Annotated in this window: 59 protein-coding genes, 1 tRNA gene and 1 pseudogene (2 of these 61 cut by a window edge); 29 read left to right on the top strand and 32 right to left on the bottom strand. The window is 70.7% G+C overall.

The features are described from left to right. On the bottom strand, positions 1-666 hold the 5' portion of the coding sequence (gene kynU / locus LWP59_RS32545) for a kynureninase (RefSeq protein ID WP_144641925.1). Its footprint begins 504 nt before the window's first position; the window shows 666 of its 1,170 coding nt (coding positions 1-666); the start codon lies at positions 664-666; its stop codon lies beyond the left edge, outside the window. 99 nt (positions 667-765) lie between these two features. Here kynU and LWP59_RS32550 point away from each other — a divergent pair, with 99 nt between their 5' ends. After that, positions 766-2,595: an AMP-dependent synthetase/ligase gene (locus tag LWP59_RS32550; RefSeq protein WP_144641926.1), complete on the top strand. Its 1,830-nt coding sequence runs from the start codon at positions 766-768 to the stop codon at positions 2,593-2,595. Between the two features lie 168 nt (positions 2,596-2,763). On the opposite strand, the gene LWP59_RS32555 is transcribed toward LWP59_RS32550, so the two are convergent. Continuing rightward, positions 2,764-3,678, bottom strand: a complete 915-nt coding sequence (locus LWP59_RS32555; RefSeq protein ID WP_144641927.1) for an SDR family NAD(P)-dependent oxidoreductase — start codon at positions 3,676-3,678, stop codon at positions 2,764-2,766. Between the two features lie 406 nt (positions 3,679-4,084). Here LWP59_RS32555 and LWP59_RS32560 point away from each other — a divergent pair, with 406 nt between their 5' ends. The 5 genes from LWP59_RS32560 (at position 4,085) to LWP59_RS32580 (ending at position 11,825) form a co-directional block, all read left to right on the top strand. Beyond that, positions 4,085-5,305: an MFS transporter gene (locus LWP59_RS32560; RefSeq protein WP_373299540.1), complete on the top strand. Its 1,221-nt coding sequence runs from the start codon at positions 4,085-4,087 to the stop codon at positions 5,303-5,305. 803 nt (positions 5,306-6,108) lie between these two features. Continuing rightward, complete coding sequence (locus tag LWP59_RS32565; RefSeq protein WP_308431727.1) at positions 6,109-7,206, top strand: GGDEF domain-containing protein; 1,098 nt, start codon at positions 6,109-6,111, stop codon at positions 7,204-7,206. Between the two features lie 66 nt (positions 7,207-7,272). Continuing rightward, positions 7,273-9,405 (top strand): phospholipase, encoded by a 2,133-nt coding sequence (locus LWP59_RS32570; protein WP_144641929.1) that lies wholly within the window; start codon positions 7,273-7,275, stop codon positions 9,403-9,405. 95 nt (positions 9,406-9,500) lie between these two features. Next, entirely contained in the window at positions 9,501-11,147 is a 1,647-nt protein-coding gene (locus tag LWP59_RS32575; protein WP_191334824.1) for an LCP family protein, read from the top strand. Between the two features lie 183 nt (positions 11,148-11,330). Continuing rightward, positions 11,331-11,825 (top strand): helix-turn-helix domain-containing protein, encoded by a 495-nt coding sequence (locus LWP59_RS32580; protein WP_144638087.1) that lies wholly within the window; start codon positions 11,331-11,333, stop codon positions 11,823-11,825. A gap of 47 nt (positions 11,826-11,872) precedes the next feature. On the opposite strand, the gene LWP59_RS32585 is transcribed toward LWP59_RS32580, so the two are convergent. Then, positions 11,873-13,357 (bottom strand): flavin-containing monooxygenase, encoded by a 1,485-nt coding sequence (locus tag LWP59_RS32585; RefSeq protein WP_144638068.1) that lies wholly within the window; start codon positions 13,355-13,357, stop codon positions 11,873-11,875. A 101-nt stretch (positions 13,358-13,458) separates the two neighbouring features. On the opposite strand from LWP59_RS32585, the gene LWP59_RS32590 reads away from it, so the two are divergent. Together LWP59_RS32590 and LWP59_RS32595 are read left to right on the top strand one after the other, a co-directional pair. Beyond that, positions 13,459-14,034: a TetR/AcrR family transcriptional regulator gene (locus LWP59_RS32590; protein ID WP_144638085.1), complete on the top strand. Its 576-nt coding sequence runs from the start codon at positions 13,459-13,461 to the stop codon at positions 14,032-14,034. Positions 14,035-14,274: 240 nt separating this feature from the next. Further along, positions 14,275-14,856: a hypothetical protein gene (locus LWP59_RS32595; protein WP_144638066.1), complete on the top strand. Its 582-nt coding sequence runs from the start codon at positions 14,275-14,277 to the stop codon at positions 14,854-14,856. A gap of 123 nt (positions 14,857-14,979) precedes the next feature. On the opposite strand, the gene LWP59_RS32600 is transcribed toward LWP59_RS32595, so the two are convergent. Beyond that, on the bottom strand, positions 14,980-15,201 hold the full coding sequence (locus LWP59_RS32600) for a DUF3618 domain-containing protein (protein ID WP_144638064.1): 222 nt from the start codon (positions 15,199-15,201) through the stop codon (positions 14,980-14,982). Positions 15,202-15,306: 105 nt separating this feature from the next. On the opposite strand from LWP59_RS32600, the gene LWP59_RS32605 reads away from it, so the two are divergent. After that, positions 15,307-15,380, top strand: a tRNA-Leu gene (locus LWP59_RS32605). A gap of 3 nt (positions 15,381-15,383) precedes the next feature. Here the strand turns inward: LWP59_RS32605 and LWP59_RS32610 are convergent. The 4 genes from LWP59_RS32610 to LWP59_RS32625 all read right to left on the bottom strand — a co-directional run bounded on the left by LWP59_RS32610 (position 15,384) and on the right by LWP59_RS32625 (position 18,856). Further along, positions 15,384-16,040, bottom strand: coding sequence for a hypothetical protein (locus tag LWP59_RS32610; protein ID WP_144638062.1), 657 nt, complete (start codon positions 16,038-16,040; stop codon positions 15,384-15,386). A gap of 128 nt (positions 16,041-16,168) precedes the next feature. After that, positions 16,169-17,116 (bottom strand): catechol 2,3-dioxygenase, encoded by a 948-nt coding sequence (locus LWP59_RS32615; RefSeq protein WP_144638060.1) that lies wholly within the window; start codon positions 17,114-17,116, stop codon positions 16,169-16,171. Between the two features lie 10 nt (positions 17,117-17,126). Continuing rightward, a complete protein-coding gene (locus LWP59_RS32620; RefSeq protein WP_229857653.1) occupies positions 17,127-18,164 on the bottom strand; it encodes a 4-oxalomesaconate tautomerase in 1,038 nt (345 codons plus the stop codon). After that, a complete protein-coding gene (locus LWP59_RS32625) occupies positions 18,161-18,856 on the bottom strand; it encodes a 4-carboxy-4-hydroxy-2-oxoadipate aldolase/oxaloacetate decarboxylase (protein ID WP_144638058.1) in 696 nt (231 codons plus the stop codon). The genes LWP59_RS32620 and LWP59_RS32625 overlap by 4 nt, the downstream gene beginning before the upstream one ends. Positions 18,857-18,976: 120 nt before the next feature. Between LWP59_RS32625 and LWP59_RS32630 the strand changes: the two genes are divergently transcribed. Then, positions 18,977-20,392, top strand: coding sequence for an MFS transporter (locus LWP59_RS32630; protein WP_144638056.1), 1,416 nt, complete (start codon positions 18,977-18,979; stop codon positions 20,390-20,392). Here the strand turns inward: LWP59_RS32630 and LWP59_RS32635 are convergent. Beyond that, positions 20,389-20,964: a TIGR03086 family metal-binding protein gene (locus LWP59_RS32635; RefSeq protein ID WP_144638054.1), complete on the bottom strand. Its 576-nt coding sequence runs from the start codon at positions 20,962-20,964 to the stop codon at positions 20,389-20,391. The genes LWP59_RS32630 and LWP59_RS32635 overlap by 4 nt on opposite strands. A 58-nt stretch (positions 20,965-21,022) precedes the next feature. Next, a complete protein-coding gene (locus LWP59_RS32640) occupies positions 21,023-21,997 on the bottom strand; it encodes a sigma-70 family RNA polymerase sigma factor (protein ID WP_144638082.1) in 975 nt (324 codons plus the stop codon). A 207-nt stretch (positions 21,998-22,204) separates the two neighbouring features. On the opposite strand from LWP59_RS32640, the gene LWP59_RS32645 reads away from it, so the two are divergent. The 3 genes from LWP59_RS32645 to LWP59_RS32655 are packed head-to-tail and all read left to right on the top strand — an operon-like array spanning position 22,205 to position 25,400. Beyond that, positions 22,205-23,482 carry an NAD(P)/FAD-dependent oxidoreductase gene (locus LWP59_RS32645; RefSeq protein WP_144638052.1) on the top strand — a complete coding sequence of 426 codons (1,278 nt, stop codon included), beginning with the start codon at positions 22,205-22,207 and terminating at the stop codon, positions 23,480-23,482. Beyond that, complete coding sequence (locus LWP59_RS32650; protein ID WP_144638050.1) at positions 23,479-24,192, top strand: DUF1365 domain-containing protein; 714 nt, start codon at positions 23,479-23,481, stop codon at positions 24,190-24,192. The genes LWP59_RS32645 and LWP59_RS32650 overlap by 4 nt, the downstream gene beginning before the upstream one ends. Next, complete coding sequence (locus LWP59_RS32655; RefSeq protein WP_144638048.1) at positions 24,189-25,400, top strand: SAM-dependent methyltransferase; 1,212 nt, start codon at positions 24,189-24,191, stop codon at positions 25,398-25,400. Before LWP59_RS32650 ends, LWP59_RS32655 begins: the two co-directional genes overlap by 4 nt. Positions 25,401-25,449: 49 nt before the next feature. On the opposite strand, the gene LWP59_RS32660 is transcribed toward LWP59_RS32655, so the two are convergent. The 4 genes from LWP59_RS32660 to LWP59_RS32675 are packed head-to-tail and all read right to left on the bottom strand — an operon-like array spanning position 25,450 to position 29,572. Next, positions 25,450-26,205 (bottom strand): anti-sigma factor, encoded by a 756-nt coding sequence (locus tag LWP59_RS32660; protein WP_144638046.1) that lies wholly within the window; start codon positions 26,203-26,205, stop codon positions 25,450-25,452. Beyond that, positions 26,202-26,795 carry an ECF RNA polymerase sigma factor SigK gene (gene sigK, locus LWP59_RS32665; RefSeq protein WP_144638044.1) on the bottom strand — a complete coding sequence of 198 codons (594 nt, stop codon included), beginning with the start codon at positions 26,793-26,795 and terminating at the stop codon, positions 26,202-26,204. Before sigK ends, LWP59_RS32660 begins: the two co-directional genes overlap by 4 nt. A 58-nt stretch (positions 26,796-26,853) precedes the next feature. Further along, positions 26,854-27,798 (bottom strand): LysR family transcriptional regulator, encoded by a 945-nt coding sequence (locus LWP59_RS32670; RefSeq protein ID WP_144638042.1) that lies wholly within the window; start codon positions 27,796-27,798, stop codon positions 26,854-26,856. Between the two features lie 31 nt (positions 27,799-27,829). Further along, positions 27,830-29,572, bottom strand: a complete 1,743-nt coding sequence (locus LWP59_RS32675; RefSeq protein ID WP_144638040.1) for a sugar phosphate isomerase/epimerase and 4-hydroxyphenylpyruvate domain-containing protein — start codon at positions 29,570-29,572, stop codon at positions 27,830-27,832. Positions 29,573-29,625: 53 nt separating this feature from the next. Between LWP59_RS32675 and LWP59_RS32680 the strand changes: the two genes are divergently transcribed. Further along, a complete protein-coding gene (locus LWP59_RS32680) occupies positions 29,626-30,270 on the top strand; it encodes a TetR/AcrR family transcriptional regulator (RefSeq protein WP_144638038.1) in 645 nt (214 codons plus the stop codon). Between the two features lie 53 nt (positions 30,271-30,323). Here the strand turns inward: LWP59_RS32680 and LWP59_RS32685 are convergent, their stop codons facing one another. The 5 genes from LWP59_RS32685 to LWP59_RS32705 form a co-directional block, all read right to left on the bottom strand. Continuing rightward, the gene (locus tag LWP59_RS32685; RefSeq protein WP_144638036.1) at positions 30,324-31,172 is read right to left on the bottom strand and encodes an SDR family NAD(P)-dependent oxidoreductase; all 849 of its coding nucleotides are present in this window, start codon (positions 31,170-31,172) and stop codon (positions 30,324-30,326) included. Continuing rightward, positions 31,165-31,401 carry an ADP-ribosylation factor GTPase-activating family protein gene (locus tag LWP59_RS32690; RefSeq protein ID WP_144638034.1) on the bottom strand — a complete coding sequence of 79 codons (237 nt, stop codon included), beginning with the start codon at positions 31,399-31,401 and terminating at the stop codon, positions 31,165-31,167. Before LWP59_RS32690 ends, LWP59_RS32685 begins: the two co-directional genes overlap by 8 nt. Next, entirely contained in the window at positions 31,398-32,435 is a 1,038-nt protein-coding gene (locus LWP59_RS32695) for a hypothetical protein (RefSeq protein WP_144638032.1), read from the bottom strand. The genes LWP59_RS32690 and LWP59_RS32695 overlap by 4 nt, the downstream gene beginning before the upstream one ends. A 73-nt stretch (positions 32,436-32,508) precedes the next feature. Beyond that, positions 32,509-33,048 carry a UGSC family (seleno)protein gene (locus tag LWP59_RS32700; RefSeq protein WP_144638030.1) on the bottom strand — a complete coding sequence of 180 codons (540 nt, stop codon included), beginning with the start codon at positions 33,046-33,048 and terminating at the stop codon, positions 32,509-32,511. Beyond that, positions 33,041-34,141 carry an NDMA-dependent alcohol dehydrogenase gene (locus LWP59_RS32705; protein ID WP_144638080.1) on the bottom strand — a complete coding sequence of 367 codons (1,101 nt, stop codon included), beginning with the start codon at positions 34,139-34,141 and terminating at the stop codon, positions 33,041-33,043. The genes LWP59_RS32700 and LWP59_RS32705 overlap by 8 nt, the downstream gene beginning before the upstream one ends. A 72-nt stretch (positions 34,142-34,213) precedes the next feature. On the opposite strand from LWP59_RS32705, the gene LWP59_RS32710 reads away from it, so the two are divergent. Together LWP59_RS32710 and LWP59_RS32715 are read left to right on the top strand one after the other, a co-directional pair. Continuing rightward, positions 34,214-34,747, top strand: a complete 534-nt coding sequence (locus LWP59_RS32710; protein WP_144638028.1) for a GNAT family N-acetyltransferase — start codon at positions 34,214-34,216, stop codon at positions 34,745-34,747. A gap of 2 nt (positions 34,748-34,749) precedes the next feature. Then, positions 34,750-35,142, top strand: a complete 393-nt coding sequence (locus LWP59_RS32715; protein WP_144638026.1) for a DUF2237 family protein — start codon at positions 34,750-34,752, stop codon at positions 35,140-35,142. Here LWP59_RS32715 and LWP59_RS32720 read toward each other — a convergent pair. After that, positions 35,126-35,728 carry a hypothetical protein gene (locus LWP59_RS32720; RefSeq protein ID WP_144638024.1) on the bottom strand — a complete coding sequence of 201 codons (603 nt, stop codon included), beginning with the start codon at positions 35,726-35,728 and terminating at the stop codon, positions 35,126-35,128. The two genes, LWP59_RS32715 and LWP59_RS32720, sit on opposite strands and share 17 nt — an antisense overlap. A 76-nt stretch (positions 35,729-35,804) precedes the next feature. Between LWP59_RS32720 and LWP59_RS32725 the strand changes: the two genes are divergently transcribed. Continuing rightward, positions 35,805-36,845: a J domain-containing protein gene (locus LWP59_RS32725; protein ID WP_144638022.1), complete on the top strand. Its 1,041-nt coding sequence runs from the start codon at positions 35,805-35,807 to the stop codon at positions 36,843-36,845. Between the two features lie 152 nt (positions 36,846-36,997). On the opposite strand, the pseudogene LWP59_RS41255 reads toward LWP59_RS32725, so the two are convergent. Further along, positions 36,998-37,072, bottom strand: a pseudogene (locus tag LWP59_RS41255) (SUMF1/EgtB/PvdO family nonheme iron enzyme); the annotation flags it as partial. Between the two features lie 65 nt (positions 37,073-37,137). On the opposite strand from LWP59_RS41255, the gene LWP59_RS32735 reads away from it, so the two are divergent. Further along, complete coding sequence (locus LWP59_RS32735; protein ID WP_144638020.1) at positions 37,138-37,431, top strand: dihydrofolate reductase family protein; 294 nt, start codon at positions 37,138-37,140, stop codon at positions 37,429-37,431. Here LWP59_RS32735 and LWP59_RS32740 read toward each other — a convergent pair. Further along, positions 37,428-37,697: a GntR family transcriptional regulator gene (locus LWP59_RS32740; RefSeq protein WP_144638018.1), complete on the bottom strand. Its 270-nt coding sequence runs from the start codon at positions 37,695-37,697 to the stop codon at positions 37,428-37,430. The genes LWP59_RS32735 and LWP59_RS32740 overlap by 4 nt on opposite strands. Before the next feature lie 66 nt (positions 37,698-37,763). Between LWP59_RS32740 and LWP59_RS32745 the strand changes: the two genes are divergently transcribed. Continuing rightward, positions 37,764-38,048, top strand: coding sequence for a helix-turn-helix domain-containing protein (locus LWP59_RS32745; RefSeq protein ID WP_144638016.1), 285 nt, complete (start codon positions 37,764-37,766; stop codon positions 38,046-38,048). 4 nt (positions 38,049-38,052) lie between these two features. Here LWP59_RS32745 and LWP59_RS32750 read toward each other — a convergent pair whose 3' ends face one another. After that, on the bottom strand, positions 38,053-38,487 hold the full coding sequence (locus LWP59_RS32750; protein WP_229857657.1) for a TIGR03667 family PPOX class F420-dependent oxidoreductase: 435 nt from the start codon (positions 38,485-38,487) through the stop codon (positions 38,053-38,055). Between the two features lie 77 nt (positions 38,488-38,564). On the opposite strand from LWP59_RS32750, the gene pepE reads away from it, so the two are divergent. Beyond that, a complete protein-coding gene (pepE, locus tag LWP59_RS32755; protein WP_144638012.1) occupies positions 38,565-39,281 on the top strand; it encodes a dipeptidase PepE in 717 nt (238 codons plus the stop codon). Continuing rightward, a complete protein-coding gene (locus LWP59_RS32760; protein ID WP_144638009.1) occupies positions 39,278-40,399 on the top strand; it encodes a DUF1015 family protein in 1,122 nt (373 codons plus the stop codon). The genes pepE and LWP59_RS32760 overlap by 4 nt, the downstream gene beginning before the upstream one ends. Here LWP59_RS32760 and LWP59_RS32765 read toward each other — a convergent pair whose 3' ends face one another. Beyond that, a complete protein-coding gene (locus tag LWP59_RS32765) occupies positions 40,400-41,248 on the bottom strand; it encodes a DUF2127 domain-containing protein (RefSeq protein WP_229857659.1) in 849 nt (282 codons plus the stop codon). Positions 41,249-41,329: 81 nt separating this feature from the next. On the opposite strand from LWP59_RS32765, the gene LWP59_RS32770 reads away from it, so the two are divergent. Beyond that, positions 41,330-41,656 (top strand): hypothetical protein, encoded by a 327-nt coding sequence (locus tag LWP59_RS32770; protein ID WP_229857662.1) that lies wholly within the window; start codon positions 41,330-41,332, stop codon positions 41,654-41,656. An 82-nt stretch (positions 41,657-41,738) separates the two neighbouring features. Next, complete coding sequence (locus tag LWP59_RS32775; protein WP_144638005.1) at positions 41,739-42,596, top strand: PaaX family transcriptional regulator; 858 nt, start codon at positions 41,739-41,741, stop codon at positions 42,594-42,596. A gap of 10 nt (positions 42,597-42,606) precedes the next feature. Here LWP59_RS32775 and LWP59_RS32780 read toward each other — a convergent pair whose 3' ends face one another. After that, positions 42,607-43,332 (bottom strand): IclR family transcriptional regulator, encoded by a 726-nt coding sequence (locus tag LWP59_RS32780; RefSeq protein WP_229857664.1) that lies wholly within the window; start codon positions 43,330-43,332, stop codon positions 42,607-42,609. A gap of 89 nt (positions 43,333-43,421) precedes the next feature. Between LWP59_RS32780 and LWP59_RS32785 the strand changes: the two genes are divergently transcribed. Genes LWP59_RS32785 through LWP59_RS32795 form a run of 3 tightly spaced genes read left to right on the top strand, consistent with a single transcriptional unit; the run spans position 43,422 to position 46,054 of the window. Beyond that, the gene (locus LWP59_RS32785; RefSeq protein ID WP_144638003.1) at positions 43,422-43,934 is read left to right on the top strand and encodes a flavin reductase family protein; all 513 of its coding nucleotides are present in this window, start codon (positions 43,422-43,424) and stop codon (positions 43,932-43,934) included. Positions 43,935-43,952: 18 nt separating this feature from the next. After that, positions 43,953-45,182 (top strand): styrene monooxygenase subunit StyA, encoded by a 1,230-nt coding sequence (gene styA, locus LWP59_RS32790; protein WP_144638001.1) that lies wholly within the window; start codon positions 43,953-43,955, stop codon positions 45,180-45,182. Between the two features lie 41 nt (positions 45,183-45,223). Further along, positions 45,224-46,054 (top strand): alpha/beta fold hydrolase, encoded by an 831-nt coding sequence (locus LWP59_RS32795; RefSeq protein WP_144637999.1) that lies wholly within the window; start codon positions 45,224-45,226, stop codon positions 46,052-46,054. Between the two features lie 53 nt (positions 46,055-46,107). Here LWP59_RS32795 and LWP59_RS32800 read toward each other — a convergent pair whose 3' ends face one another. Continuing rightward, positions 46,108-46,302, bottom strand: a complete 195-nt coding sequence (locus LWP59_RS32800; protein ID WP_144637997.1) for a DUF2795 domain-containing protein — start codon at positions 46,300-46,302, stop codon at positions 46,108-46,110. A gap of 115 nt (positions 46,303-46,417) precedes the next feature. Here LWP59_RS32800 and LWP59_RS32805 point away from each other — a divergent pair, with 115 nt between their 5' ends. Together LWP59_RS32805 and LWP59_RS32810 are read left to right on the top strand one after the other, a co-directional pair. Then, positions 46,418-47,035 carry a flavodoxin family protein gene (locus tag LWP59_RS32805; protein ID WP_144637995.1) on the top strand — a complete coding sequence of 206 codons (618 nt, stop codon included), beginning with the start codon at positions 46,418-46,420 and terminating at the stop codon, positions 47,033-47,035. A 40-nt stretch (positions 47,036-47,075) separates the two neighbouring features. Next, complete coding sequence (locus LWP59_RS32810) at positions 47,076-47,495, top strand: VOC family protein (RefSeq protein WP_144637993.1); 420 nt, start codon at positions 47,076-47,078, stop codon at positions 47,493-47,495. Between the two features lie 21 nt (positions 47,496-47,516). Here the strand turns inward: LWP59_RS32810 and LWP59_RS32815 are convergent, their stop codons facing one another. Both LWP59_RS32815 and LWP59_RS32820 read right to left on the bottom strand, forming a co-directional pair. Beyond that, positions 47,517-49,157, bottom strand: coding sequence for a thiamine pyrophosphate-binding protein (locus tag LWP59_RS32815; protein ID WP_144637991.1), 1,641 nt, complete (start codon positions 49,155-49,157; stop codon positions 47,517-47,519). A 54-nt stretch (positions 49,158-49,211) separates the two neighbouring features. Next, positions 49,212-50,213 carry a glutathione S-transferase family protein gene (locus LWP59_RS32820; protein ID WP_144637989.1) on the bottom strand — a complete coding sequence of 334 codons (1,002 nt, stop codon included), beginning with the start codon at positions 50,211-50,213 and terminating at the stop codon, positions 49,212-49,214. Positions 50,214-50,289: 76 nt separating this feature from the next. On the opposite strand from LWP59_RS32820, the gene LWP59_RS32825 reads away from it, so the two are divergent. Then, positions 50,290-51,651, top strand: coding sequence for a WS/DGAT/MGAT family O-acyltransferase (locus tag LWP59_RS32825; protein ID WP_144637987.1), 1,362 nt, complete (start codon positions 50,290-50,292; stop codon positions 51,649-51,651). On the opposite strand, the gene LWP59_RS32830 is transcribed toward LWP59_RS32825, so the two are convergent. The 4 genes in view from LWP59_RS32830 to LWP59_RS32845 are tightly spaced (at most 5 nt apart) and all read right to left on the bottom strand, a layout consistent with a single transcriptional unit that may run on beyond the window. After that, the gene (locus LWP59_RS32830) at positions 51,648-52,487 is read right to left on the bottom strand and encodes an amidohydrolase family protein (protein WP_229857666.1); all 840 of its coding nucleotides are present in this window, start codon (positions 52,485-52,487) and stop codon (positions 51,648-51,650) included. The two genes, LWP59_RS32825 and LWP59_RS32830, sit on opposite strands and share 4 nt — an antisense overlap. A 5-nt stretch (positions 52,488-52,492) precedes the next feature. Beyond that, entirely contained in the window at positions 52,493-53,515 is a 1,023-nt protein-coding gene (locus tag LWP59_RS32835) for an Ldh family oxidoreductase (protein ID WP_144637983.1), read from the bottom strand. Beyond that, on the bottom strand, positions 53,515-54,249 hold the full coding sequence (locus LWP59_RS32840) for an N-acyl homoserine lactonase family protein (RefSeq protein ID WP_144637981.1): 735 nt from the start codon (positions 54,247-54,249) through the stop codon (positions 53,515-53,517). Before LWP59_RS32840 ends, LWP59_RS32835 begins: the two co-directional genes overlap by 1 nt. Further along, positions 54,246-54,415, bottom strand: partial view of an MFS transporter gene (locus LWP59_RS32845; RefSeq protein ID WP_144637979.1) — the end only. It continues 1,156 nt past the right edge of the window; 170 of the gene's 1,326 nt are visible here — the last part of the coding sequence; the start codon falls outside the window, past its right edge; the stop codon is at positions 54,246-54,248. The genes LWP59_RS32840 and LWP59_RS32845 overlap by 4 nt, the downstream gene beginning before the upstream one ends.

The raw sequence follows: 54,415 nt of genomic DNA on the forward strand, positions 1-54,415 counted from the left end.
GTTGAGGAACTTGTAGGTGCAGCCGACCGCGAGGTCCACCCCCGCGGCATCGAGCCGCATCGGCACCGCACCCACGCTGTGGCACAGGTCCCACACCGCCAGCGCACCCGCGGCGTGCAGGCTCTCGGTCAGCGCCGGCAGGTCGTGCAGCAGGCCCGACCGGTAGTCGACGTGGTTGACCAGGGCCGCGGCCGTCCGCTCGGACACCACCGCCGCCATCTCCGCCGGCGGAACCCGGCGGATCTCGTGCCCGGTGAGCCGGGCGGCGCTGTCGGCGACGTAGCCATCGCTCGGGAACGTGGTCGAGTCCACCAGGATCTCGGGTCGCCCCGGGTTCAGCCGCACCGCCGCGACCAGCGCCTTGAAGACGTTGACACTCGTCGAGTCACTCACCACCACCTGCCCCGGCGCCGCGCCGACCAGCGGCGCGATCCGGTCGCCGACCCGTTCCGGGGCCTGCCACCAGCCCTCGTCCCATGATCGGATCAGCCGCCCCGCCCACTGCTTCCGCACCACCTCGTCGAGCCGCGCGGCCACCGACCGTGGCGGGGCGCCGAGGGAATTGCCGTCCAAATAGGACAGTTGTGGCTCGAGGTCGAACTCCGCACGCTTCCCGGCCAGTGGGTCGCGGGCGTCCAGCTCGGCCGCCACCTGCGACAACGACATGCGTTCCTTTCCCCGAGCGACGCCCTATCGCCCTATGTCCTCACTCACATAGAGTAGGCGCGGTCTGTCGGGACCCGTGGTGAACACAGGAGGCCAAAGGTGACCAGCCAAACGTCCGTCGCGGACCGGGCCAACGGCCAGACCATCGTCAAGCTGCTGAGGCGCAACGCCGAGCAGTACGCCGACCTGCCCGCGCTGACCTCGCTGGACGCCGAAGGCGAGCCGACGCTGACGTGGGGACAGGTGCGGCACGAGGTCGCCGTGCTCTCGCGGGGCCTCGCGGACCTCGGGCTCACCCGCGGGGACCGGATGCTGATCATGGCGCCCAGCTCGCCCGACCACCTGATCGCCGACCTGGCGGCCGTGCACCTCGCCGCGATCCCGTGCACCGCCTACGCGACGCTCAGCCCGGACCAGATCCGCTTCGTCGCCCGCCACAGCGCCGCGCCGATCGTCGTGCTGCAGGGCACGAACGAGCTCAAACGCTGGGAGCAGGTGCTCGACGACCTGCCGACCCTGCGGCACATCGTGATGGTCGAGAGCGAGGCGCTCCCGACCGGCGACGGCCCGTTCGTCAGCCTCGAGGACCTGCGGCGGCGGGGCGCGGAGCTGCACGAAGCCGACCCCGAGGCTTTCGAGCGCGCGCAAGCCGACATCCAGCCGTCCGACCCGCTTTCGATGATCTACACCTCGGGCACCACGGGCGAGCCGAAGGGCGTGGTGCTCTCGCATTCCAACGCCGTGCACGAGTCGTACGCGATCCAGACCCTGCACGAGATGCCCATGCACCTCGAGAACATCGCCTACCTGCCGCTGGCGCACATCGCCGAGCGGCAGGTGTCGATCTACCTGCCGATCACGATGGCAGGGCACGTGCACACCCTCGCCGACGCGAGCGGGATCGTCGGCGCGCTCGCCCGGGTGCACCCGCAGGGCTTCTTCGCCGTGCCCCGGGTGTGGGAGAAGATGGTCGCGGGCCTCAAGAACATGCTCGCGAGCGTGCCGGAGGACGGCCGCACCGCGTTGCTGCAGGCGAACGAGCTGCTGCAGAAGGGCTACAAGCTGCGGGACGCGGGCGAAGAGGTGCCCGCCGACCTGGCCGGCAAGATCGCCGAGACCGACCGCACCGTGCTCGCCCCGATCCGCCAGATGCTCGGCCTGGACAAGCTGATCTTCTGCTCCAGCGGGGCCGCGGCCCTGCCGCTGGAGGTGCTGTACTTCATCGCCGGGCTGGGCCTGGAGATCCACGAGGTGTGGGGCCTTTCGGAGACCACCGGCGCCGTCACCGCCAACAGCGCCAAGGCTTTCCGCGCCGGCACCGTCGGGCGCCCGGTCGCCGACACCGAGGTGAAGCGGGCCGAGGACGGGGAGCTCCTCGTGCGCGGCCCGCTGGTGTTCCTCGGCTACCTGCAGGAGGACGGCTCGATCAAGCCCGCCGTGGACGACGAGGGCTGGTACGCGACCGGCGACATCGGCGAGATCGACGCGGACGGGTTCGTCAGGATCACCGACCGCAAGAAGGAGCTGATCATCACCTCCGGCGGCAAGAACATCGCGCCGACCCGGATCGAGGGCCTGCTCAAGGAGCACCCGTTGATCGGGCAGGCCGTCGCGATCGGCAACGACCGGCCCTACGTGACCGCGCTGATCGTGCTCGACGACGAGATCCTGCCCGGCTGGGCCGCGGCCCAGGGCATCGAGTTCACCGACGTGCCGACGCTGTCGGGGCATGCGGCGGTGCGCGAGGAGATCGAGCGCGCGGTGGAGTCGGCGAACAGCCGGCTGGCGCGGGTCGAGCAGATCAAGCGCTACGAGCTGATCGCGAAGCCGTGGACGCCGGAGTCGGGCGAGCTGACGCCGACCCTGAAGCTCAAGCGCCGGATCATCAACGACCGCTACGCCGAACAGATCACGACGCTCTACAGCTGAGCGTGGCGGTGAGTGGCCGGCTCTCCCGCGCGGAAGCCGGCCACTCACACCAAGAAGAAAGCGAAGGTTCACCCGTTCATCGTGGTAAACGTCCGGCCACCTTGTACACGGGCAAATCGTCAACTGTGGATAACCGGACTTATCCACAGGTCCTATGTCGAGTGCCGCTCAGGCGGTGCGCAGCGGGGTGGAAGTCGACTCCGTCCATTTACGCAGCCGGGGCGGCACGCGCTTTTCGAGACCGTAGGGCTCCAGATGCGCGCTGAACACCTCGTCGAAAGCGCGCCGGACCGTTTCGGTGTCCCAGGTCTGCCGTTCGAGAATGGGCGCCTTCAGGTACGGCTGGCCGATGATGTGCAGCTGCGGCCCGTTGCACCGGACGAGCTGGCCGGTGATGCCCTCGGCGTCGTCGGACAACAGGAACAGCACGAGCGGCGCGATCCGGGAGGGCGTCCGGTCGGGCGGGCAGTTGCGCAGCGAGCGTTCCGACTTCCAGACCATCCGGGTGTGCGCCAGCGGGCAGACCGCGTTCACCCGGATGCCGACCTCTTCCAGGTCGAGCGCCCACGAGTAGGTCAGCGACGCGACCGCGCCCTTGCTCGCGGCGTACACCCCCAGCTTGCGCTGCCCGAGCGACGCGCCGGAGGAGATGTTCACGATCGCCCCGCCGGTGCCCTGTGCGGTCATCGCCTTGATCGCCGCGACCCCGGTGTACATCACCCCCAGCACGTTGACCTCGATGAGCTCGCGCATCTGGTCGGGCTCCTCCTGCCACGGCAGCGCCTCGTAGTTGAGCCCCGCGTTGTTCACCAGCCCGTCGATCGAGCCGAACTCGTCCACACACAACTGGACCAGCTCCTGCGCCTGGGCTGGATCGGTCACGGAGTGACCGCTGGCCACGGCCTGCCCGCCGTGGTCGCGGATGTTGGCGGCGGTTCGTTCCGCCAGTTCCAGGTCGACGTCATTGGCGATCACTCGCGCGCCCGCGTGCGCGAGATGCACCGCGAACGCCTCGCCGAGCCCGCGGCCGGCACCCGTCACCACCACTGCCCGGTCCTGCAAGCCCGCTAGCTGCATGTTCATCTATCCCAACTCCCACTGGCCAGCCCCGACGGAGCCGGTTGCCGGCTCGCACTGGCCCTCCAGTCCAGTCTTCGCCACAGCGGCGGCGACGCCACGCGACTGACGACGAGCGGTCAGCACAATGCGCTGAACGAGTGATCACTGACCAGCGCCGCATACCGCCGGAACGGTCAGTGGCACCGAGAGTGTGCGCCGTTCGTCGTAATCCGAAGGTTGGTGTTTGGGCCCGGATGGGCCCAAACCCGCGATACCGTCGAGCTGTGACTGTTCGCTTCCGCGCTGTGAGCGGCATACTGGCTGTTGTCTTGCCTGTCGGCTGGGTGAGTGCCCGTTACCGGTGCCCCGCGGCGGACGACAGAATGCGTGGACGTGCTCGCGTTCACCCGAAAGGGGGGGAGCTAGGAAGATGGTGAGGACTCAGGCCCGGCCACGCCTGCGCTCGGCGCTGGCGAACGGCGAGTTCCGCACTGTCTGGCTGGCCGAAGCGCAGTCCACCGTCGGTGACCAGCTCACGACCGTCGCGCTCGCCCTGATGGTCTACCATCGCACCGGCTCCGCGCTGCTGTCCGCGACCGCCTACGCCCTGACCTTCCTGCCTGCCCTCGCGGGCGGGCTCGGGCTCGCCCAGCTGGCCGACCGCTACCCCCGCCGGACCGTGCTCGCCGCCTCGGCGGCCGTCCAGGCGGTGTTCGTGGGCGTGATGGCCGTGCCCGGGATGCCGCTGGTGCCGCTGTGCGTCCTCGTGGTGCTCGCCCGGCTCGCGGGCGCGCCCTCCAACGCCGCGCAGAACGCGCTCACCAGGGAGATCTTCGACGACGACGAGCTGTACCTGCGCAGTCAGGACATTCGCGGCATCACCACGAACACGGCGATGCTGCTGGGCCTGGCCTGCGGCGGCTTCCTCGTCACCGCGGCGGGCCCCTCGGTGGCGCTGGCCATCGACGCCGCCACGTTCGCCATCAGCGCCCTCGCGCTGTATCGGTGGGTGGCGACGCGGCCCGCCGCCGACAACGGGGACGGCGGCTGGTTCGGCGCGATCCGCTGGGTCAGCGGGCAGCGACGGCTACGGGTACTGCTGGGCCTCTCCTGGCTCGTGGGGCTCGCGGTCATCCCCGAAGGGCTCGTGGCGCCGCTGGCCCGCGAGATCGGGGCACCCGACCAGGCGGTGGGCTGGCTGCTCGCGGCCGACCCGCTCGGCTTCGTGATCGGGGTGTTCCTGATGTCCCGTTACGTCTCCGCGGAGACGCGCAAACGGGCGCTGGGCGTCCTCGCCATCGTGCCGACGGCGTTCCTGCTCGTGTTCGCCGTGCAGCCGGACCTCGTGTTGTCCCTGGTCGCCCTCGCGGCCGCGGGTGCGGCCGGGGCGTACATCGTCACGGTGGGCGCCTCGTTCATCACGTGGGTGCCCAACGAGCTCAGGGGCGGTGCGGGGGGTTTGTACCGCACCGGGCTTCGGGTGGCCCAGGGCGTGGGTGTCGCGCTGGGTGGCGCCGTGGCGCAGTGGCTCGGTTCGGCCACCACGGCGATCACGATCGCGGGCGCGGCGGGCGTCGTGCTGGGCATCCCGCTGGCCGTGTGCTGGACCCGCCTGCAGCGCAGGGCCGCCGAAACGGCCGGCGCGCTATGAGGGGGCACGCTGCCGGTACTCATCAGAAGTCGCGGTTCGACACAACCAGTCACCTCCAGTTTTTGCCGATGAAACAAACGCGAAGCAACGCGGTCGCCGGATCAGAAGTCACGGTTCGACATGAAGAACACCTCTCCCGTAGCAGCGAAACAATCAGGATTTCAGGCAGAACGATCAGAAGTCACGGTTCGCCACGACGAGCCACCTCCACACACCACGTACACAAACAACCACGTACAACTCCGCACACCATCAGAAGTCACGGTTAGACAAGAAGAACACCTCCGATCGGTGCTCGCGGCCGGGCAAGGACGAACTACTGTGGACGAGCTCCTCGCCTGCAGGGTCCGTCGTATGCGGTGGGATGATACCTGTTGAAGGAAAGTACCCGGCGTCCTTCCGGGCATAGCAAAGTTACCCCGTCAAAGCGGGCTTCGTCGAGAGAAGGTGATCCAGTGCCACCGCCACCGCCACGGCCGGGATCACCGACACTGCCGGGCGAAACCACCACCTCGTCGGGCGGGGAGCCGTCCGGGGCCGTCGACCCGGATGTTCCGGGCCGGCCAACCGGAGGCCGCCCTCCGGCGGACACGACGAGTGATTCTTCGAGCACTCGCCGCACCTACAAACCACAATATTGGGCATTGTGGCGGCGACCCCAACCATTCATCGCATTCCTCGTCGTAGCGGAAGTCGCCGCCATTGGGTGGTTCGTCCACGTATTCCTGGACACGCCCGCGCCGACCCGTCTCGATTTGCTGCGGTTCGCGATTCTCACGGCCGGCGCCACCGTGCACATCCAGATGACCCGCCGCCAGGAAGAACGGCGACGAAATCGTGTTCGCACGGTCCTGATCGACCTCACCGCGGTCTGGGTGTTTCCGGCCGCGATTATTCTTCCGGCACAGCTGACGATCGCGCTGGTGCTGCTGATTCGTATCCAGCACTGGTTCGTCGCGCGCCGCCCCGCACACAACTTCGTCTTTTCCTCCATCACGCACATGCTCGCCGCGACGGTGGCGCACCAGGTGTTCGTGACACTCGGCGGGACGCACTGGGACTCGCTCACGGTGGCGTCCTCGTTCGGCGAGTTCGGCAAGCTCGTGCTCGTCGGGCTGGTCTACGAAGCCGTGCAGATCCTGTACGTCGGCAGCATCCTCAGCCTCGCCGCGCCGTCCAGGCCGACCGTCCACAGCGTCCTGGGCAGCAAGGCGGACAACCTGCTGGAGGCGATCACGATCGGCCTCGGCGCGGTCACCGCGATCATGCTGGTGATCCTGCCCCCTGCCGTCGCGATCATGGCCGTGGTGACCGTGGTGTTCAACCGGCTCGCCGAGCTCGACCAGCTGCAGGACGACGTCCGCACCGACCCCAAGACGCAGGTCTACAACATGCGCGGGTGGACGGAGTCGGCCGAACGGGCGCTGTCGCGGGCGGCCAAGTCGGACGACAACCTCGGCATCCTGATGATCGACCTCGACTACTTCAAGTGGATCAACGACACCTACGGCCATCCGGCCGGTGACGACGTGCTCCGCACCCTCGCCCAGCTCCTCGACGACGTCACCAGGCCCAGCGACGTCGTCGGCCGGTTCGGCGGCGAGGAGTTCCTGGTCCTGCTGCCCGAGACCGACCAGGCGACGGCCACCGGCGCGGCCGAGCGCATCCGGTCCGCGGTCGCGGAGCTGCGGATCGGCACCACCGGCAAGCGTGGCGACCAGATCACGGTGTCGGAACGGACCGCCTCGATCGGGGTCGCCGTGTACCCCGACCACGGCGATTCGCTGGTGCAGCTGATGCAGGCCGCCGACGCCGCGGTGTACGAGGCGAAGGAGGGCGGCCGCAACCAGGTGCGCCTGGCCGAGCACCGGCCCCAGCACGGCGCGAACCCCACCCACTAAGGTGGCGGGCTGATCCGGGGGATTCCCCGGTGTCCGAACGCCGCAGACCCTGCCACTCTGGAGTTCATGATCGCCCCAGCCGAAACCCCGCGCCTGAGGCGGCCGCTGTCGACCTCGGCCTGGCTGCTGGTGCTGACGCTGGCCCTACTGGGATTCGGTTTCGTCGCGTCGCGCCCGTCCGCGCCGCCGGACCACGGTCCGCCCACCGGCGGCGCCGCGGCGGCGCAGCGCGCGATCGAGGCGCTCACCCATCCCGGTGGCCGGCCGACGGCGCTGAGCCTGCTGCCCGCCGACTTCACCCAGGTCACCGGCGTCGTGCCGGGCTCGCTGGCGGCGCGCGACGGCACCGTCCGCGCGGTGCACGTCGACGGCGGCTGCTCGACGCCGTGGGGCGACGACAACACGAAGTGGGACTACAGCGTCCCGTGCAAGGCGCACGACCTGGGGTACGACCTGCTGCGCTACGCCGACAAGATCGGTCAGCCGCTCGCGCCCGACGTACGCGCTTCGCTCGACGGCCGGCTCTCGGCCGACATGCACAACGCCTGTCGCGTCAACCCGATGGACTCGCCGCGCACCTGTCAGGTCGTCGCATCGCTGTACTCCGCCGGCCTCGTGGTCAACTCCTGGCACCAGCGCTGGGGCCCGCCGGTCGGCGACCCGATCGGGCCGATGCTCGCCGGGGTCGCGGTGATCGGCTGCCTGCTGGTGTTCCGGCTGCGCGGCTGGCTGAGCACCCGCCGCGCCCGCCCCCCGCGAGCGGCGGCGGCACCCGCGCCGGCTCCGGCCTCGGGCTGGGTGACCCTCGGCGTGACCAGCCTCGTGCTGCTGATCTTCGGCGAGTCGATGATCCAGCTGGCCAGATGGGCGGGCGTGGACGAGTCGTGGCTGTGGCCGCTGACCTGGCTCGCGCAACTGGCCCCGGTGTTCTTCTTCGCCGGTGGCCGGGCCAACGCGGTGGGCTGGCAGGCGGTGTTCGAGGGCGGCGGCGGGTACCGCCAGTACCTGGCGCACCGGGCGAGCTGGCTGCTGCGGCCCGCGCTGATCTTCGTGGTGGTGACCCTCGTCGTGCCCCTCGCGCTGGAGCTGCTGGGCATCCCCGCGAGCACCAACGCGACCATCGTGCGGGTGGCGCTGCACCCGCTGTGGCTGCTGGCCGTCTACCTGCTCACCGTCGTGGCCGCGCCGGTCATGCTGGCACTGCACCGGCGCGCCGCGCTGACGACCACGCTCGTACTCCTCGGGTTCGTCGTGCTGGCCGAGCTCGGCGCGGGCTGGTTCGGGTCGAAGATCCCGCACTACGCCGCGGCGTTCGGGCTCGCGCTGCTCGCCCAGCAGCTCGCCTTCGGGCGGGTGCTCGCGGCGAGGCGCCGCTGGCTCGTGCTCGGCGCGCTGGCCGGCCTCACCGGCCTCGTGCTGCTGACCACTGTGGGCCACCTGACGCCGAACCTGCTCGGCACGCCGGGGGCGCCGCCCGCCCTGGCCGCGCCTGCGCTGCCGGTGCTGCTGCTGGGCGCGGTCCAGCTGTCCCTGCTCGGCCTGTCCGCGCGTCCGCTGAACCGGCTGACCGCGCAACCCGTGCTAGCCGGCGTGGTCCGCTTCGCCCTGCGCGCGCCGATGAGCCTCTACCTCGGGTTCCTCGCGGCCGTACTGCTGCTCGTGACGGTCGTGTACCTGCCGTCACCGGCGTCGGCCGCGCTGGCCTGGCTGACCGGCCCGCGGACGCTGATGGCGCTGGGCCTGCTCGCCGCGCCCGCGGTGATCGTGTTCTGGTGGTTCGAGCGGCACGGCGACGGCTCGGTCCCGCTGCACCAGACCCGGCCGACCGGCTGGCTGGCGCACGCCGCGACCGCGCTGGGCACCGGTTTCGCCACGATCGGGCTGTTCGGCTTCGCGCTGACGCAGTTCGGCGGGGACACCGGCCACACCATGCTCGGGCTGCCGCTGGACCCGATCCAGAACCTCATCCAGCTGCTGCTCGGAGTGTTCCTGCTACATGCCGTGCGGACCGGGCTCAGTGCGGCGACGAGCACCTGGGTGGTGACTGCGCTCGCGTGCGGGCCACCGCTGTTGGAGGTGGCTGACGGGTACACCGCCGACACGGTGACGGTGCTGGTCCACGGGCTGACGGCGCTGTTCGCCGTCGCGGCCGCGGCCAGCACCCTGCTGCCCGCCAGGACGGTGGTGGAAAACACGTAAGCGGGTGTTGTGAACCACTTTCACCGATCGATATGCGACGCTACGGCAACCGGGTGATCCGGTGGCGCGTCCACCGAACCGGGCACCCGTGTGACATGGAGTCGGGGAAGGGAGACGGGGGCGTGGAGTATCCGCCGCGGAACGAGCGTGGGGCGACTCGCCGTCCGGCGCCGCGGCAGGGCCGTCCCAGCGACGCCCGGTATGTCGGCCCCGTCCGCCGCACCGGTTCGCCTCCCGGGCGTGGCGCGGGGCCCGCAGCCCGGCCTCGCCGCCGTCCCGTTCCCCCGCCACCGGCACCCCGGCGCCGCCACGGCGCGAAGATCGCGGTCGCGGTCGTGTCGCTGCTGGTGATGAGCCTGACCGGGTACGCGTGGGCCGCGATGCAGGGCCTGGTCAGCGGGCTCACCACGGCGGACGTGATCAGCGCGAACCAGCCCGCGGACGGCGCCAGGGACATCCTGCTGGTCGGCATGGACAGCCGCACCGACGCGCAGGGCAACCCGCTGTCCGACCAGCTGCTCGCCCAGCTGCGGGCGGGCGTGGCCGACGGCGTGGAGAACACCGACACGCTGATCATGGTGCACATCCCGAACGACGGCAGTAAAGCCGTCGCGATCTCACTGCCGCGCGACTCCTACGTCAACATCCCCGGCTTCGGCAAGCACAAGATCAACTCTGCCTACGCCCGCGCGAAGGCCGCCGAGCGCAACAAGCTGCAGGAGTCCGGCGACACCGACGCCAAGGACATCGAGCTCAAGAGCGCGCAAGCGGGGGCCAAGACCCTCATCGCGACCGTCGAGCAGCTCACCGGTTCCTCGATCGACAACTACGCCTCGATCAACCTGCTCGGCTTCTCCGACATCACCAAGGCCATCGGCGGGGTCGACGTGTGCCTCAAGGACAACGTCAACGACCCGTACTCGGGCGCGAAGTTCACCAAGGGCAAGCACACGATCTCCGGCGTGGAGGCGCTCGAGTTCGTCCGCCAGCGGCACGGCCTGCCGCGCGGCGACCTCGACCGCGTCGTGCGCCAGCAGGTGTTCATGGCAGGCATGGCGCAGAAGGTGCTCTCGGCCGGCACGCTCACCGACCCCGGCAAGCTGAGCGACCTGACCGCCGCGATCAAGAAGTCGGTCGTGCTCAACCAGGGCTGGGACATCTTCGGGTTCGCCCAGCAGATGAAGGGTCTCAGCGGCGGGCAGCTGCAGTTCCAGACCATTCCGGTGGTCAACATGGACTACAGCACGCCGGAGGACGGCCAGGCGATCCAGGTCGACCCGAGCCAGGTGCGCGGCTTCGTGCAGGGGCTGACCGCCCCGCCGGGCGGACCCGCCGCCCCGCCGCCCAACCCCAACGCCTCGACCACTGTGGACGTCCACAACGGAACGTCCAAATCGGGCCTCGCGGCGACCGTTTCCCAAGCCCTGACCGGCAAGGGCTTCGGCGCCGGTGAGACGGCGAACGCCAGCGCCAGGGTCGGCAAGACCAGTGTCCACTACCCCTCGGGCGCCCAGGACGCCGCGCAGAGCGTGGCCGACGCGCTCGGTTCGCCCGCGGCCCTGCAGCAGGACACCTCGGTCCAATCCGGTCACGTGCTGGTCGTCGTGGGCAACGACTACTCCGGCTCGACGGCCTCGCAGATGGTGCAACGGGCCGCGGTGCCGGACTCGTCGACCGCGGCCGCTCCCCCGGCGGGCGACGACAAGCCGATCACCGCCGATGGGATCACCTGCGTCAACTGAAGTACACCTTTCGGCCTCCTGACGTTAGCCCGATCGGCCTAATCCGAAGATCAACTTCAACGACTCGGCCGAAGTCGCGTAAGAGCAGGGCACTCAGCGACTTACATACGCGTGGACACCGCTGAAGTTCGACCGGACGTGCCGGCACAGAGGTGCGGCGTGACGCAGGGCAGGGGACCAGGAGTGCACATCGACAGTGAGCTCTATCAGCGAGTTCTGGGGGAGGAACTCAGGACGCTTCGGCGACAGCGCGGGTGGACCCGCAAAGAGCTGAACCAGCACCTGCAGAGCGACATCTCGCTGCAGACACTGGCGACCTACGAGCTGGGCACCCGGCAGTGCTCGGTGGTGCGGCTCGTCGAGCTGTGCCTTGCCATGGACGAGCTGCCCCAGGACCTGCTGGCCCGGGTGCACCGTCGCGTCTTCACCGACGAACCGGGAAAGGTGCGCCTCGACCTGGCGAGGATCGTCGCGGACCACAGTCCCGAACTGCTTCCGCTGCGCAGATGGGCCGAGGACCGGCTCCGGCAGCCGGGCACCCCCGAGGAGGTGCAGCTCGACCACGCCGCCGTGGACCGGATGGCGGAGCTGTGCGGACTGAGCGGGCCCGAGCTGGTCGCCCTGTTACGCGGCCTGCCCGGCCCCGGCGGCCTGGATCCCGGGGGCGGCGGCGCCTAGCCGACCTTCCGCCCGCGGACTACAAGCAAGATGCGAACCGCCAGGTGCTACTTGCCACCTGCGGTGCCGATTAGTTCGAAGTCCGCGGGCCGGACCCTGCGGGTGGCCAGCCAGTACCGCCAGGTGAAGCCGGGCCAGAGCGTCCGGTTCACCCCCTGCGCGTCGAGGTACCAGCTGCGGCAGCCGCCCTGGGTCCACACGCCCTTCTCGAGCTTGCGCTGCACCTCGGTGTTGAACCGGTCCTGCACCTCGGGCCGGGTCACGAGCGCGGCCGAGCGCGAGCCCTCGACCAGGTCGATGGCCTCGGCGACGTAGCGCGTCTGGGACTCGACCATGAAGACCACGGAGTTGTGGCCGAGACCGGTGTTCGGCCCGAGCAGGAAGAACAGGTTCGGAAAGCCGGCCACGGTGATGCCGAGGTGGGTGCGCATCCCCTCGGTGGCCCACTCCTTGGCGAGGTTCCGCCCGCCCTCGCCGACGATCTCCAGGTGCTCGAAGGCGTCGATCACGTGGAAGCCGGTGCCGAAGATGATCGCGTCGACCTCGTGTTCCACGCCGGCGTCGTCCACGATGCTGTGCTCGCGCACCTCGGCCACGCCGTCGGTGCGCACCTCGACATTGTCCCGCGCGAGCGCCGGATAGTAGTCGTTGGAGATGAGCACGCGCTTGCAGCCCAGCACGTAGTCCGGGGTCAGCCGGCGGCGCAGCTCGGGATCCTTGATGCTGCGGTCGATGTTGCGCTTGGCGAGCCGCTGCGCCACCTTCATCAGGCTCAGGTTGCCGTTGAAGCCGATCGCGCGCGCTTCCAGCATCCAGTAGACCAGGTCGCGGTAGGCCGTCTGGAGCGCCGGCACCTTGCGGAAGAGCTTGCGCGACCACTCGGGCATCTCGTGGTCGGGCTTGGGCAGCACCCACGGCGGCGTGCGCTGGAAGACGGTCAGCTGTCGCACCTGCGGCGCGATCTGCGGGATGAACTGGATCGCGCTGGCGCCGGTGCCGACCACGGCGACCCGCTTGCCGCGCAGGTCGTAGTCGTGGTTCCAGTCGGCCGAGTGGAACTTCTCGCCGCGGAAGTTCTCGATGCCCTTCAGCTCCGGGATCTGCGGCAGGTGCAGTGCGCCAACGCCGTTGACCACGTACCGGCCGACGAACTCGTCACCGCCCTTCGTGGCGACGTGCCAGCGGTGCTCCTCGGCGTCCCAGCGCGCCCCGGTCATCTCCTGGTCGAACCGGATGTAGGAGTACAGATCGTACTTCTTCGCGACCCCGCGCAGGTAGTCCCAGATCTCCGGCTGCGGCGAGAACGCCCGCGTCCACTCGGGGTTCTGCTCGAAGGAGAACGAGTACATGTGCGACTGGACGTCACAGGCGCAGCCCGGATACGTGTTGTCCCGCCAGGTGCCCCCGACCTCGGTCGCCTTCTCCAGGATCACGAAGTCCCGGCGCCCCCGTTCGAGCAGCTGGATGGCCATGCCGAGCCCGGAGAACCCGGTGCCGACGATGACGACCTCGGTCTCGATGTGCTCGCCCATTCGTCTCCCTCGCACTTCCCGGTTTGACTGTTACCGCGAGTCCACCTTACTCGAAGTAGGTTACCTGCGGTAGAGTGAGTTGGGTGAGCACCCGTAAACGCATGCCCCGGGCCGAACGCGAGCGACAGATGATCGAGGTCGCCGAGTCGGTGTTCGCGGAGCGCGGGTACGTGGCGGCGTCGATGGACGAGATCGCCGAGCAGGTGGGCGTGTCCAAGCCGATGCTCTACGAGTACTTCCACTCGAAGGAAGGCCTGCTGCTGGCGTGCATCGCCGAATCGCGGGCCGAGCTGCGCAAGGTGACCGAGGAGTCGGTCGCGGGCGCGCTGTCGGCCGAGGACGCGCTGCGGCGCGGGCTGCTGGCGTTCTTCGTCTACATCCGCGACCGGCGGCAGGCGTGGTCGCTGCTGCGGCACGAGATGGTCCTGATCGGCACGTCGGCGTCGGAGGAGATCGAGGCGACCCGGCGGCAGCAGACCGACCTCATCGCCAAGCTGATGATCGGCTACTTCGACACGGGGTCCCCCCTGCGGGTGGAAGCAGCCGCCGAATTCGTCGTGGGCGCCTGCGAGAGGCTCGCGATCTGGTGCGAACGGCACGACGAGGTGACACCTGAACGGGCTACTGACTACGCCATGGATGTGTTGTGGAGTGGTCTCCGCGAACGCGCTCGGTGAGCGGTTCTGACACGCTCGTGCAGATGCTCGTGCATCTGCTAGATCATGGTCACGCAGAGCACATTTGTATCCATTGCTTGTCACCCAGAGTCGTGTTGAGGTATCGATAGAGGTCGACACAAGTTCGGCGAGCGGCAGCATGAAGTACGCCCGATCGGGGTAGCCCTCGTCGGCGTCACGGAACGGTCGTGCCCGGCTCCCATCAGTGGACCAGGCAGCCGGTGCAGGGGTGGAGGACTGATGGCGGAACCGATCATGGCGAACTACGTCCAGGAGGACGACGACTGGGCGGTCACCGTGGCGGGACCCGGTAAGACGCTGACGGGGCGGGCGCCGGGCATCATCGCCGCGCGGGACAGCGTGGACCAGCTCGTCGACTCGCTGGGCGCGGACGGCAAGGGTGCCACGGTGGTGCACCTGCTGAACGGCAGCGCACTCGAGTTCACGGCGGCGTACATGACGGCGCGGCTGACGCGCCCGGAGGCGGCGCCGGTGGAGGTGCCCGCTTCGGCGGAGGCTTCACCGGAAGCTTCGGAGGCTTCGGCGGCTTCGGAGGAGGCCGGTTCGGCTGCTGGTTCGGAGGCTGCCGGTTCGACGGAGGCTGCTTCGGCGGCTGGTTCGGAGGCTGCCGGTTCCGAGGCCGCGGCCGAGGTGCCGGCGCAGCAGTCGGAGGAGCAGGCCGGGAAGCCGCGGAACAAGGCGTCCCGGCGTCCGAAGGCGAAGCTGACGGCCGATATCGGCGATGCGCTGGAGACGTCGGTGAAGCAGCCGAAGGTGTCTGTGGCGGCGTCTCAGGCCGCGGCGCCGTCCGCCCGGAGCTGAGGTTTTCGCTTCGGTCTGCGGGCCGAGCGGGATGACCGGCGGCCAGCACGGCGCTGGTGACGCGCACCAGAAGCCGCCGCGACCACCTGCGAGCCCGGGCGCGTGGGCGCCCGGGCAGGCGGGTCAGCGGAAGAGCTTGCGCACCAGCAGCGCGACGATGAGCACGCCGGCGCCGATGAGCGGGAACTTCACCTTCGGGTCCTCGAGCTTCGCGAGCACGCTCGTCTTGGCGGAGTCGGCCAGCTTCTTCGGGTTGGCCTTCTCGCCGAGCTGGTCCAGCGTCGAAGCCAGCGCTTCGCGGGCCTGCTCGATGTCACGCTCGATGGTGTCGGGGTCGCGCGCCACCAGTCCTCCTCACCTTGGCAGGGCACCACCGTAGATCACGGCGTCGCCCCGGTCGTACCGGCCACACCGGAACACGCTCGCGCAGGACGCTACGCTGGGCAAGTCGCGCCCGTAGCCCAATTGGCAGAGGCACACGGTTTAGGTCCGTGCCAGTGAGAGTTCGAGTCTCTCCGGGCGCACTCTCACAGGGGCGGCAGCACATCGGTCACGGCGGCCACTTCGTTCAGCAGCACCTCCGGCGGACGGCCACGGACGGGCTCGGTTTCCGCGATGACCACGAGAGGCCCGTCCAGCCGGGCGCGGTAGTGGGTGCCGGTGAAGCGAATGCCGCCCAGCCCGAGCACCTCTGTGCCGAACGGCGTCACGTCGCCGCTGCCGAAAGTGTCCTCGATGCGCTTGAGCTGCGCGGCCGTCGTGTTCGAAGGCATCTTCACCCAGACGACAGATCCGACGAGGACATTGCCCCGCGCATCGCTTGCCGCGAACAGCAGTTGATCGAGGCTGTCGCAGGGGTGTTGCAGGAAGTACTGCTGGACCCGGCCGTGCGACTGCACCGCGCAGCGCAGCTCGCGCCGACTGTCTCGCTTGATCTCCTTGAGGCCCAGCCGACCCAGGGCCTCGGCGTCGTGGCCCTGCCTCGCCTCCTGCTGGCCTCGGCGGGCCTTCACCGCCGACGATCCCTCGCTGCCGGTGGCCGTATCGAGCCCAGCACCCACCGAGCTGACGATGTCCCCGCCGGCGGCGAACGCCACCAGACCGGCCAGCAGGCCGGCACCCAGGAGGCCGCCGGATTTCGTCCATCTTCCACGCTTGTCTCCGGGCTGGTCCCGGTACGACACTGGCGGCGCTCCTCAGGGCGAACGGCAAGAGCCTTCGACCCTGGGCCAGAGCGGCGCGCGGGTGCACCGGTTCCCGGCGAGAACACCCGGACGCCGCAGTCGTGTCACCCGGATGTCTCAGCGGACCCCTACGCCACCGGCGGCGTGCCGTGCGTGTGGAAGGACTCGATCGTCTTCAGGCCCCACGCCTGGCCCTTCGCGCGCTCGGCCTGGGTCCAGGTCACCAGGCGCCAGTCGGGGGCCAGGATGAGGCGGGCGACGGGGTTGCACAGCTCGATCCGGTTGCCACCGGGCTCGTACACATACAGGAAGAACGTCTGCTGGATCGCGTGCTTGTGCGGGCCCGTCTCGATGAAGACGTCATTCTCCAGGAAGAGGTCCGCCGCGCGCAGGATGTCCTCCCGCGTGTCCGTCGCGAAGGCGATGTGATGCAGGCGCCCCCGGCTCCCGGTCCAGTCCTCTGTGTACACCAGGTCGTACGACTTGTTGCCGAAGTGCAGCCACTGCGCCCCGACCTTCCCGTCGTCCAGGACGATCTGCTCCGTCGGCTCCCCGCCGAGCAGGTCCCGCACGAACTCGCCGTTCGGGCCGACCTCCGCGGCCAGGAAGTTCACGTGGTCGAGCCTGCGCACGCACACCCCGCGCCCCGGATACGCCTGCGCCTGGTTCTTCAACGCCGGCCGCAGCTCCTCCGGCGGCGTGTACCACTCGCTCTCCCAGTACAGCTCGAACTCGTGCCCGTCGCGATCGGTGCACAGGTACGTCGGGCCGATCCCCTCGTCGCCGTCGATCCAGCCGACGCCCAGGCCCGCCGCATCGATCGCCTTCACCCGGCGGTCCAGTGCCTCCTGGCTCGACGCCCGCAGCGCCGTCCGCCGGATGCCGGACGTGGAGTGCGCGGTGAGCTTCAGGCTGTGGTGCTCGTAGTCGTCCCAGGTGCGCAGGTACACCGAGTCGCCGTCGCGGCCGTTCTCGGTCAGCCCCATGACCTCCGTGAAGAACCACAGGCTCTTCTCCGGCTCTGGGGTGAGCAGCTCGACGTGGCCGAGGTGGGCGATGTCGTGCAACGGGGCCATCGGAACCTTCCTAGCTACGCGGGAAAACGGTGCCGTCGAACAGCTTCCGGGCGGTGCGCACCACGCCCGAGCGCCGTACGTGCGGTGGGTCCAGTTCGACCTCCACCTGAAGGTGACCGGTCGGATGTTCGATGTCGAGCCGGTTGCCGGAGAAGTGCGCGAGATCGTGTCCGACGGCGCCGTCCATCAGCACGGCCGTCCCCACGCTCACCGCCCCCAGCACGCCGATCGACGTGTGCGGCTTCAACGGGATGAACGTGCGCGTGCAGATGGTGCCGCCGTCACGAGGCGCCGCCACCAGCGTGGTCTTGGGGATCGAGGAGTCCCGCACGTCGCCGAGACCCATCAGCTTCCCGGCCTGCAGGCGCAACGACTGGATCCGGTCGGTCACCGCGGGCAGCTCGTCGACACTCTCGTACCCGGTGAGTCCGAAGTCCGCCGCCGCCGCGACCACCACCGGCATCCCGTTGTCCACGCAGGTCACGTCGATGCCGTCGATCGTGTCGCGCACGTTCCCGGTCGGCAGCAGGCTGCCGGACGCCGAGCCCTCGGTGTCCGAGAAGTCCAGCGTGATCGCGGCCGCCGTGCCGGGGACACCGGAGATCGCGGTGTCGCCGTCGTAGTCGACGACGCCGCCCGGCGTGGGAAAGGTCGCGACGGCGACGGAATCGGAGTTGACCATGTGGATGCGCACCGACGTGGTGCCGTCGCCGGCAGGCACCAGCCCGCGTTCGACCGCGAACGGGCCGACGCCCGCGAGCAGGTTGCCGCAGTTCTGCCGATCCGAGACCGTGGCCTCCTCGACCCCCAGTTGCAGGAACAGATAGTCCACATCGGACTCATCGCCCGCGGACGGGGAGATCACGGCGACCTTGCTGGTCAGCGGGTGCGCGCCGCCGATCCCGTCGATCTGCCGCGGATCGGGGCTGCCCATGATGCGCAGCAACACCTCGTCGCGCTCGGCCGGGTCCGCCGGCAGGTCCTCGGCGAGGAAGTAGGCACCCTTCGAGGTCCCGCCACGCATCAGCAGACAGCGGACGCCATTCACAGCCCGTACTCCTCCGCGGTCAGGTACTCCACGCCGAGCTCTTCGAGCTTGGGCCGCAGACCGTAGCGGTCGAGGCCGAGCTCCCCGTCGCGGAAGGCGCGGCGGGTGGCTTCTTCCTTCTCCAGGCGGGCCTGGGACTTCTCCAGCGCGCGGCCGACGTCGGCGCGGGGGACGACCATCACCCCGTCGTCGTCGGCCAGCACCGCGTCGCCGGGCGTGATCAGCTGCCCGCCGATGGTGACCGGCACGTTGACCGCGCCCGCGGTGGCCTTGACGGTGCCCTGCGCCGACACCGCAGCCGACCAGACGGGGAAGCCCATCTCGTGCAGCTCGGCGACGTCACGCACGCCGGCCGCGGTGACCAGGCCGCGCACGCCGCGGACCTGCAGCGCGGTGGCGAACAGCTCCCCGAACATGCCGTCGGTGGAGGGCGAGGTGGTGGTCACGACGAGCAGGTCGCCGGGACGGCATTGCTCGACCGCCGCGTGGATCATCAGGTTGTCCCCCGGCCAGGACACCACCGTGACCGCGGTGCCGCCGATCCGCGACCCCAGGTGCACCGGCCGGAGCCCGGGCCCGAGGAACCCGGTGCGTCCCAGCGCTTCGTGGACGGTCGCGACGCCGTACTCGGCGAGCTTGTCGACCTTCTCGATCTCCGCCCGCGGCGGGTTGGTGACGATCACCGTCCTCATGCGCGCACATCTCCCTTGTCGCTCGGCTCGTTCCGACAGTAGGGACGCCTTCCCCAGATTGTCAACAATTTGGTAGACACTTCTTGTGACGATCCTGGCGAGGCGCTACCGTGCTCGCGCATGTCAGCCATTGAGACCTCCGTCGACGCAGCCAAGGTCCTGGCCCGGCTCGACCGGCTCCCCCGCCGCGCCGTGTCCTACGCCGCGACCGGCATCGCCGGCCTGGCCCTGTTCTTCGTCTTCTACTGCAACTTCAACATCAACGTCTCGTTCATCCAGACCTGCACGCAGATCCAGCCGGGCTGCACGCCCGGCAACGCGCAGAGCTCACTCGTCCTGCCGACCTGTCTGTACCTGCTGGGCTACTTCGGCGGCGGGCTGATCTTCGCGCCGTTCTCCGACCGCATCGGCCGGAAACGCTCGCTCGCCTTCGCGCTGTCGTTCGCCTGCCTGGGGTCCCTGCTCGCGGCGGTCGCCACCGGCTACCCGCTGTTCGTGCTCGCCAGGGCGATCACCGGCATCAGCATGGGCGCGGTGCTGCCGGTCGCGAACACCTACATCGGCGAGATCGCGCCCGCGGCGGCACGGGCGAAGTACACGGCGATCACGTTCGTGCTGTGCACGCTCGGCGCGATGTGCGGTATCGGGTTCGGTCTGCTGCTGACCACCGAGGCGGCGCCGTTCCCGGAGGGCCTGCCGTTCGCGTTCGGCGTCGAGGCGGGCTGGCGCTGGATGTACGGGCTGGCCGCCCTGATCGGTGTGCTCGCGCTGGTGAGCACGTGGCGGCTGCCGGAGTCACCCCGCTGGCTGATCGAGCACGGCCGGACCGCCGAGGCGCACGAGGTCGTGTCCAGTTTGGAACGACGGGTGCGCGGCCCGCTGCCCGAGCCGGCGGCGAGTGTGCCGCTGCCGCCGCAGCAGGCCGAGCACGCGTACCGGGAGCTGTTGTCCAGCAAGCGTTACCGGCGCCGGGTGCTGCTGCTGGTGGCGATGTGGTTCACCGGCTACGCGACGGTGTTCAGCTACTCCACCGGGTCCACGGTGATCCTCACCAGCCTGCACTTCACCGCCCCGGTCGCCGGGATGATCTCCGCCGTGGGCGGGGTCGGGTTCTTCGTGCAGGGCCTGTTCTCCGCGAAGTGGTCCGAGCGGCTGGACCGGCGGTACTGGCTGCCGATCGGGGCCGTGCTGACCGTGCTCGGCGGCGTCCTGATCGCCACGCTGGGCACCAGTATCGGCTGGGCTTTCGCGGGCTCGTTCCTGGTGTTCTTCGGGTTCAACGTGTGGGTGCCGCCGACGTTCGCGCTCTCGGCGGAGAGCTTCCCGACCCGGATCCGCTCGGCTGGCTTCGGCCTGGTCGACGGGGTCGGCGTACTCGGCGGGGCGATGGGCGTGCTGGTGATCGCCCCGCTGGTCCCCCGGCTCAGCCCGCTGCCCGCACTGCTGATGATCGCCGGGTTCCTGGTGGTGTCGGCGATCCTGGCGCAGTTCACCCCGCACACCCGCAACCGGATGCTGGAGGACGTCTCGCCCTAGGTGTGCCGTCCGGTGAACGCGAGCAGGCGTTCGCTCGCGCACGCCCGCAGGGAGACCGCCAGGGGTGGCCCGAACCGCCGGGGGCGATCGTCGTCGGTGACGAAGAACGGGGCCAGCTCCAGCAGTTCCTCCGCCAGCGGTTCCGGCAACGGGCGGTCGTGGCCGCAGGCCCGCGCGACGTCCCAGCCGTGCACGGCGAGCTCGACCGCGCCCGCGCTGGTCAGGATGCTCGTGGTCAACGGGTTGCCGCCGACGGAGACCGAGCCCGGGGTTTCGACGGCGGCCCAGGCCGCGAGCAGCTGGCAGGCCCGGTCCTTGAGCGCCGTGACCGGGTCGCCGGGCCCCGCCTCGGGCACGTCGAGCGCGACGTGCCCGAGGTCGGCGGCTTCGTACAGCGCGAGCAGGGAGTCGTCCAGGTGCGCGAGGAGCTCGCGCAGGGTCCAGTCCCCGCAGGGGGTGGGGCGTGGCAGCTGCCTCGTGCAGACCAGGTGCAGGCTGCCGAGGGTGTAGTTGACCGCGCGTTCGAGCAGGCCGATGCCGCCGATCAGCGCCGCCGCGCCCTCCTCGATCATCGCGTTGCCCAGCCGACCGAAAGCAGGCCGACCCGGCCAACCGGCACCCCGGCTACCGTCACAGCAGGACCTCCGGCAGACCGAACTTCGCGAACAGGCTGGTGTCGAAGAAACAGGCCACGTGCGCCACACCCGACTCCGACAGCGTGAGCACCGGCAGGTTGAACGGGCGCCAGACGTCGCCGTCGCGCATGTAGAGGCCGAACGCCGGCTGGCCGTTCGCCCAGGTCGGCACGAGGCGCATGTCGCCGGGACCATCGGCGGGGCACTGGGTGTCGATGAGCGCCGCGATGTTCTCCGCGCCCCGGTACCAGCCGGTGAACGGCGGCATCTCCCAGACGGCGTCCTTGGTGAACAGCTCGATCATCGCGGGGATGTCCTTGCGCTCGAACGCGGACACGAACCGGTCCAGCAGCTCACGCTGGTCGGCGGCGCTGGGCTCGACGATCTCCTCCTCGTGCGGGGTGACCTCGTCGAGCTGGGCGCGGGCGCGCTGCAGGATGCTGTTGACCGCGGTGGTCGTCGTGTTGAGCACCTTCGCGACCTCGGCGGCCCGCCACTGCAGGACGTCACGCAGGATCAGCACCGCGCGCTGGCGGGGAGGCAGGTGCTGCAGGGCGGCGATGAGCGCGAGCCGGATGGTCTCGCGAGAGGTGACGATCGTGGCCGGGTCGGTCTGCTCGGCGCCGACCATCGCGTCCGGGACCGGTTCCAGCCACGGCACCTCGGGCTGCTCGACCAGCTCGTCACCGGCTGTCGAACCCGGGCCGCCCAGTCCGGTGGGCAGTGGGCGTCTACCGCGGTTCTCCAGCGCGGTCAGGCACACGCGGGTGGCGATGCGGTAGAGCCAGGTGCGCAGCGAGGACCGCCCTTCGAACCGCTCGTAGGACTTCCAGGCGCGCAGGTAGGTCTCCTGCACCAGGTCCTCGGCGTCGTGCACCGAACCGAGCATGCGGTAACAGTGCGCGAGCAACTCGCGTCTGAACGGATCGGCCTGACGGAGGAAGTCCTCGCCGGCCGGCCTCTCGGTCATCGTCATGGTCACCAGCATCGCCTCCACTCGCGCCACCTGTACAGACCGGACGAAGGGCCAAAACTCATCGGCCGCGCCGCGGCGAGTTCTTCCGTCGTGTCACGCGGGGCCTTGGGACGGCTGTCCTGACCCGCGGTACTGCCGTCCCGGGGCCATGGCGGCGGCCTGCCGACCCATCCGGGCCGGTACCGGCTCCGAACCACGTGCGTGGATGCTGACTCGAACCTCCCGCAGCGGGTCGCCGTGCTCGGCTCCGGCGTCGCCGGCCTGACCGCTGCCCACGTGCTGCGCCGCAGGTACGACGTGACCCTCTTCGAGGCGGACGCCCGGCTCGGCGGCCACGCCCACACCCATGCCCTGCGCACCCCGGACGACCGCGAGCTCGCCGTGGACAGCGGGTTCATCGTGCACAACGAACGCACCTACCCGAACCTGCTCCGGCTCTTCGACGAGCTCGGGGTGCGCACCCAGGACACCGAGATGTCGATGAGCGTGCGCTGCCAGGGCTGCGGTCTCGAATACGCCGGGGCGAGACGGCTCGACGGCCTGTTCGCCCAGCGGGGCAACCTGGTCAAGCCGCGCTACCTGCGGATGCTCGGCGAGGTCCGGCGGTTCCACCGGCACGCGCACCGGGTGCTCGACGACCCGGACGCGGCGGACGCCACCCTCGGCGCCTTTCTCGCCATCGGCGGGTACTCGCGGTACTTCGTCGACCACTTCCTGATCCCGCTCGTGTCGGCCGTGTGGTCGGCGGGCGGTCAGCTGAGCAAACGCTATCCCGCCGCCTACCTGTTCGCGTTCCTGCGGCACCACGGCATGTTGTCCGTCGGCGGGACACCGGCCTGGCGCACCGTCACCGGCGGCTCGAAGTCGTACGTGGACCGGATCGCGAAGAACCTCACCGCGGTGCGCGCGGGGACGCCGGTGCGTTCGATGACCCGCGACCCTGGCGGCGTCGAGATCCGCGATGAGGCGGACGACGTGCACCGCTTCGAGCGCGTCGTCGTCGCCACCCACCCCGACCAGGCGCTCCGGCTGCTCGCCGATCCGACGCCGGCCGAGCGCGAGGTGCTGGGCGCTTTTCAGTACTCCCGCAACGAAACCCTGCTCCACACCGATGCCAGCGTGCTGCCCAAGGCGCGGGGCGCGCAAGCCGCGTGGAACTACCTGAAGCCCTCGTGTCACACCGAGGACGCGCCGGTGCTGGTGACCTACCACCTGAACCGGCTGATGCGCCTCACCGAACCGGTCGACTACCTGGTCTCGCTCAACAGCGGAGACCGCGTCGCCGAACAGGACGTGCTCACACACATGGTCTACGAGCACCCGATCTACACCCCGGAGTCGGTCGCCGCGCAGCGCCGGTTGCCCGGGCTGAACGACGCGCGGACCGCGTACGCCGGGGCCTATCACGGCTGGGGCTTCCACGAGGACGGCTGCGCGTCGGGGGTGCGCGCGGCCGCCTCCCTCGGTGTGCGCTGGTGAGCGCCGCCGCGATCTACGACGTCGAAGTCACGCACGCGCGGCGCGATCCCGGCCGCGGCTTCACCCACCGGATGTACCTGTGGCTCGTCGACCTCGACGAGCTGCCCGTGCTGCCGTGGTGGCTCCGGCCCTTCGCGCGGTTCCGCGGCCCGGACCACCTGGGTGACCCCGGCCGCCCGATCCGGCGAAACCTTGCGGACTGGCTGCGCACGCAGGGCGTGGACCTGCGCGGTGGGCAGGTGCTGATGCTCGCGCAGGCGAGCGTGCTGGGCTACGTGTTCAACCCCCTGACGCTCTACTGGTGCCATCGTCCGGGCGGCGCGCTCGCGTGCGTGGTGGCCGAGGTGCACAACACCTACGGCGGTCGCCACCGCTACCTGCTGCGCCCGGACGAAACCGGCGAAGCCACCGTGGACAAGGAGTTCTACGTCTCGCCGTTCCTGCCCGTGCACGGTGAGTACCGGATGCGGGTGCCCCGTCCCGCCGACCGGCTGAACGTGACGATCACGCTGCGGCAGGACGGCCGGACCAGCCTGGCCGCCACCATGCGCGGGCACCGGCAGCCGGCCACCCCGGCGGTGCTGCTGCGGATCTTGCTCACACAGCCGCTGGCACCTCAGCGAGTCGCCGCGCTGATCCGCCTGCACGGCATGATCCTGTGGCTGCGTCGCGTCCCGATCGTTCCTCGTGACCAGGAGAAAGTCCGATGACCACCGTGCACACCCCGTGCTGGCCCGAAACAGCCATCGTGCCCGACTCCCCGGCCCGCGCCTGGGCAGCCGAACGCCTGTTCCGGCTGGCCACCCGCACCGTGCCGGTGACCGTGACCCTGCCCGGCGGGGAGCGGTTCGGCGCGGGCGGGCCGGAGCTGCGGATCGAACGCCCGCGCGCGTTCTTCCACCGGCTCGGCGCGGACGCCAAGATCGGGTTCGGCGAGTCCTACATGGCCGGTGACTGGTCGGCGAGCGAGCTCGCGGACGTGCTGACCCCGTTCGCCTCCCGGCTGGCGACCCTGGTGCCGAAGCCGCTGCAGGTGCTGCGCCGGTTCGTCGACGCGCGCAAACCGTCGACCGAGCGCAACACGGTCAGCGGGGCGCGGCAGAACATCCACCGCCACTACGACCTGTCCAACGAGCTGTTCGCCGAGTTCCTCGACGAGACCATGACCTACTCCTCGGCGTGGTTCGAGGACGGTTCGGAGGACCTGGCCAGCGCGCAGCGGCGCAAGATCGATGCGATCCTCGACCTCGCGGGCGTCCGCGACGGGACCCGCCTGCTGGAGATCGGCACCGGCTGGGGCGGACTGGCGCTGCGCGCGGCCGAACGCGGCGCCCGGGTGACCACCCTGACCATCTCCACCGAACAACAGACGCTGGCCCGGAAACGGCTTGCCGAGGCGGGCGTCGGCGACCGGGTCGATGTGGTGCTGCGTGACTACCGTGAAGCCGAGGGCAGCTACGACGCCGTCGCGAGCGTGGAGATGATCGAAGCCGTCGGCGAGGAGTACTGGCCGGCCTACTTCGCCGCGCTGGACCGGTTGCTGGCGCCCGGCGGGCGGGTCGGGCTGCAGGGCATCACCATGCCGCATGACCGGATGCTCGCGACCCGGCGGTCGTACACCTGGATCCACAAGTACGTCTTCCCAGGCGGGCACTTGATGTCGGTCGAGGCGTTCGAACAGGCCGTCCGGCGGCACACCAGTCTGCGCATCCGCGAGCGGCGCAGCCTCGGCGACTCCTACGCGCAGACGCTTCGCCTGTGGCGCAAGCGCTTCCTCGACGCCTGGCCGCAGATCTCGGCGTTGGGCTTCGACCAGACGTTCCGCCGGATGTGGGAGTTCTACCTGGCGTACTCCGAGGCCGGGTTCCGCGGCGAGTACCTCGACGTCCACCAGTTCGGGCTCACCAAGCCGCGATGAGGACCAGGGGTGGGAAGTCCACTTCGGACTTTCCGCCCCGTACCCGTTGTCACATCAGGAACCAGGCCGACGGCGAGGTGGTCGGCTGCGCCGAGCCGCCCGCCGGCTCGACCGTCATCGCGATCTCCCGCACGCCCTGCAGCCCGTCGAACACCAGCGGCGCCGCCGAGGTGCCGTCCGGGCCGAGCACACCGAGCGAACGCGGGGTCCCGTCGACGATCGCCCACGCCTGGTAGGTCGAGCTCGTGGGCTGCTTCGGCATTCCCGAGACCAACAACATGCCGCGGTTGAGCGTCGACGAAACCAGCACGCTGCCCGCGCCGACCCTGGCGCCCTGCGCCGGCACCGCCCGCAGGTCCGGCGCGGACAGCAGTTGGGCGACCTCGTTCTCACGGTTCTGCACCTGCGACAGGTCACCGCGTGCGGCGTCGAGCTGCCCCTGGGTGTGGATCGCGACGACCCCGAGCCCGATCGCGGCCGCGACGGCGATCCCGGCGGCCACCGACACGAGCCGCACGGCCAACCCGCGCTCACGGCGCCGCTTGTCCGGCTGCTCGGGGCCCGCGGTGACCGGCGGCTCCTGGCGGACCTCGGCGATCTTCGCCAGCACCTCGGCCTTCATCGACGGCGGCGGGTTCTCCGAGACCGCCAGCCCCAGCCGCGCCGTGGTCGCACGCAGCTCGGCGACCTCCTCGGCGCATTCGGGGCACTCGGCGAGATGCCGCTCGAACTGCCTTCGCTCGAAACTTTCCAGCGCGTCGAGCGCGTACGCGCCGGTGAGCATGTGCACGTCGGGAGTCGTCATCGGGTCACCCCCAGGCAGTCGCGCAGGCGGATCAGGCCGTCCCGCAACCTCGTCTTGATCGTCCCCAGTGGACTCCGCAGGAGCTCGGCCACCTCGGGATAGGTCTTGCCGCCGTAGTAGGCCAGCATGACCGACTCGCGCTGCAGCTCGGTGAGCGAGGACAGGCAACGGCGCACCTGCTCGCGTTCGAGGCGTGCGGTGACCGCTTCGGACACCTCGTCGAACTCGCGCCCCGGCGACATCGCGCCCGCCTTCTGTTCACGGTCCGTGCGTGCCTGCGCCGAACGCACCCTGTCGACAGCTCGCCGGTGGGCCAGCGTCAGCGCCCAGTTCACGGCGCTCCCCCGCGCCGGGTTGTAGCGGGTCGCGGTGCGCCAGAGCTCGACGAGGACCTCCTGGGTGACCTCCTCCGACTGCCCCGAGTCGCGGACGACCCGCCGCACCACACCGAAGACCGGCGCGGCGACCACCGCGTAGAGCTGTTCGAAAGCGGCTTCGCTGCCCCGGGCGACCTGCGTCAGCAGCTCCTCGGGGGTCGGCCCCGCCCCGCCCGTCCTGGGCGCGCGGATCGCTCGCACCGACTCGTCCATGCATCATCCTCTCGTACTCCCGCGCGGATGATTCGTCGCGGAGCGACGGCCGGATTGGTCAGCCGAGCTGCTTCGCGGCGTCGGCGAGCAGGCCGCGCAGCCACACGTGGCCGGGGTCCTCGTCGAAGTTCGTGTGCCACCAGAGCTTCTCCACGATCGGCTCCGGGTCGCCCGGGCATTCGAGGACGCGCAGGCCCAGCCGGCCGGCGACCTGGTGGGCGAGGCGTTCCTGCAGCAACGCGACCCGGTCGGTGCCGGCCACGAGATGCGGCACGGCCTGATAGCTCTCCACGCGCACCGCGACGTTCGGGCGGATGCCGAAGGTGGTCAGCTGCTGCGCGATCGGCGCGGCCGTCGGGTACCCCTGGTTCGGCTGGTAGGGCACGACCCACGACAGGCGGGCGAGTTCTTCGAGGTTGGGGGTGTCGGTGGCCAGCACCCGGTTCTCCGTCGCGACGACGCACACCCACCGGTCGCGGAACAGCTCGGCCGACTGCAGCCCGGGGATCCGGAACCGGCCCGCCGGCGGGGCGATCATGCCGTCCATCAGGCGGATGTTCTCCTCGACGTCGGTGGCCATCGCCTCGCGGACCAGGCGCAGGTGCAGCCGGACCTGCGGGGCCTGCTCGTCGAGCAGCCGCGCGAGGTGCTCGCCGAGCACCGCGATGGTGTAGTCGGCGACGAGCAGGGTGAACTCGCGGCGGGACACGTCCGGGTCGAAGCTCTCGCCCGCGGCGAAGAGGCGTTCCGCCGCCGCGCAGACGACCTCGACCTGCTCGGCGAGCTGGGTGGCGAGCGGGGAGAGCACGTAGCCGCCCTTGCCGCGGACCAGCAGCTCGTCGCCGAAGTGCCGCCGCAACCGCGACAGGGCGGCGCTCGCGGCGGGCTGCGTGACGCCGACGCGCTCGGCCGCCCGCGTGACGTTCCGTTCCCGGATCAGCTCACGCAGCATGACCAGGAGGTTGAGGTCCAGGTTGGCCAGATGCGCCACGGCTCGCTTCATGACGAACCGACTCTACGCGGGAAGCCGCTCGTCAACCCCGCGACAGCCGCAACCGCCGGTGGGCGGCCATCCGGACCGGGGCGTTGGCGGCGCCGTAGCCGGCATACCCGTCGATCCGCTGCACCACCTCGAAGAACACCCGCGAGCCCAGCACGTCGGTGTAGAAGTGCAGGAACTCGCCGTGCTCGTCGCGGTCGTAGAGCACGGAGTACTCGCGCAGCGCGGCCAGCAGGTCCGGCGGCGGCGCGAGCCGGGAGTCGAGGTCGTCGTAGTAGTTGTCGGGGATGGCCAGCAGCGGCGCGCCGCGCGCCTGCATCTCCTTCGCGCTCGCGATCGCGTCCCGCGTCGCGAATGCGAGGTGCTGTGGCTCCGGCACCCCCGGCGCCCACTCGCCGCGCCGCAGCAACGCCACGTCGAGCGAGATGCGCACGTCCCGGGCCACGTTGCTGACCGCCCGGCTGCGGACGAGGCCGAACGGCGCGGCGAACTCCGTCGCCAGCTCCGGCGTCAGGCCCAGCACCGACCGGTAGAACAACGCGGCCTCGTCGAAGTTGTCGAACGGCTGGGTCAGCGAGACGTGGTCGGTGCCGACCAGGCCCGCGCCCGCGTCCTCGTGCTCCCCGGTCCGCGGGAAGTCCTCGAGCCAGCCGTCGGAGCAGAAGAACACCGCCGTCCCGTCGGGTGCGGCCACGCCCGGCAGGCTCACGTCCGTCAGCGCGGGCGCGTGCAGCGCGGCGGCCCGCGCCATCGAGCGCTCGGGGTCGGCGCTCTCCACCGCCAGCGCGCTCACCTGCCCGGAACCCTCGTTCAGCAGCACCCGCGCCGCACCCTGCCGCCACAGCTGCACGGGCTTCGTCCGGTGCTGTCCGGCGTGGCAGAAACCCATGGCGGCCAAGGCGTTCGCGACCTCCGGCCCGGACACCTCCAGCTCGGTGAACGCGTGCCCGGACAGCGCGGGGGCGGGCGGGAGCCGGTCCTGCTCCAGCAACAGCAACGAGCGCATCGCGTCCACCGCCGCCCGCCACGGGTCGGACTGGCGGAACACGTCGTTGAAGACCTCGAGCGACAACGGCCCGGCGTACCCGGTCGAGAGCACGTGCCCGACGAACGCGGCGAGGTCGAACGCGCCCTGCCCGGGGAACAGCCGGTGGTGACGGCTCCACTGCAGCACGTCCATGTGCAGCCGCGGCGCGTCGGCCAGCTGGAGGAAGAACACCTTCTCGCCCGGGATCGTGCGGATCGCGGCGGTGTCGGTGCCGCGGGAGAGGACGTGGAAGCTGTCCAGGCACAGCCCGAGCGCCGGATGGTCGCCCCGGCGCACGATGCGCCACGAGTGGTCGAACGTGTCGACGAACCGGCCCCAGGCCAGCGCCTCGTACGCGATCCGCATCCCGCGCGCGGCCGCGCGGTCGGCCAGCAGGTGCAGCTGCTCGGCGGCGAGGTCGTCGTCGTCCACCGCGTCCGGGGACACCGACGAGCAGACCAGCATCATGTCCGCGCCCAGCTCGGCCATCACGTCGAACTTGCGCTCGGCGCGCCGCAGGTTGGCGGCCAGCACGTCCGGCGGCACCGCCTCGAAGTCGCGGAACGGCTGGTAGAGATCGATGGAGAGTCCCAGATCGGCGCATCGGCGGCGGATCTCGGCCGGTGCGTGCGGTGAGACGACGAGGTCGTTCTCGAACATCTCGATGCCGTCGAACCCGGCCGCGGCGGCTGCCGCGAGCTTGTCCTCCAGCGTGCCGGACAGGCACACCGTCGCGATACTCCTGCGCATTTCGCCTCCTGCGCCAGCTGGACGGACCGGTCGGTGAGTCCTACCGTGCGGCTATGTCAGTCACCCCTGATCGACAGCGCGACGCCGACCGCACCCGCGCCGAGATCCTCGACGTCTCGACCCGCGAGTTCGCCGACCAGGGCTACGCCGGTGCCCGCGTGAACGAGATCGCCGCGAAGACCCGCACCACCAAGCGGATGATCTACTACTACTTCGGCAGCAAGGAGGGGCTCTACGTCGCCGCGCTCGAGCGCGCGTACTCGGTGATCCGCGCGCAGGAACAGGAGCTCGACGTCGAGCACCTCGACCCGGTGGAGGCGTTGCGGCAGCTGGCGGAGCTGACCTTCGACCATCACGAGTCCCATCCCGACTTCGTGCGGCTGGTCGGTATCGAGAACGTGCACCGCGCCGAGCACCTGATCAAGTCGACCGTCCTGTCCGGACTGGCGACCCCGGCGCTGGACGTGCTCAAGCGCATCCTCGCCCGCGGCCGGGCCGACGGCCGGTTCCGCGACGACGTGGACGCGCTGGACGTGCACATGCTGATCAGTTCCTTCTGCATCTTCCGCACCGCCAACCGGCACACGTTCAACGCGATCTTCGGCCGCGACCTGCTCGACCCCACCCGGCGCGAGCACTACCGCAAGATGCTCGGCGAGGTGGTGCTCGACTACGTAACTCACCATCCGGTACATTAGCTGCGCGACGGCCGGACCGCAAACGCCGTGCGGGGATGGGCTCGCAGCGGCTCTCAGGGTTGCTCAGGCCGCCGCAGCGGGAAGGGTGTCAGGCCGCCGCCGTCCAGTACCAGGGTCTGCGCGGTGACGTAGCCGGCCTCCTCCGAGGCCAGGTACCGCGCCGCGGCGGCGACGTCCGCCGGCGCGCCCACGCGTCCCACCGGGATGGCTTTCCCGCGCTGGGCAAGGACTTCCCGCTCGTCCAGCGCCGGATCGGGGTTCAGCACAGCACGGCTCGTGCCGACCAGGCCGGGGCAGATCGCGTTCACCGTCACGCCCCACGCGGCGACGTCCATCGCCAGCGACCGGGTCAGCCCGATCACCCCCGCCTTGGACGCGGAGTACGCCGTGGACGACGGTGCCGCGGACAGACCGGCCATCGACGCGATGTTGACGATCCGGCCCCAGCGCTGCGCCCGCATCACCGGCACCGCGAACCGCGACATCAGGAACGTGCCGCGCAGGTTGGTCCGGATCACCTGGTCCCACACGTCGATCGGCACGTCTTCGACGTCCTGCCGGTCGGGGCCCTGCGGTGCGGCCGCGTTGTTCACGAGCACGTCCAGCCGCCCGTGCCGCTCGACGATCTCCTCGACCATGCGCCGCGCGTCGTCCTCCGAGCCGATGTCGCCGGTGACCGCCGACGCCGTCCCGCCCTCGTCCACGATCAGCGAGACGAGCGAGTCGAGACTCCAGTCGTCCTTGCGCCCCAACCGTTCCTGCCGTGCGTTCGGCACGCCGCCGGGCAGCCGGTCCGTCACCACCACGGCGATCTTCTCCGCGGCGAGCGTGCGGGCGATGGCCTGCCCCATCCCGTCGCGCTTGCCGCAGCCCGTCACCAGCGCGACCCGTGGCTCACTCATGCACGCTCCCGGACGGGTAGGTCAGGTCGATGGCCTGTTCCGGCACGCCGAGCGACTTGTGCAGGATCCCGCGCATGATCGGTTCCGGCGCGAGGCAGTCCTCGCAGGCGTCCGGGTCGGCGACGGTGATCCGCACGTCCACCCGGCCCCCGTCCTCGGTCACGTCGAGCGCGTAGCCGTCCGCGGCGAGCGTCGTCCGCATCGCCGCCAGGCCGTTCTGGTCGATCACGCTTTTCCTCCCACCGGAACGGCTTTCCCGCTCCACAGCCCGAAAACCCGAACCACCATGGACATCGCCGCATTGCGCGCGCCCGCCACCACGACGGGCAGCTGGGCCGGGCTCGACATGAACCGCTCGAACGCCTCGTCGTCCGCCGCCGGGTCGTCGGCGTGCCGGACGCCGTTCTCGGTCAGCCCGCTCTTGCCCGCCCGCCGCAGGTCCCCACGCCTGCGCCCGACGTGCTCGACCAGCCAGGCCTTGACGTCCGCCTTCGAAAAGCCCGCCTTCGCGAGCATCTGCGCGTGCTCCGGGCCGAGGACCAGGCCGGACGGCGCCTCCCGGAAGATCACCGCGCCGGTGCGGGCCATCGTGTCCGCGATGTCGGCCAGCACCTGCTCGGGATCCTGTGTGTGCCGGTTGTCGACGTACTCACAGGTGCGCAGCAGGGTCGCGGAGACGGCGCTGACGTCCTCGCCCAGCCCGCACTCCACCGACAGCGGTTCCCAGGGGCTTTCCTCCTCGTTCTCCGCGAGGCAGATCGACCACCGGCCGGGCAGGCCCTGCGTCGCCTGTTCCAGCACGTGCGGCCGGATGCCGAACGCGTTGCGCACGATCAGCCCGATCGCCCGCGCGACCGTCGCGTTAGGACGGAAGCCAGGACCGAACGCTCCACCGGCGCTGTTGAACCCGAGCTCGGCGCGCACCGGGCCGTTCACGACGATCAGCGGAGCAGGCCCGCTCGTGCTCTGCCAGCCGCCACCGCGCGCGGCGCGATCCGCCATCACCGCCTCGAAAGCGGCCAGCACCACCGGGAAGTACTCGGGTTTGCAGCCCGCCATTGCGGCGTTGATCGCGGCCAGCTCGACCGTGCAGTCGCGGCCGACCTGCTCGATCCGGCCGATGACCTCCTCGGGCGCCCGCTCGGTCTGCGCGAGGAACTTGTCCACCAGCGGCCGCGAGGCGGGCACCACCGGCAGCCCGTCGGTCCAGTCCTGCTCGTAGCAGTACTCGATCGCTTCCTGGGCGGCTTCGGGCTGTGTCATGCGGGACACCCGCACCCGGTCGGTCCTCCTCGCAGCACTCCCGATGTCGCGCTCACTGCGTGCGGTCCTCCAGTCATGACGCCGTGGTCAGGATCGAGACGACTTCCGGCAGAACCTCTTCCGCCCGCTTGCGCACCTCGTCGGGATTGAGCACCGCGACCGGATGCGCCGTGGTCGCGTAGTGGTAACCCTTGGCGTCACGCAGTTCCGCCATCGCGTCCGCGGTGACGACGAACGCGTCGCTGCAGATCACCGCCGCAGGCACGCCGTGGCGCTCGAAGGCCACCCCGTCCGCGACCGCCGAAGCGCTGCACGAACCGCAGTCGCCAACGCCGGTGATCACCGCGTCGCAGGTCTCCTTGAGCTGCGCCAGCTGATCCTCCGGCACCGGCAACGCGAACACCGTCTTCACGGTCGGCGTCACCGCGGCCACGCCGTGCCGCTCGACGAGCAACTTGCCCAGTTCGTCGAGGAACAGTGCCGCGTTCTGCTTGGTGTTCGACAGCAGGCCGATCGTCGCGCCCGCCAGCCGCAGCCGGTTCGGGGTCAGCACAGCGGCCCCTTCGGACACGGCGCGCAACCCGCCGGTGGGGTCGAGAATCGCCTCAGGCATACCGGATCACTCCTCGGATGTTCTTGCCCGCCAACATGTCCCGGTACCCGTCGTTGACCTCCTCGAGCCGGTACCGGTGGGTGATCAGCTCCTCGAGCTTCAGCTGCCCGGCGCGGTAGAGGTCCAGCAGCAGCGGGATGTCGTGCAGCGGGTTGGCGCCGCCGAACAGCGCGCCGTGGAACTTCCGCTGGTACAGCGTCATCATCGCGCCCGGCAGGTCGTACTTCCCGACGCCGGTGATGGTGATCTGCCCGTCCTTGCCCGCCATGTCCGCGCCCAGGCGGACGACCTCGCTGTTCATCACGCCGACGGTGAGGATCACGTGGTCGGCGAGCTGCCCGCGGGTGATGTCGACGAGGAACTCCCGTGCCTGCGCCGGATCGGTGAACGTGTCCGTGGCACCGAGCTTCCTGGCCATCTCGAGCTTGAACGGCACCGGGTCGATCGCGATCACGTTCTTCGCACCGGCGTACTGCGCGCCCTGCACCGCATTGATGCCGACGCCGCCGATCCCGAAGATCACCACGGTCTGTCCCGCGCGCACCCCGGCCGCGTACACCGCCGACCCCCAGCCGGTGGTGACACCGCAGCCGACGAGCGCCGCGAGCTCCGGCGCGATGTCCGGCTCGTAGCGCACGCACGAGGTCTCCGACAGCACGGCGTACTCCGAAAACGTGCCGAGGACGCACATGCCGCCGAGCTCGTCACTGCCGGAGTGGAAGCGGAAGGTGCCGTCCGGGAGCTTGCCGGTGCCGGCGTTCAAGCCCGCGTCACACAGGTTCTGCCGTCCCGTCGAGCAGTACCGGCACTTGCCGCAGACCGGGATGAACGAGCAGATGATGTGGTCGCCCTCGGCCACCCGCGTCACGCCGGGCCCGACGCGCTCGACGATGCCCGCGCCCTCGTGCCCGCCGACCATCGGCAGCCGTCCGGGCGAGTCGCCGGAGCGGATGTGGTCGTCGGAATGGCACAGCCCCGCTGCCTCGAACCGGACGAGCACCTCGCCCGCCTTCGGCTCGTCGAGCGCCAGCTCCTCGATCGCCCACCAGCTGTCCGGTCCGGCTTCCCGGAGTACCGCGGCCCTCGTCGTCAGCACGCCTCCGATCGTCAGGCACCGGCGAGTCGTGCTGATAGGGCATTTCCACCTGACGGCAAGATCGACGGCATGGAGGTTTTCCTGGAGACCGCACGGCTGGTCCTCCGGCCGGTCGGCCACGCCGACGTGGCCGCGCTCGTCGAGCTGGACAGCGACCCGGAGGTGATGCGTTTCCTGACCGGCGGCAGGCCGACCCCGCGTGCCGAAGTCGAGGCGCGGATGCTCGCCGGCGGCTTCTACCTGGCCGCCGAGAAGGCGACCGGGAAGTTCGTGGGCTGGTTCGAGTTCCGGCTGTGCGAGGCCGGCACCGAGCTCGGCTACCGCCTGCGGCGGCAGGCGTGGGGAAAGGGCTACGCGACCGAGGGCGCCCGCGCGCTCGTGGACAAGGGGTTCCGGGAGCTCGGCGTCGAGCGGGTCGTCGGCTACACGATGACCGTCAACCGGGCCTCGCGACGGGTGCTGGAGAAGGCCGGATTGCGGTACGTGCGCACGTTCCACCCCGAATGGCCGGATCCGATCGCGGGCGCGGAACAGGGTGACGTCGAATACGCCTTGCTGCGCCACGATTGGCAGCGACAGCGGCCGGATGATGTCAAGCTTTGACCATGACGAACGATCGCAATGTGCTGGGCGGGGAACTGGAGCCGTGTGGCAGCGACCCCGTCACCGGGTTCCACCGCGAGGGCTGCTGCACCACCGGTCCCGATGACCTCGGCAACCACACCGTCTGTGCGGTCGTCACGAAGGAGTTCCTCGAACACCAGCTCGAGAAGGGCAACGACCTGGTGACCCCGCGCCCGGAGTACGAGTTCCCGGGGCTGCAGGCCGGCGACCGGTGGTGCATCTGCGCCGCGCGCTGGCAGGAGGCGTACGAGGCGGGCGTCGCGCCGCCGGTCCTGCTCGCGGCGACGCACGCCCGGGCGCTGGAGGTCGTGGACCTGGACGCCCTGCGCGAACACGCGGCCGACATCCCGGCGGACCCTAGCTCGCTGCTCTGACCCTGGTGCGGGTGAACCGCACGGACGCGGCGACCAGCGCGATCGACCCGAGCACGGAGGTGATCTCCACGGCGAGGTTGTGCCTGCTCGCGAAGTCGGGGTCGAGCAGGCCGCCGGGGTCGTCGAGCACCGCGACCTCGGCGCCCTGCTGCTGGCGGTCGGTCGAGTCGGTGCGGACCATGAAGGTGCCGCCACGCGGGCAGGAGATCGTGTGCACGAACCCGTAGTGCTGGTAGCGCGAGCGGGTGTCGACCTCCTCGCGCTGCACCACCTGGCAGGTCTCGGTTAACCCGAAAGTGTGTAAGGCGAGCCCGCGGCCGGCCACGGTCACGGCGGCGAACAGCAGCGCACCCGAGGCGACCGCGATGATCAGGGCCCACCAGGGCCCGCCCGCGAAGCGCACCATGCCCAGCCCGAACGCCGCGACCCCGGCGATACCCGCGACCAGCGCGGCGATCGTGCTGTGCGGGGGTAGCACGAACAACACCGCACCGAGGGCGATCGCCGCCAGCCCGGCGGGGGCGACCACCCGGCCGGTGCGGATTCCGAGTCTTCGGGCGAGAGCACCCGCCGGAGAGCCTGCCATCGCGTAACTCTAGGCCGACTCCGCGGCCGCGCCCAGAGACGCTGGACCGGTCTCCACCCCCTTGTATTGTGACCGCGTGCAGGAAGCCGGCTACTACGAGCTGCTCGGGGTGGACAGGACCGCCTCCGCGGCCGCGATCAAGTCGGCGTACCGGTCCAAGGCGCGGGCGAGCCATCCCGATGCCGGCGGTTCGCCCGCCGAGTTCCACCTGCTCCGGGAGGCCTACGAGACGCTCAGCGACCCGTACCGCAGGGCCAACTACGACCGCGGGCTGGCGCCCGCGGCGGTGCGTGTCCGGCGGCGGCCCCGCGAGTTCGGCGAGGACCCCTCGTTCGTCGCCACCATGCCGCGGCTCGACCCGCAGACCCTGCCGTGGTGGCATCGCGGCGAGGACTGCGCCTGCCCGGCCTCGCCGCAACGCCCGGGCCACGCGCCGGCCGCGATCCTGCTCGGCTGGCTGCTGCTCGTCGTGCTGCCGCTGATGGCGGCCCCGCTGCTGCTGACCGTCTGGCTGCTGCTCGCGACGGCGGTGGCGATCTGGCTCGTGCGGCGGCACCTGCTGCTGATCCGGGCGCGGCAGCGGTTCGCGGCCGAGTTCGGCGGCACGCTGGTGTTCGGCCGCCCTGGCACGGACGCCGACCAGTGGGGCGAGCGGCTGACGGCGGAGCTGCTGGAGCGCTACCTGACGCGGCTGCCCAGCGTGCGGATCTGCCATGGGCTCGCCTTGCCGGGCTCGGTGTTCGCCGACATCGACCACGCGGTCCTCGCCGGGCGGCGGCTCGTGCTCGTCGAGTCGAAGACCTGGCTGCCGGGCCACTACGGCGCGGACGAGGACGGCACGCTGTGGCGCGACGACCGCCTGTTCCGCGGCGGGGCGACGCGGCTGCCGGAGGCGATCGAGGCCTACCGGGAGCTGCTGCCGGGCGTGGAGATCCGCGGTGCGCTGATCGTGTACCCGAGCCGGGCCGGGGAGATCAGCACCGAGGAGGACTTCGAGCTGCCCGCACCGCCGATGACCCCGGAGCAGTTCGTCGCCGAGATCGGCGGCTGGCTGGCCGCCCAGCCGTCCACAGTGGACATCGACGTCCTGCGGCGGCTGCGCCACCAGGTCGTCTGACGGGGAGTCGGTTTACGGACGGTGGCAGTCGCCGGGATGCGGAGGCGAGATGTCACGGCTGCGGTCCAGGCCTGGAGCGAGCGCCACGGAACCCCACCTCGTCGGTCTGGCAGGCCGGGTGGCTGCGCCGCCGCACCGAAGCTCGGCCGCTCCCGCGGGCCGTCGGTACCGGCACGACAGGCGTGCTCCCACTCGGCCTCGGTCGGCAGGCGGTACCCCGCGGCCGAGTTCATGACGCCCTGCTGCTCGGCCGCCGCACCTACGACGCGTTCGCCCGCTCCTCACACAGCCGATCGCTGAGAGCGTCGCCGCACTGAAGGACCGCCACCAGGAGGTCCACGTCATCGGCAGCCTCAACCTGGTGCAGTCACTGCTGCGCTTCGGCCTCGTCGACCGGCTCGACCTCTGCGTCGACCCGCTCGTGCTCGGCACCGGCAAGAAGGTGTTCGGAGACGGCATCCCACCCACCGCAGCTACCCCGACGGCATGCTCCACCTGGCATACGACACCGCCGGCGAACCAACCCACGGCACCATCGGATAAGGCTGAAGCCCTGATCACAGGACCGCACGGCGACCATCCCTAAGCCACGCTCCACAGGCAGAACGGCGGCTCGCGGTCCCGCTTCGCGACGTACGTGCCCTTCGACTTCACCGTCACCACCAGGCCCCGCTCGCGCAGGATCCGCGTCGCGTGGCGGGCCGTGCCCAGGGAGACGCCGTAGTCGCGGGCCAGTTGCCCTTCGGCCGGCAGCGGGGTGTTCGGCGCCAGCTCGCCGGATTCGATCCGGGTGGCGAGCAGCTTCGCCAGCGCCTCGTAGAGGTAACCAGGGGTGTCAGGGTCGAGTTTCATAGGACAAAAAGTATCACGTAAACAACAAACTGTCGTGTCGGACACGAGGGCTAAGCTGCTGTTCCGATGGCCGAAGAGGAGCTGGACGACGGGTTCGACGCGCGGCTTCGCGCGCTTGCGGCGCGGATCCGCAGGGCACGGCGGGACCAGGACCTCAGCCAGGAGGATCTGGCCGACCGCGCGGGCGTCTCGCGTTCGGTCGTCGCGGAGCTGGAGCGCTCCCGGCTGGACCAGCCCAAGCGCAAGGAGGACCCGCGCAAGCGGCCGCCGCGCAACATCACCCTCGACAGCCTGTTCCGGATGGCCGACGCCCTCGGCGTGCACCCCGCGGACCTGCTCGACGACCGCTGAGCCCTCAGAAACCGCGCACCCGGGCGACGTCGATCCGGACGGCCACCGAGTAGTCCGCGCCGAAGCTTTCGGTGTCCCCGCTGATCCGCGTCATCGCTTCGCCGTACTTCGCCACGTACTCCGGCAGTTCGTGCGGCCGCGGGTGGCTCGGCACGCGATGCGCCGTCCCGGTGAAGATCACGACGTCGCCGCCCTGGCCGTCGCCGTCGCCGTCGAAGTGCAGCGTCACCTGCGGGCGGGCCTCGATGTGCGCGAGCCGCTTGGCGTCCGGGCGGTTGAAGACCAGCAGGCCGTCGTCCTGCCACACGAACCAAACCGGGTTCGGCTGCGGCGTGCCGTCCGCGCCGACGGTCGTGAACCAGATGACCCGCTCGGCCGTCAGCCGCTCCCGTACCCGGGCGCCGAACGGGGTTCCGGGGTCGGGCAGCAGTGTCGCCATGAGGCCCAGCATAGGAGCCTGTGGCCGCGCTCACTCCACTCTCACCCGCGATCGACCTCCCGTGATAGGCATGCCCGATGCGCCTGCTGCTGCTGTCCAACTCGACCGCCCCCGGCAGGCGGTACCTCGAACACGCCGCGGACGCGCTGGCCGAAGTACTCGCCGACGTCCGGCGGGTCGTGTTCGTCCCATTCGCGCTCACCGACCACGACGGGTACACCGCACAGGTCGCCGAAGCACTGGCGGCACACGGGGTCGAGGTGCTCGGCGCGCACCAGGACGACCCGATCAAGCTGTTCAACTCCGCGCAGGCGGTGTTCGTCGGCGGCGGCAACACCTTCCGCCTGCTGCGCGAGCTCTACGCGCGCGAGCTGCTCGCCCCGATCCGGGACCGGGTCGCGCACGGCACCGTCTACATCGGATCGAGCGCGGGCACGAACGTCGCCTGCCCGACCATCCGCACGACCAACGACATGCCGATCGTGCAGCCGCCCGCGTTCGAGGCGAGCGGGCTGGTGCCGTTCCAGATCAACCCGCACTACCTGGACCCGGTCGACGGCGACCGGCACATGGGCGAGACTCGCGAGGAACGGATCGAACAGTTCCTCGAGGAGAACGACGTGCCCGTGCTCGGTATGCGGGAAGGCACCTGGCTGCGGCGGGAGGACTCGACGCTCACGCTCGGCGGTGAAACGGTCGGCGCGCGGTTGTTCCGCCGCGGCACGGCTCCGGCGGAGATCGAGCCCGGCGCCGACCTGAGCGAGCTGCTCGAAACCGTGGGCCGCTTCCGGTGACAGCCTGGGCACGCGCGATCAAGACCGGCTGGGTGGTCGACGGCGCGGTGCCCGGGCCCGACGTCGACGAGTTCGCCGAGCCCGCGGAGGTCGCGGCGGCCCTCGCCGGCACGCGGAAGGCCACATTGCTGGCGGTGCAGCATCCGCACCGCACGCCGGAGGCCCGCGCGCGGCAGCTGTCGCTGGCCGAGGCCCTGCCCGGCGCCCGGCGCACCCTCGACGAGTTGCTCGCGACCGCCTATCACCAGGTGCACGACGTGGTCGCGGTCTACGAGGTCGCCGGCCGGGCGATCGGCGTGCTGTGCCTGATCGACCCGGCCGCCGTCGACGAGCAGGTGCGGCACAGCGAACAGGTGTACCCGGACATCGTCGCCGAGCGCGCGGCGATGCTGACCGGTCTCGGCCGGGCGACCAGCGCCGCCATGCTGGTGCCGGTCGGCGACGGGGCGGAGCTGACGGCCGCGGCAGGGCGAGCGGTCGCCGGGCAGCCGCCGGCCGTGTCCACCCCGGACTCGCACCGGCTCTGGCTCCTCGGCCCCGGCCCGGCGCAGGACGAGCTGCTCGACGCCGTGCGACGTCGCCCGCTGCTGGTCGCCGACGGCAACCACCGGGTCGCGGCGGCGGCCGCCGCGGGCTCGCCGCTGCTCGCGCTCGTCACCGCGGGCCCGCACCTGCGGATCGGCGCCATCCACCGGACGCTCGTCGGCACCGGGCTGACATCCGCCGACCTCGCCGCCGCCTGGCGCCGGACCGGGCTGGTCGTGCACGAGGCCGCCGATCCGGCGCCACCGCGCGAACCCGGGACGGTGACCGTGCCGCCGAACCTCGTCGTCGACCTGCCCGCGTCCGAAGGGCCCCTGCCCCGGATCGATCACGCCGTCGTCGAGGACCTGCTCATCGCGGACGCACTCGGTCTCGACCCGGGGGGCCCGCACGTGCGCGTGCTGCCCGAGGGGCACGACCCCGGCCCGGACGCCGATGCCGTCCTGCAGCTGGCGCCGGTGCCGCTCGCCGACGTGCTGGCCGTGCACGAGCAGGGCCGGCTGATGCCGCGCAAGAGCACCTACTTCACGCCGAAACCACGCAGCGGCCTGCTCGTCGCCGACCTCACCGGCTGATCAGTCCCCGGCCGGCCCCGGCAGCACCCGCTCCAGCGCGGACCAGCCGGTGTCGAGCTCCCGCTCCCGCTGCTCGGCACGGCCGCCGCCACGCAGGCCGAACAGCCGTTTCGCGAACAGCAGGTAGATCACCACGGCGAGGTTGATGAGCAGGGTGAGGATCTTGAAGACACTGACCTTGTGCGTGAGCTCGTAGATCTCGGGCACCAGCAGCACGGCGGTCGCGACGAAGGTCAGGTACTCCGCCCAGCGCTTCGCCAGCCACAGGCCGACCGCCTCGACCCCCTCCAGCACCGCGTACGCCGCGACCACCGCGCCGACCAGCCACAACGTCGACGCCCGGACGTCGAACGCCTTCGCGACCTCGCCGAGCATCCCGTCGCCGGAGCTGCCGGTGCGCCCGCCGAGCGCGCCCTGCAGCGCGTCCGCGATCCGGAAGAACGGGCCGCTGAGCGCCTGCCGCTCGTGCGCGAAGGCGAAGACGCCGACGGCGAGCGCCGCCAGGACGACGAAGTGCACGAGCCGGTCCAGGGCGATGAGCCGCAGGACATAGCGGTCGCGCAACAGCTTGCCGCGCAACGGTATGTCCACTTCGTGCGGTTCTGGCGGATACTCGCGGCTCGGTTCCTCCGGCGGCGGGAGCGGCAGCCAGCTGTCGCAGCGCAGGCAGCGGTGCCAGCGCAGCCCCCCTTGTTCCCGCACCACGACCGCGTCTTCGGGCCGGATCCGGGCCGCGTCCCTGCCGACCAGCTCGTGGCCGCTGCGGGCGCAGCCCAGCAGTTCGTAGTGCAGCCATCCGCGCCGCGGGCCGGCCCCGGGTGGGGGGAGGAGCTCGTTTCCGCCTGTCACGCAGCCGAAGAGTAATGCACGTGCAGTCGTTCCGTGCGTCGCGAACATTCGTTCTGCAAATTGCAGTGTTGGTAGGTTTCAGTGAGCGAATCGCTGGTTTGCTACATTCCGGTGACGACGCTTCTGGCCCCGGGCCCGCGCCTTTATGCTGCGAAGAGCCGAGAAACCCGGATGGTAATCATGGCAACTCGCATTGATTTCGGACCCGGCGACACCTGTTTCGCCTGCCTTGTTCCGTGGGAACAGACTCCCCGGCACGAAGAATGGTGTTTCGACATGCACGACAGGCCACTGTGCGGCCAGTGCGCCCGTGACGAATTCATAATCCACGAGCCGTGGGGCGATGGTTTTCCCGATGCGGAATTCCTGCCGAGACGCCCGGCGGACCTTTCCTATCTCCTGCCCTGACGCACGTATCCTCCCGCAGCCGGTCGGGCCCGCGCGGTATACCGTGGGTGGACTGAGCGGCGGCCACGGGAGGTGACGGCTGATGGGGGATGCCGCGGCACGCCCCACGGTGAGCAGGCGACGCGAAGTCAGCCACACGAGCGCCCGCTCGTTGCTGATGACCGTGCTCGGCGAGTTCGTGCTTCCCCGCGGCCGTCCGGTCTGGACGTCGACGCTGGTCGACGTGCTGGCCATGTTCGGCGTCGAGGAGAAGTCGGCCCGCCAGGCGCTCGCGCGCACCGCGGCCGAAGGCTGGCTGGTCTCCGAACGCGTCGGCAGGCGGGTGCGCTGGTCGCTCACGCCGCCGGGGCGGCGGCTGCTCTCCGAAGGCGCGGAACGGATCTACGGCTTCGGCCGCGACGGCGGCGAGTGGGACGGCCGGTGGCTGATGCTGCTGGTGTCGGTGCCGGAGACCAAGCGGGACCTGCGGCACAGCCTGCGCACCCGGCTGACCTGGGCGGGCTTCGGCTCGCCGACGCCAGGGGTGTGGATCAGCGCGGACACCAGCAGGCAGGACGAGGCGGACAGCATCGTGCGCGAGCTGGGGCTCGACCGCGAGGCGATGTCGTTCGTCGCGTCCTACGGCAAGATCGGCGACGAGGACGCGATGGTCTCGCGTGCCTGGGACCTGACCGCGCTCGAGGAGCGCTACGAAGGCTTCATCGACGAGTTCACGGGCCCGCGCCCGGCGACCGGCGACGAGGTGCTGCACGCCCAGACGCGGCTGGTGCACGAGTGGCGCCGGTTCCCGTTCCTCGACCCGCAGCTGCCGGTCCGGCTGCTGCCGGCGAACTGGAGCGGCGTCCAGGCGGCGGAGCTGTTCCACCGCAAGCACGTCGAATGGCGTGCCATCGCGCAGCAGCACTGGGAGCTGCGGACGGCGGAGGAAGAGGCGGCATAGCGGTCGCGCTCTAAAGCTCCCAGACCTCCTCGGGTGCCTGGGTCAGCCGTCGCGCGGTGCGGCGGACGGCGTCCGCGGCCTTGTCCTCCCCGATGTCCCCGCCGACGAAAACCACGGCGACGCAACCGATCGTGCCCTCGGCGAGGCGCACCGGCGCCGCGAGCTCGGTGAGCCCGGCGTGCAGCTCCCCGACCGTGCGCACGTACCCCGTCTGCCGCGCCCAACCCACCTCGGGCCGCTCGTCCGGCCGCGCGGGCCGGGCCGACTGGATCGCCAGACCGCACGCCCCGCGGTCCAACGGCGCGCGCGCCCACGGCCGGTACGCGGCGACGCCCATGCGGTCGCGATCCGGCTCCACGGTGACCAGCGTGACGACCTGATCGCCGCGCGGCACGGCGAAGAAAGCCGTGGCGCACACGGTGTTCGCCAGCTCGCCGAGGACGTCGTGCAGCTGCGCCTGCGTCTCCCCCAGCAGCGAGCGCGTCAGCACCAGCAGCCCGAGGCCCATCGTGTAGCGGCCCTCTCCAGTACGCCGAACGAGTTCCCGATCTTCCAGCGTGCGCAGGATGCGGTAGACAATGGAGCGGTGCAGCCCAGTAGCGGCGGCCAGCTCCTGACTCGACCTGGCCCGGCCGTCGGCCAGGATGTCCAGCACGTCGAGCGCACGGTCCAGCGTCTGGGCCCTGACCCCCGCCTTGGCCTCCACCCCAGCTCCCCTCGATGTTGCCTGGGTCACCCTAACACGCTAAGCTGCTCGAATATCGAGCTGACAGCGTTGGTTCTGCTCGATTTCAGAGTCACGCCCAGGAGGATTTCGGGGGACAGATGTCGTCACGACACCGTCCGCCCATCGATCCCGAGCAGTTCCGCCGCACGATGGGCCGCTTCACCAGCGGCGTCACCGTGGTCACCACCATCGACGGCGAGCAGGTGCACGGCATGACCGCCAACGGCTTCCTGTCCGTCTCGCTCGACCCGCCGCTGGTGCTGGTCTCGCTCGCCCGCCGCTCCCGGATGGCGGCGTTGCTGCGCCGCACCGGGCGCTATGGCGTCAGCGTGCTCGCCGACGACCAGCAGCTGCACTCCCAGCACTTCGCCGGACGGCCCGTGCCCGGCCTCCGGCCGCGCTTCGAGCAGGTGGACGGGACCGCCTACCTCCAGGGCTCGATCGGCCGGATCGGTTGCGACGTCCTGGAGATCCACCCGGCCGGCGATCATCTGCTCCACCTCGGCCAGGTCACCCACCTGGCCGATACCGACCGCGCCCCGCTGGTGTTCTTCACCGGCTCCTACCACGCGCTCCACGCTGAATCGGGCGACGAGATATTCACCTACTGAACAACCGAAGGAGCGGTCATGGAAGGAATCGGCATCGTCGGGGCCGGGATCGCCGGGTTGCATCTCGGGCTCCTGCTGCGCAAGCACGACGTCCCGGCCACGATCTACAGCGACCGGACGACGGAACAGCTCGGCGGCGGCCGGATGCTCAACAGCGTCGCCCACCACCACGCCACCATCGAACGTGAGCAGGCGCTGGGCGTCGACCACTGGGCAGGCGAGGAGTACCAGTACTTCGGGCACCACCACTATCTCGGCGGCGGCCCGGAGCCGTTGGTGTTCCCCGGTTTCTTCAAGGCGCCCTCGCGGGCGATCGACTACCGCATCTACCTTCCGACGCTGTTGCAGGACTTCGTCGCGCGTGGCGGCGAGTTCGAGGTGCGCCCGGTGCAGGCGGCCGACGTGCTCAAGTTGTCCGAGCGGCACGACCTGGTGGTGATCGCCTCCGGCCGCGGCAACATGAGCGCGATGTTCCCGCGCCGGGCCGACAAGTCTCCTTACGACATCCCACAACGCAAGCTGTGCGTCGGTCTGTACGAGGGTGTCGCGCCCTCGGAACCGCGCGGGGTCACGATGAGCGTGGCGGCCGGCCACGGCGAGCTGCTCGAGATCCCGATTTACTCCGCGGCGGGCCACGTCACCGCGCTGCTGTTCGAGAACGTGCCAGGCGGTGACCTCGAACTGCTCGCCGAGATCAAGTACGACGAGGACCCGGCGGGTTTCGAGAAGACCATCCTGGACAAGGCCCGGCAGTACCACCCGGCGACCTTCGAGCGCATCGACCCGGCCAAGTTCCGGCTGACCAGCCCGCTGGATCTGTTGCAGGGCGCGGTGTTGCCGTCCGTCCGCGAGGACTACACGCGGCTGCCCAACGGCCGGTACGTGGTGGCGGTCGGCGACGCGCACGTGGTCGTGGACCCGGTGATCGGGCAGGGCGCCAACTGCGCGTCGTACTCGGCGTGGGAGCTGGGCCAGGCGATCATCGACGACCCGAACTTCGACGAGCGGTTCTGCCAGAAGGTCGCCGACCGGCGGCGCAACCGGGTGCACGCCACGTCGGACTGGACCAACCTCATGATCCGCACGCCGCCACCGCCGCACCTGCCGCAGCTGTTCCTCGGGATGGCGCAGAACCAGGCGGTGGCCGACGAGTTCACCGAGAACTTCAGCTATCCGGACCTGCAGTGGGACAACCTCGCCACGCCGGAGCGGGTGAACTCGCACCTGGCCCGGCACGGGATGAGCTAGGCGCACCGGAATTCGTCGCACCTCCCGGCTAGGGTGCGGACGTGACCGAGCACCTGAGCATCCCCACCCCGGCCGGCTCCTTCGACGCGATCGCCGCCGGGCCTGCCGACGGACGGCCCGTCCTGCTGCTGCACGGTTTTCCGGAGGCGGCCGTCTCCTGGGAGTACCAGGTGGCGGTGCTCGGCAACCGGGGCTTCCGCGCCGTCGCGCCCGATCAGCGCGGCTACTCGCCCGGCGTGCGGCCGACGACGGTCGCGGAGTACGGCATCGGCGAGCTCGTCGGCGACGTGCTGGCGATCGCCGACGAGCTGGGCTGGCGCCGCTTCGACCTGGTGGGGCACGACTGGGGCGGCGCGGTCGCGTGGTGGACGGCGGTGGAGCACCCCGACCGGCTGCGCTCGCTGAACGTGGTGTCCACGCCGCATCCCGGCGCGCTCGGCGAGGCGCTGCGCACCGACGAGGACCAGCAGCTGCGCTCCCAGTACATGCGCGACTGGCGGGAGGGCAGCACCGAACGGCGGATGCTCGCCGACAACGCCGAGGCGATCCGCCGGATGTTCGAGTGGCGGGTGGGCCAGAGCCGCGTCGACGAGTACATCCAGCGGTTGTCCGAGCCGGGCGCGCTCACCGCGGCGCTCAACTGGTACCGCGCGAGCCGTCCCGCCGGCGAGATCGGCAAGGTCGAGGTGCCGACGTTGTACGTCTGGAGCACCGAGGACGTCGCCTTCGGCTCCACGGCCGCGTTCGCGACCGAGCAGTGGGTGAGCGGGGCGTATTCGTTCCAGATGCTCGAGGACGTCAGCCACTGGGTGCCCGAGGAAGTGCCGGAGGTGCTCACCGGGGTGATCCTGGAACACCTGTCCGGCCGGTAGCCGGCCTTCCGCCGTTCTCGCGGGGGACGGAAAGCCGGCCGGCCGCCCCGGAGTCAGCTGCGGGCGAACTCCTGGCTCACCGCGTTCGGCCCGTCGTAGGTGCGGTCCGGCATCTGCTTGAGGTGCTCGAGGACGTTCTCGTCGGCGCCCTGCGACTTCGCGTGCTCGACGAGTCCGTCCCGGCTGCACGGATAGTCCACGCCCGAGAGGAACTTCTGCATCTGGATCGGGTTCGGCGTGTCCGCCATGATCGTGCTCCTTTCCTGGGTTCGGGCGGGGGCTACCCAGGTTCGGGGACCTCATTCGTGCTGTTTCGGCATCCGCCCACACGGGCATCCGGAGGTTCGCCGAGAGGAGCGTTCTGTGCGCGCGACCATCCTGAACTGCACGCTGAAGAAGTCGCCGGAGCCGTCGAACACCCAGGACCTGGCGGATCTGGTGGCCGCGAACCTGCAGGACCTGGGGGCCGGGGTCCGGACGATCCGGCTGGTGGACCACAACATCCCGCCGGGCGTGGCCAGCGATCTCGGCGAGGGGGACGACTGGCCGGAGATCCGCCAGGAGATCCTCGGCTCGCAGATCCTGATCGTCGCCTCGCCGACCTGGGTCGGGCACCCGTCCTCGCTCGCGCAGCGCGCGCTGGAGCGGATGGACGCGATGCTGTCGGAGACGAGCGACGACGGCACCCCGGTCGCCTACAACCACGTCGCGGGCGTCGTCGTGACCGGCAACGAGGACGGCGCGCACCACGTCATCAGCGAGATCAACGGCGGCCTGATCGACATCGGGTTCACCGTGCCGGGGCAGTCCTGGGTCTACTGGAACATGGGGCCCGGACCGGGGCCGAGCTACTCCGACACCGAGCACGGGCACAAGTACGTGCACCAGGTCGCGAGCCTGATGGCGCGCAACCTCTACGCCGTCGCGGCCGCGCTGCGCGAGCGGCCGATCCCGGTGGACATCTCGCGAGAGGCGGGCTGAACGGCCGAAACTGTCGGTGGATGCCGCTAGCGTCGCGGACATGACATACGACTTCCAGGTCACGTTCGACTGCGCGGACCCACATCCGCTGGCAGCCTGGTGGGCCGAGGCGCTCGGCTGGACTCCCGAGCCGACCGACGAGGCCTTCATCCGGCGGATGGTCGCCGAAGGGCAGGCGCGGGAGGAGGACACCACGACCTACCGCGGGGCGCTCGTGTGGAAGGTGGGCGCGGCGATCCGGCATCCGGAGTCGGCAGGGCGGGTGCTGTTCCAGCTGGTGCCCGAGCCGAAGACGGTGAAGAACCGCGTGCACCTCGACGTCCGGGTCGGCGAGCGGCGCGAGGCGGAGGTCGAGCGCCTGACGGCGATGGGCGCGAAGGTGCTGCACCGCGGGCAGCAGGGCCCCTTCACCTGGGTCACGCTGGCCGACCCCGAGGGGAACGAGCTGTGCCTGCAGTGAGCCCGCCGGGCACGGGACCCGTCAGCGCCCGATCGCGCGGTACCACCGCGGCGAGGTGTTCAGCGGCGGCGTGAGCGAGGCACGCACCACCAGGACGTTCGGCTCGTCGGCCTGGACGAACTCGCTCAGCAGCCGCCGGAAGGCGCGGCCGAAGCCCTTCACCTCGTCGGCGTGCACGCCGAACGACCGGGCCAGGCCGACGAAGTTCGGCGTGTGCAGGTCCACCCCGCGGTGCGGGACACCGGCCCGGTCCTGGTCGAACCGCAGCATCCCGTACCCGCCGTCGTCGACGATGATCACCGTGACCGGCAGCGCCTCCTGTGCCAGCGTCGCCAGGTCGCCGCAACCGTAGAGGAACCCGCCGTCCCCGCTGACGCACACCACCCGCCCGGCGCCGCTCACCGCGGCGCCCAGCGAAGCCGGGAAGCCGAAGCCGAGCGTGCCCCAGCCCATCGGGTAGGCGAACCGGCGCGGGGCGCGTGCGCGGTGGTAGCCGCCGGCCCAGTAGCCCGCCACGCACATGTCCGCCACGACCACCGCACCCTCGGGCAGCGTCTCCTCGAGCGTGCCGAGGAAGTCCGCGGCCTGTGGCTCGTCGGCCCGCATCCGGCGGCGCACCACGTCGTCGATCCGGCGCAGCCGGGCCGTCAGCTCGGTCAGCCCCGGCCGCGTTGCGAGCCCGCTGACCAGCTGGTTCACCACGTCACGGGCATCGCCGGCGAGCGTGATGTCCGGCTGGTAGTTCTTCGCCGCGTCCTTCGCGTCGACGTTGACCGCGATCAGCTTCGGCGGCTGGGGCATGAGCCAGTTCTGCGTCATCAGCCCGTCGAAGTCGCTGCCGACGCCGAGCACCACGTCGGCCTCGTCCCACAGCGCGCCGACCTCCGGAGCGTGCACGGGCGTCGGCGCGAGGCACGGATGCCCGGGCGGCAGCAGCCCGCGGGCGGCGAACGTCGTGATGACCGGTGCGGCCAGCCGTTCGGCCAGCTCGCCGACGGCCGGACCAGCCTCGGCCCGCACGGCCCCGCCACCGGCCCAGATGAGCGGGCGCTCGGCGCCCGACAGCAAGGTGCGCGCGTAGTCGAGGTCGTCGATGTTGACCGCCGCGAAGCGCTCGGTCAGGTCCGACCCCGGAACGCGTTCGGTCTCGGCACGCAGGAAGTCGGTCGGGATGCCCACGTACACCGGGCCGCTCTGCGGCTCGCGGGCGAGCCGAGCCGCCCGCGAGATCGCCGGGGCGATCTCCTCCGGTGACTCGACGGTGATCGCGGCCTTGGTGACGGGGGCGAACAACGCGGCCTGGTCGCCGGTCTCGTGCAGCACGCCGCGGACGGTGTTCGGCCTGCGCAGCGTGGACGGGATGTCGGTCGCCAGCACGAGCACCGGCGAGGCCGAGGCCATCGCCTCGCCGACCGCGCCGAGGGTGTTCGCCGCGCCGGGGCCGGTGGTGACGACGGCGATACCGAGCTTGCCCGTCGCCCGGGCGTAGCCGTCCGCCGCGTAGCCCGCGGTCTGCTCGTGCCGGACGCCGACCATCCGGATGCCGCTACCCGCCACGGCCTCCCAGATCGGCAGGTTGTGCACGCCGGGCAGGCCGAACGCGACGTCGGCACCGAGCCCGGTCAGGACATCCACCAGGTGTTGCGCGCCGGTCTTGTTCACCCGTCCAGGTTAGGCCCACACCGAGCGGCACCACTGTCGGTGGGTCCCCGACGGCTACCACTGCGGCGGAAGGACCTCGCCGGCGGGCGGCGGGCCCGGCGGTGTGCCGTCGCCGAACGGGCGCCCGCCGAGTGCTTCGCGGCCGTGCGGGGTGGCCCAGTTCCGCAGGTCCGGACCTTTCGGCACGATCCGCGTCGGGTTCACCTGCTCGTGCACCTGGTAGTAGTGCCGCTTAATGTGGTCGAAGTCCACCGTGTCGCCGAAGCCCGGGGTCTGGAACAGGTCCCGCGCGTACGCCCACAGCACCGGCAGCTCGCTCAGCTTCTGTCGGTTGCACTTGAAATGACCGTGGTACACCGGGTCGAAGCGGACCAGCGTGGTGAACAACCGGATGTCCGCCTCGGTGATCGTGTCGCCGACGAGAAAGCGCTGTCCGGAAAGGCGGTCGGACAATTGGTCCAACCGGGCGAACAGCCGTGTATACGCATCGTCATATGCCGATTGCTTGGTCGCGAAACCGGCTTCGTACACCGCCGCGTTCACGTCGCGATACACCGCCTGATTGATCTCGTCGATCTCGTCGCGGTGTTTTTCCGGATACAGCTCGGGCGCGCCCGGGCGGTGATAACTGGTCCATTCGGTCGAAAAATCGAGCGTGATCTGCGGGTAATCGTTGGTCACGAGCTTCCCGCTCGGGATGTCGACCACCGCGGGCACGCTGATGCCGCCGTCGTAGTCCGGCTGCGCCGCGTGGTACGCCTCGGCGAGAAAACGTATGCCCAGCACGGGATCCCGGCCGTCCGGGTCGAGCGTGAACCGCCAGCTGCGCTCGTCCTGGATGGGGTCGGCGACCGCCACGGAGATCGCCTGCTCCAGTCCGAGCAGCCGCCGCACCACGAGACCGCGGCTCGCCCATGGGCACGCGCGGCTCACCACGAGCCGGTACCGGCCGGCCTCGACGGGCCAGCCGTCCCGGCCGTCGGCGGTGATCCGCGCGGCGAAGTGGTTGGGTGCCCGGACGAACTCGCCGGTTTCCGGATCCGTCGGAACGGTCATACCAACACACTAGATGTGGTTCGCGCACCTAGCATTGTGCGTAGACTCGGCGCGTCCGGCACGAGAGGTGGACCCCATGGCGCTCATGCCCATCACCGACTCGATGTTCCTCCTGGTCGAAAGCCGCGAGCATCCCATGCACGTGGGCGGCCTCCAGCTCTTCCGCAAACCCGACGGCGCCGGAGACGACTTCCTGCGCGGGCTGCGCGAGGATCTGCTCAAAACCGACAACATGCCGCCGTTGTTCCGCCGCCGGCCCGCCCGCCCGGTGAACACCGCCGGCTACCTCGCCTGGGCGCAGGACCCGGATGTCGATCTGGACTACCATTTCCGGCATTCCGCGCTGCCCCAGCCCGGACGCGTCCGCGAACTGCTCGAACTGACCTCGCGCTGGCACAGCACCCTGCTCGACCGGCACCGTCCGCTGTGGGAGATCCACCTCGTCGAAGGCCTGCGGGACGGCCGGTTCGCGATGTACAGCAAGATCCACCACGCGCTGATGGACGGCGTCTCGGCGCTGCGGCACCTGCAGGGCACCCTCAGCGACGATCCGGACGATCACGAGTGCCCGCCGCCGTGGGGTTCGCGCCGGCCGCCGCGGGAGAAGCAGCCGCGCGGCTCGCGGTCGCTCCTGGACACCGCGCGCAACTCGCTCGAACAGCTCGCGGGGCTGGCGCCGGCCGCGGTGAAGGTGGCGAACGAGGCGTTCCGCGAGAACACGTTGATGCTGCCGATGCAGGCACCACGCACGATGCTCAACGTGCCGATCGGCGGCGCCCGCAGGTTCGCGGCGCAGTCGTGGCCGCTGTCGCGGGTGCGGTCGATCGCCGCGAAGACCGGGACTTCGCGCAACGACATCGTGCTCGCGATGTGTGCCGGCGCGTTGCGGGACTACCTGATCGAGCAGAGCGCGCTGCCCGACGCGCCGCTGGTCGCGATGGTGCCACTGTCGATGCGCAAGCACGCCGAGACCGAGTCCGGCGGCAACCAGATCGGCGCGATGCTGTGCAACCTCGCGACCGACAAGACCGACGCAGCCGTCCGGCTCGCGACGATCCACCACTCGATGCGTGAGGCCAAGCGGATCTTCAAGGAGCTGACCCCGGTGCAGGCGCTGCTGCTGTCGGGGATCAACGTGGCGCAGCTGGGCATCTCGACGGTACCCGGCGTCGTGTCCAACACCCGGCCGCCGTTCAACCTCGTGATCTCCAACGTGCCGGGCCCGCGCAAGCAGATGTACTGGAACGGTGCGCACCTCGACGGGATCTACCCGGCGTCGGTGCTGCTGGACGGGCAGGCACTGAACATCACGCTCACCAACACCGGGGACAACCTCGACTTCGGCATCACCGGTTGCCGACGCAGCGTGCCGCATCTGCAGCGCCTGCTGGTGCACCTCGACACCGCGCTGACCGAGCTGGAGGCCGCGGTCGCCTAGAAGTCGTACAACGCCACCGGGTTGTCGACGAGGATCCGGCGGCTCGCCACCGGGCCCGCCCACTCGACCAGCCGGTCGAGTGCCGACGCGTCGTCGATCTTCGCGAACGGCTCCACGGTCAGCCGGTTCGCCGCGGTGCGCGGACGGCCGCCGGTGTGCGGCCAGTCGGTGCCCCACAGCGCGCGGTCCGGCGCTGCCTCGACGAGCGCGCGGACGACCGGCGCGACGTCGGCGTGTTCGGACGCGGTGGAAATCCGGTGCGGCGCAGAGAGCTTGACGTACGCCGCACCGGATCGCAGGAGGTCGGTCAGCTCGGGGAACCCCGGCTGACCGAGGCCCGCCGCCGCGCGGGCGAGGGCGAAGTGGTCGAACACCACCGGCACCGGCAGCCGGGCGAGCTCGTCGGCCAGTGCGGCCACCACAGCCAGGTCCGTGAACACCTGTAGATGCCAGCCGAAGTCGGCGATCGCGGCGGCGGCCGCACGCAGCGGAACGAGTGCGGCCTCCGGGTCCTGCACCGCGAAGGTCGCGAGGTTGACCCTCGCACCACGAACCCCGGCGGCGTGCCACTCGCGCAGCGGCGGCTCCGACGCGGGATCGACCACCACCACGCCCCGGGCGCGCTCCCCGCGCAGGCGCAACTGTGCCAGCAGGCACGAGTTGTCGGTCCCGTACGGGCTGGGCTGGACGAGGACCGCGCGGCTCACCCCGAGCCGCCAGTGCAGCTCGTCCAGCTGCTCCCCGCTCGCCTCGCCCGGGGTGTACGCGCGGTCCCCGGCGAACGGGAACCGCGGGTCGAACACGTGCACGTGGCAGTCGCACGCACCGGAGGGCACGGCCGTCACCGGATGGCGCCCGCGAGGTCGGACAGTCGCGCCAGCACGCCGTCGTCCACCGTGACGCCGTCACGGAGACCGTCGTGGTAACGCCGGAGTTCGAACTCGCCCGGCAGGCGCACGGGCTGCGCCGGGTCGGCGGCGGGAGTGCTGTGCAGGATCCCGGCGAAGTCGGCCATCCGCTCCGCCAGGGTCGCGGCCGGCAGCAGCTTCGCGGCGTCGACCAGGATGAACACGTGCCCGAGGTCCTGCGGCCGTTCGGGGTCCTCGCTCCAGGAGCTGATCCGGGTGAGGTAGCCGGCGCCCGAGAGCACCCCGGCGAACAGGTCGACCATCACCGAGAGCCCGTATCCCTTGTGGCCGCCCAGTGGTTGCAGGAACCCGCCGAGCGCGGCGGCCGGGTCGGTGGTCGGCCGCCCGTCGCGGTCGGTGGCCCAGGTGTCCGGAATGGACTGTCCGGCCGTCGCGGCCGCGCGGATCTTCGCCCGTGCCGCCACGCTCATCGCGATGTCCAGCAGCACCGGGTCGCCGCCGGGCGCGGGCACCCCGATGCCGAGCGGGTTGTTGCCCAGCCGGGCCTCCCGGCCGCCCCAGGGCGCGATCGTGGTGGTCGCGTTGCTGGCGATGATCGCCGCGAAGCCTTGTTCGGCGGCGCGGAACAGATACGGCATCACCGGCCCGAAGTGGTTGCTGCCACGGACGAACGCGGCACCGAGGCCCGTCGTCCGCGCGCCGGCCAGCGCCGCGTCGAGCGCGTGCGAACCGACCAGCGGGCCGATCCCGTTGGCGCCGTCCACCTTGGCCAGCGCGGGCGCGACCTGGTCCACGACGACCTTCGCCGCCACGTCGACACCGCCGAGCCCGGCCCGGTCGAGGTACTGCGGGATCCGGGCCACCCCATGTGTGCGGATGCCGAACAGGTCCGCGAGCACCAGCACGTCGGCGACCCGCGCAGCGTCCTCTTCGGACATTCCGTGCGCGGTCAGCGCCCGGCCCGCCAGCTCCCGCAGGTTCTCGGGGGTGATCATCAAGCTCCTTCGGTGAGGTCGAAGTGGGTGGTGGCGGCGAGGTCCTCGCCGAACCACGAACGGATCCCGGCGGCACGCGTGCCCGCGTACTCGGGGCCGGCCGCGGTCCACCGCATGGGCACGTCGTGGCCCGGCACGAGCAGGGTGTCCGGCCGCTCGCGCCACAGGCCGAGGATCTTTCGCACGGACGCCCGGCTCGCCTCGCGGTCGAGCGTCATGTCGACGTCGCCGCCGAGCAGTTCGGCCCGGTTCTTCGCGGCGTCACCGGTGAACAGCACGGTGCCGACGCGGTAGACGACCGAGCCCGGGGTGTGCCCTGGCGTGGTGAACGCCTCGACGCCGGGCAGGATCTCGCCGTCGCCGGTCACCCGCCGGGTCCGCGGGTTGCCCGCCAGATCCGCCGCGTACAGCTCGGGCAGCGGGTCGAAGGCGGGTTCTCTCCCGGTCGCCCAGTCCAGCTCCGCGGCGCCGATCCAGACCGTGGCCGAGGGGAACAGCAGGTAGTTCGCGGCGTGGTCGTAATGGGCGTGCGTGAGCAGGATGTCGGTGACGTCGCGTGGCTCGACCCCTTGTGCGGCAAGGCGTTCCGCGAGCAGCGAGCGCATCCCGAACGAGCCGGTGTCGGCCAGCAGCAGGCGCTCGCCGTGCCGGACGAGGGTGACGCTGCTCCAGCCGAGACCACCGTGGCCGGTGCTCTTGCCGGGATATCCCTGGATCAGCGGCAGCACGGTCATCGGGTGTTCACCTCCGCCGAGGGCGCCGTCGTCGTCTCGTCGTGGTCGAACGTGCGGCGCGACACCAGGGCGACGACCGCGGTCACCAGGCCGAGCGCGGCGAGGTAGACGCCGAGGCCGTACGGGCCGCCGGTGACGTCGTTCAGCCAGACCCCGATGATCGGGC

Source organism: Amycolatopsis acidiphila (assembly GCF_021391495.1).
In the GTDB taxonomy this organism is placed as follows: Bacteria; Actinomycetota; Actinomycetes; order Mycobacteriales; family Pseudonocardiaceae; genus Amycolatopsis_E; species Amycolatopsis_E acidiphila.

Excerpts from the sequence above, each read along its gene's own strand:
- LWP59_RS32800 (WP_144637997.1), bottom strand. The coding sequence starts at position 46,302 with ATGGCGGACACGCCGAACCCGATCCAGATGCAGAAGTTCCTCTCGGGC.
- LWP59_RS32590 (WP_144638085.1), top strand. The coding sequence starts at position 13,459 with ATGCCCCGGGCCGAACGCGAGCGACAGATGATCGAGGTCGCCGAGTCG.
- LWP59_RS32575 (WP_191334824.1), top strand. The coding sequence starts at position 9,501 with ATGGAGTCGGGGAAGGGAGACGGGGGCGTGGAGTATCCGCCGCGGAAC.
- LWP59_RS32660 (WP_144638046.1), bottom strand. The coding sequence starts at position 26,205 with ATGACGACTCCCGACGTGCACATGCTCACCGGCGCGTACGCGCTCGAC.
- LWP59_RS32555 (WP_144641927.1), bottom strand. The coding sequence starts at position 3,678 with ATGAACATGCAGCTAGCGGGCTTGCAGGACCGGGCAGTGGTGGTGACG.
- styA (WP_144638001.1), top strand. The coding sequence starts at position 43,953 with ATGGAAGGAATCGGCATCGTCGGGGCCGGGATCGCCGGGTTGCATCTC.
- LWP59_RS32825 (WP_144637987.1), top strand. The coding sequence starts at position 50,290 with ATGGCGCTCATGCCCATCACCGACTCGATGTTCCTCCTGGTCGAAAGC.
- LWP59_RS32670 (WP_144638042.1), bottom strand. The coding sequence starts at position 27,798 with ATGAAGCGAGCCGTGGCGCATCTGGCCAACCTGGACCTCAACCTCCTG.
- LWP59_RS32675 (WP_144638040.1), bottom strand. The coding sequence starts at position 29,572 with ATGCGCAGGAGTATCGCGACGGTGTGCCTGTCCGGCACGCTGGAGGAC.
- LWP59_RS32840 (WP_144637981.1), bottom strand. The coding sequence starts at position 54,249 with ATGACCGTGCTGCCGCTGATCCAGGGATATCCCGGCAAGAGCACCGGC.
- LWP59_RS32835 (WP_144637983.1), bottom strand. The coding sequence starts at position 53,515 with ATGATCACCCCCGAGAACCTGCGGGAGCTGGCGGGCCGGGCGCTGACC.
- LWP59_RS32745 (WP_144638016.1), top strand. The coding sequence starts at position 37,764 with ATGGCCGAAGAGGAGCTGGACGACGGGTTCGACGCGCGGCTTCGCGCG.
- LWP59_RS32820 (WP_144637989.1), bottom strand. The coding sequence starts at position 50,213 with ATGACCGTTCCGACGGATCCGGAAACCGGCGAGTTCGTCCGGGCACCC.
- LWP59_RS32700 (WP_144638030.1), bottom strand. The coding sequence starts at position 33,048 with ATGCCTGAGGCGATTCTCGACCCCACCGGCGGGTTGCGCGCCGTGTCC.
- LWP59_RS32685 (WP_144638036.1), bottom strand. The coding sequence starts at position 31,172 with ATGAGTGAGCCACGGGTCGCGCTGGTGACGGGCTGCGGCAAGCGCGAC.
- LWP59_RS32630 (WP_144638056.1), top strand. The coding sequence starts at position 18,977 with ATGTCAGCCATTGAGACCTCCGTCGACGCAGCCAAGGTCCTGGCCCGG.
- LWP59_RS32565 (WP_308431727.1), top strand. The coding sequence starts at position 6,109 with ATGACCCGCCGCCAGGAAGAACGGCGACGAAATCGTGTTCGCACGGTC.
- LWP59_RS32640 (WP_144638082.1), bottom strand. The coding sequence starts at position 21,997 with ATGACCGAGAGGCCGGCCGGCGAGGACTTCCTCCGTCAGGCCGATCCG.
- LWP59_RS32740 (WP_144638018.1), bottom strand. The coding sequence starts at position 37,697 with ATGAAACTCGACCCTGACACCCCTGGTTACCTCTACGAGGCGCTGGCG.
- LWP59_RS32560 (WP_373299540.1), top strand. The coding sequence starts at position 4,085 with ATGGTGAGGACTCAGGCCCGGCCACGCCTGCGCTCGGCGCTGGCGAAC.
- LWP59_RS32695 (WP_144638032.1), bottom strand. The coding sequence starts at position 32,435 with ATGACACAGCCCGAAGCCGCCCAGGAAGCGATCGAGTACTGCTACGAG.
- LWP59_RS32715 (WP_144638026.1), top strand. The coding sequence starts at position 34,750 with ATGACGAACGATCGCAATGTGCTGGGCGGGGAACTGGAGCCGTGTGGC.
- LWP59_RS32750 (WP_229857657.1), bottom strand. The coding sequence starts at position 38,487 with ATGGCGACACTGCTGCCCGACCCCGGAACCCCGTTCGGCGCCCGGGTA.
- LWP59_RS32635 (WP_144638054.1), bottom strand. The coding sequence starts at position 20,964 with ATGATCGAGGAGGGCGCGGCGGCGCTGATCGGCGGCATCGGCCTGCTC.
- LWP59_RS32655 (WP_144638048.1), top strand. The coding sequence starts at position 24,189 with ATGACCACCGTGCACACCCCGTGCTGGCCCGAAACAGCCATCGTGCCC.
- LWP59_RS32680 (WP_144638038.1), top strand. The coding sequence starts at position 29,626 with ATGTCAGTCACCCCTGATCGACAGCGCGACGCCGACCGCACCCGCGCC.
- LWP59_RS32595 (WP_144638066.1), top strand. The coding sequence starts at position 14,275 with ATGGCGGAACCGATCATGGCGAACTACGTCCAGGAGGACGACGACTGG.
- sigK (WP_144638044.1), bottom strand. The coding sequence starts at position 26,795 with ATGGACGAGTCGGTGCGAGCGATCCGCGCGCCCAGGACGGGCGGGGCG.
- LWP59_RS32625 (WP_144638058.1), bottom strand. The coding sequence starts at position 18,856 with ATGAGGACGGTGATCGTCACCAACCCGCCGCGGGCGGAGATCGAGAAG.
- pepE (WP_144638012.1), top strand. The coding sequence starts at position 38,565 with ATGCGCCTGCTGCTGCTGTCCAACTCGACCGCCCCCGGCAGGCGGTAC.
- LWP59_RS32615 (WP_144638060.1), bottom strand. The coding sequence starts at position 17,116 with ATGGCCCCGTTGCACGACATCGCCCACCTCGGCCACGTCGAGCTGCTC.
- LWP59_RS32570 (WP_144641929.1), top strand. The coding sequence starts at position 7,273 with ATGATCGCCCCAGCCGAAACCCCGCGCCTGAGGCGGCCGCTGTCGACC.
- LWP59_RS32810 (WP_144637993.1), top strand. The coding sequence starts at position 47,076 with ATGACATACGACTTCCAGGTCACGTTCGACTGCGCGGACCCACATCCG.
- LWP59_RS32720 (WP_144638024.1), bottom strand. The coding sequence starts at position 35,728 with ATGGCAGGCTCTCCGGCGGGTGCTCTCGCCCGAAGACTCGGAATCCGC.
- LWP59_RS32775 (WP_144638005.1), top strand. The coding sequence starts at position 41,739 with ATGGGGGATGCCGCGGCACGCCCCACGGTGAGCAGGCGACGCGAAGTC.
- LWP59_RS32710 (WP_144638028.1), top strand. The coding sequence starts at position 34,214 with ATGGAGGTTTTCCTGGAGACCGCACGGCTGGTCCTCCGGCCGGTCGGC.
- LWP59_RS32585 (WP_144638068.1), bottom strand. The coding sequence starts at position 13,357 with ATGGGCGAGCACATCGAGACCGAGGTCGTCATCGTCGGCACCGGGTTC.
- LWP59_RS32785 (WP_144638003.1), top strand. The coding sequence starts at position 43,422 with ATGTCGTCACGACACCGTCCGCCCATCGATCCCGAGCAGTTCCGCCGC.